The organism is Roseimaritima sediminicola (assembly GCF_009618275.1).
Lineage (GTDB): Bacteria > Planctomycetota > Planctomycetia > Pirellulales > Pirellulaceae > Roseimaritima > Roseimaritima sediminicola.
Map to the genome: position 1 here is coordinate 1 of NZ_WIAD01000018.1, position 57,671 is coordinate 57,671.

At 63.1% G+C, this 57,671-nt stretch carries 43 protein-coding genes (1 of these 43 running past the window's edge); 23 read left to right on the forward strand and 20 right to left on the reverse strand.

Translation table 11 applies throughout. The annotated features are described in order from the left end of the window. The first annotated feature begins 399 nt into the window (after positions 1 to 399). A complete protein-coding gene (locus GE027_RS10855) occupies positions 400 to 1,767 on the forward strand; it encodes an integron integrase (RefSeq protein WP_202617388.1) in 1,368 nt (455 codons plus the stop codon). A 336-nt stretch (positions 1,768 to 2,103) separates the two neighbouring features. Here GE027_RS10855 and GE027_RS10860 read toward each other — a convergent pair whose 3' ends face one another. Then, on the reverse strand, positions 2,104 to 3,417 hold the full coding sequence (locus tag GE027_RS10860; protein WP_153557218.1) for a prepilin peptidase: 1,314 nt from the start codon (positions 3,415 to 3,417) through the stop codon (positions 2,104 to 2,106). A gap of 43 nt (positions 3,418 to 3,460) precedes the next feature. Continuing rightward, complete coding sequence (locus tag GE027_RS10865) at positions 3,461 to 4,600, reverse strand: hypothetical protein (RefSeq protein WP_153557219.1); 1,140 nt, start codon at positions 4,598 to 4,600, stop codon at positions 3,461 to 3,463. A 115-nt stretch (positions 4,601 to 4,715) separates the two neighbouring features. Here GE027_RS10865 and GE027_RS10870 point away from each other — a divergent pair, with 115 nt between their 5' ends. After that, entirely contained in the window at positions 4,716 to 5,972 is a 1,257-nt protein-coding gene (locus GE027_RS10870) for a putative sugar nucleotidyl transferase (RefSeq protein WP_153557220.1), read from the forward strand. A gap of 2 nt (positions 5,973 to 5,974) precedes the next feature. On the opposite strand, the gene GE027_RS10875 is transcribed toward GE027_RS10870, so the two are convergent. Then, positions 5,975 to 6,982: a serine/threonine protein kinase gene (locus GE027_RS10875; protein ID WP_153557221.1), complete on the reverse strand. Its 1,008-nt coding sequence runs from the start codon at positions 6,980 to 6,982 to the stop codon at positions 5,975 to 5,977. A gap of 3 nt (positions 6,983 to 6,985) precedes the next feature. Continuing rightward, positions 6,986 to 7,912, reverse strand: a complete 927-nt coding sequence (gene accD / locus GE027_RS10880; protein ID WP_153557222.1) for an acetyl-CoA carboxylase, carboxyltransferase subunit beta — start codon at positions 7,910 to 7,912, stop codon at positions 6,986 to 6,988. A 186-nt stretch (positions 7,913 to 8,098) separates the two neighbouring features. Here accD and GE027_RS10885 point away from each other — a divergent pair, with 186 nt between their 5' ends. From GE027_RS10885 to GE027_RS10945, 13 genes are all read left to right on the forward strand, one after another. Beyond that, complete coding sequence (locus GE027_RS10885) at positions 8,099 to 9,607, forward strand: glycoside hydrolase family 10 (RefSeq protein WP_153557223.1); 1,509 nt, start codon at positions 8,099 to 8,101, stop codon at positions 9,605 to 9,607. Positions 9,608 to 9,635: 28 nt separating this feature from the next. Further along, positions 9,636 to 10,631: an SMP-30/gluconolactonase/LRE family protein gene (locus GE027_RS10890; RefSeq protein WP_237607460.1), complete on the forward strand. Its 996-nt coding sequence runs from the start codon at positions 9,636 to 9,638 to the stop codon at positions 10,629 to 10,631. A 150-nt stretch (positions 10,632 to 10,781) separates the two neighbouring features. Next, positions 10,782 to 12,608: a dockerin type I domain-containing protein gene (locus GE027_RS10895; RefSeq protein ID WP_153557224.1), complete on the forward strand. Its 1,827-nt coding sequence runs from the start codon at positions 10,782 to 10,784 to the stop codon at positions 12,606 to 12,608. A gap of 283 nt (positions 12,609 to 12,891) precedes the next feature. Further along, complete coding sequence (locus GE027_RS10900) at positions 12,892 to 13,566, forward strand: hypothetical protein (protein ID WP_153557225.1); 675 nt, start codon at positions 12,892 to 12,894, stop codon at positions 13,564 to 13,566. A 400-nt stretch (positions 13,567 to 13,966) separates the two neighbouring features. Then, entirely contained in the window at positions 13,967 to 14,986 is a 1,020-nt protein-coding gene (locus GE027_RS10905) for a hypothetical protein (RefSeq protein WP_153557226.1), read from the forward strand. Then, entirely contained in the window at positions 14,987 to 16,003 is a 1,017-nt protein-coding gene (locus GE027_RS10910) for a type II secretion system F family protein (protein WP_153557227.1), read from the forward strand. It begins immediately after the preceding gene. Further along, positions 16,000 to 17,184 (forward strand): type II secretion system F family protein, encoded by a 1,185-nt coding sequence (locus tag GE027_RS10915; protein WP_153557228.1) that lies wholly within the window; start codon positions 16,000 to 16,002, stop codon positions 17,182 to 17,184. Before GE027_RS10910 ends, GE027_RS10915 begins: the two co-directional genes overlap by 4 nt. Next, entirely contained in the window at positions 17,181 to 17,618 is a 438-nt protein-coding gene (locus GE027_RS10920) for a hypothetical protein (RefSeq protein WP_153557229.1), read from the forward strand. The genes GE027_RS10915 and GE027_RS10920 overlap by 4 nt, the downstream gene beginning before the upstream one ends. After that, on the forward strand, positions 17,615 to 18,133 hold the full coding sequence (locus tag GE027_RS10925) for a PulJ/GspJ family protein (RefSeq protein WP_153557230.1): 519 nt from the start codon (positions 17,615 to 17,617) through the stop codon (positions 18,131 to 18,133). Before GE027_RS10920 ends, GE027_RS10925 begins: the two co-directional genes overlap by 4 nt. Next, entirely contained in the window at positions 18,130 to 18,576 is a 447-nt protein-coding gene (locus GE027_RS10930; RefSeq protein WP_153557231.1) for a hypothetical protein, read from the forward strand. Before GE027_RS10925 ends, GE027_RS10930 begins: the two co-directional genes overlap by 4 nt. Then, positions 18,573 to 19,445, forward strand: a complete 873-nt coding sequence (locus GE027_RS10935; RefSeq protein ID WP_153557232.1) for a DUF1559 domain-containing protein — start codon at positions 18,573 to 18,575, stop codon at positions 19,443 to 19,445. Before GE027_RS10930 ends, GE027_RS10935 begins: the two co-directional genes overlap by 4 nt. A 174-nt stretch (positions 19,446 to 19,619) precedes the next feature. Beyond that, entirely contained in the window at positions 19,620 to 20,183 is a 564-nt protein-coding gene (locus tag GE027_RS10940) for an ECF-type sigma factor (RefSeq protein ID WP_153557233.1), read from the forward strand. Continuing rightward, the gene (locus tag GE027_RS10945) at positions 20,180 to 22,522 is read left to right on the forward strand and encodes a serine/threonine protein kinase (protein ID WP_153557234.1); all 2,343 of its coding nucleotides are present in this window, start codon (positions 20,180 to 20,182) and stop codon (positions 22,520 to 22,522) included. The genes GE027_RS10940 and GE027_RS10945 overlap by 4 nt, the downstream gene beginning before the upstream one ends. 23 nt (positions 22,523 to 22,545) lie before the next feature. Here the strand turns inward: GE027_RS10945 and GE027_RS10950 are convergent, their stop codons facing one another. Further along, positions 22,546 to 22,950, reverse strand: a complete 405-nt coding sequence (locus GE027_RS10950; RefSeq protein WP_153557235.1) for a TraR/DksA family transcriptional regulator — start codon at positions 22,948 to 22,950, stop codon at positions 22,546 to 22,548. A 491-nt stretch (positions 22,951 to 23,441) separates the two neighbouring features. Here GE027_RS10950 and GE027_RS23065 point away from each other — a divergent pair, with 491 nt between their 5' ends. The 3 genes from GE027_RS23065 (at position 23,442) to GE027_RS10965 (ending at position 30,433) form a co-directional block, all read left to right on the forward strand. Next, positions 23,442 to 27,119, forward strand: a complete 3,678-nt coding sequence (locus tag GE027_RS23065; protein WP_153557236.1) for a hypothetical protein — start codon at positions 23,442 to 23,444, stop codon at positions 27,117 to 27,119. A gap of 78 nt (positions 27,120 to 27,197) precedes the next feature. Then, the gene (locus GE027_RS10960) at positions 27,198 to 27,914 is read left to right on the forward strand and encodes an ABC transporter ATP-binding protein (RefSeq protein ID WP_153557237.1); all 717 of its coding nucleotides are present in this window, start codon (positions 27,198 to 27,200) and stop codon (positions 27,912 to 27,914) included. Between the two features lie 2 nt (positions 27,915 to 27,916). Then, positions 27,917 to 30,433, forward strand: a complete 2,517-nt coding sequence (locus tag GE027_RS10965) for an ABC transporter permease (RefSeq protein ID WP_153557238.1) — start codon at positions 27,917 to 27,919, stop codon at positions 30,431 to 30,433. A 177-nt stretch (positions 30,434 to 30,610) separates the two neighbouring features. Here GE027_RS10965 and GE027_RS10970 read toward each other — a convergent pair whose 3' ends face one another. Beyond that, entirely contained in the window at positions 30,611 to 32,455 is a 1,845-nt protein-coding gene (locus GE027_RS10970; RefSeq protein ID WP_153557239.1) for a serine/threonine-protein kinase, read from the reverse strand. A 259-nt stretch (positions 32,456 to 32,714) separates the two neighbouring features. On the opposite strand from GE027_RS10970, the gene rplM reads away from it, so the two are divergent. Both rplM and rpsI read left to right on the forward strand, forming a co-directional pair. After that, positions 32,715 to 33,170, forward strand: coding sequence for a 50S ribosomal protein L13 (gene rplM / locus GE027_RS10975; protein ID WP_153557240.1), 456 nt, complete (start codon positions 32,715 to 32,717; stop codon positions 33,168 to 33,170). A gap of 44 nt (positions 33,171 to 33,214) precedes the next feature. Beyond that, positions 33,215 to 33,628: a 30S ribosomal protein S9 gene (gene rpsI / locus GE027_RS10980; protein WP_153557241.1), complete on the forward strand. Its 414-nt coding sequence runs from the start codon at positions 33,215 to 33,217 to the stop codon at positions 33,626 to 33,628. A gap of 415 nt (positions 33,629 to 34,043) precedes the next feature. Here the strand turns inward: rpsI and GE027_RS10985 are convergent, their stop codons facing one another. Both GE027_RS10985 and GE027_RS10990 read right to left on the reverse strand, forming a co-directional pair. Next, positions 34,044 to 35,468, reverse strand: a complete 1,425-nt coding sequence (locus tag GE027_RS10985) for a hypothetical protein (RefSeq protein WP_153557242.1) — start codon at positions 35,466 to 35,468, stop codon at positions 34,044 to 34,046. Between the two features lie 93 nt (positions 35,469 to 35,561). Next, complete coding sequence (locus GE027_RS10990) at positions 35,562 to 35,951, reverse strand: DUF6384 family protein (RefSeq protein WP_153557243.1); 390 nt, start codon at positions 35,949 to 35,951, stop codon at positions 35,562 to 35,564. A 241-nt stretch (positions 35,952 to 36,192) separates the two neighbouring features. Here GE027_RS10990 and GE027_RS10995 point away from each other — a divergent pair, with 241 nt between their 5' ends. Then, a complete protein-coding gene (locus GE027_RS10995) occupies positions 36,193 to 37,443 on the forward strand; it encodes a cell surface protein (RefSeq protein WP_153557244.1) in 1,251 nt (416 codons plus the stop codon). A gap of 98 nt (positions 37,444 to 37,541) precedes the next feature. Here the strand turns inward: GE027_RS10995 and GE027_RS11000 are convergent, their stop codons facing one another. Continuing rightward, the gene (locus GE027_RS11000) at positions 37,542 to 39,134 is read right to left on the reverse strand and encodes a sulfatase family protein (protein WP_153557245.1); all 1,593 of its coding nucleotides are present in this window, start codon (positions 39,132 to 39,134) and stop codon (positions 37,542 to 37,544) included. 261 nt (positions 39,135 to 39,395) lie between these two features. Here GE027_RS11000 and GE027_RS11005 point away from each other — a divergent pair, with 261 nt between their 5' ends. Beyond that, positions 39,396 to 43,142, forward strand: a complete 3,747-nt coding sequence (locus tag GE027_RS11005) for a serine/threonine-protein kinase (RefSeq protein WP_162006680.1) — start codon at positions 39,396 to 39,398, stop codon at positions 43,140 to 43,142. A 66-nt stretch (positions 43,143 to 43,208) separates the two neighbouring features. Here GE027_RS11005 and GE027_RS11010 read toward each other — a convergent pair whose 3' ends face one another. The 11 genes from GE027_RS11010 to GE027_RS11060 all read right to left on the reverse strand — a co-directional run bounded on the left by GE027_RS11010 (position 43,209) and on the right by GE027_RS11060 (position 56,658). Next, on the reverse strand, positions 43,209 to 44,480 hold the full coding sequence (locus tag GE027_RS11010) for a prenyltransferase/squalene oxidase repeat-containing protein (protein ID WP_202617389.1): 1,272 nt from the start codon (positions 44,478 to 44,480) through the stop codon (positions 43,209 to 43,211). Continuing rightward, complete coding sequence (locus GE027_RS11015) at positions 44,470 to 45,804, reverse strand: efflux RND transporter periplasmic adaptor subunit (RefSeq protein ID WP_153557247.1); 1,335 nt, start codon at positions 45,802 to 45,804, stop codon at positions 44,470 to 44,472. The genes GE027_RS11010 and GE027_RS11015 overlap by 11 nt, the downstream gene beginning before the upstream one ends. Positions 45,805 to 45,860: 56 nt before the next feature. Beyond that, positions 45,861 to 47,249 (reverse strand): hypothetical protein, encoded by a 1,389-nt coding sequence (locus GE027_RS11020; protein ID WP_162006681.1) that lies wholly within the window; start codon positions 47,247 to 47,249, stop codon positions 45,861 to 45,863. Continuing rightward, a complete protein-coding gene (locus GE027_RS11025; RefSeq protein ID WP_153557249.1) occupies positions 47,224 to 47,877 on the reverse strand; it encodes a hypothetical protein in 654 nt (217 codons plus the stop codon). Before GE027_RS11025 ends, GE027_RS11020 begins: the two co-directional genes overlap by 26 nt. Before the next feature lie 60 nt (positions 47,878 to 47,937). Continuing rightward, a complete protein-coding gene (locus GE027_RS11030) occupies positions 47,938 to 49,524 on the reverse strand; it encodes a serine/threonine protein kinase (RefSeq protein WP_162006682.1) in 1,587 nt (528 codons plus the stop codon). 73 nt (positions 49,525 to 49,597) lie between these two features. Further along, a complete protein-coding gene (locus GE027_RS11035; RefSeq protein ID WP_153557251.1) occupies positions 49,598 to 53,491 on the reverse strand; it encodes an FtsK/SpoIIIE domain-containing protein in 3,894 nt (1,297 codons plus the stop codon). Between the two features lie 2 nt (positions 53,492 to 53,493). Further along, on the reverse strand, positions 53,494 to 53,739 hold the full coding sequence (locus GE027_RS11040) for a hypothetical protein (protein WP_162006683.1): 246 nt from the start codon (positions 53,737 to 53,739) through the stop codon (positions 53,494 to 53,496). Then, complete coding sequence (locus GE027_RS11045) at positions 53,739 to 54,227, reverse strand: hypothetical protein (RefSeq protein ID WP_153557253.1); 489 nt, start codon at positions 54,225 to 54,227, stop codon at positions 53,739 to 53,741. Before GE027_RS11045 ends, GE027_RS11040 begins: the two co-directional genes overlap by 1 nt. Positions 54,228 to 54,233: 6 nt before the next feature. After that, entirely contained in the window at positions 54,234 to 54,503 is a 270-nt protein-coding gene (locus GE027_RS11050; RefSeq protein ID WP_153557254.1) for a WXG100 family type VII secretion target, read from the reverse strand. Continuing rightward, the gene (locus GE027_RS11055; RefSeq protein WP_153557255.1) at positions 54,500 to 55,459 is read right to left on the reverse strand and encodes a tetratricopeptide repeat protein; all 960 of its coding nucleotides are present in this window, start codon (positions 55,457 to 55,459) and stop codon (positions 54,500 to 54,502) included. The genes GE027_RS11050 and GE027_RS11055 overlap by 4 nt, the downstream gene beginning before the upstream one ends. Before the next feature lie 110 nt (positions 55,460 to 55,569). Then, complete coding sequence (locus GE027_RS11060; RefSeq protein ID WP_153557256.1) at positions 55,570 to 56,658, reverse strand: acyl-CoA dehydrogenase family protein; 1,089 nt, start codon at positions 56,656 to 56,658, stop codon at positions 55,570 to 55,572. A gap of 156 nt (positions 56,659 to 56,814) precedes the next feature. Here GE027_RS11060 and GE027_RS11065 point away from each other — a divergent pair, with 156 nt between their 5' ends. Then, positions 56,815 to 57,671, forward strand: the 5' portion of a protein-coding gene (locus GE027_RS11065) for an NAD(P)H-hydrate dehydratase (protein ID WP_153557257.1). 31 nt of this gene lie beyond the right edge of the window; the window shows 857 of its 888 coding nt (coding positions 1–857); it begins with the start codon at positions 56,815 to 56,817; the stop codon falls past the right edge of the window.

Below are 57,671 nucleotides of genomic sequence, written 5' to 3' on the forward strand. Positions count from 1 at the left end.
ATCCGTAGCCGGCAATTCGAGATGGACGCATCGACGGAACAAGCTACTGACTCGTACTCGTACTTGTACTCGTACTCAGCAACGCGGTACTCGTACTCGATTCGGGAGAAAAGGCAGCATCGCAACCACGGCCGAATCGGCGGTGCATTGGCCACTCGTCACCGGACATTCGAGTAGGAGTACGAGTACCGGGCTGCGCCCTGAGTACGAGTACGACTCTGCACGTGCAAGAACTACTAAGTTAACCCCGGTCAGAATGGCCGTATGCGGGTATACACCGGGGGAGGGCATGCTACTATAGCAGTACCCCCCGGCTCAGTCCAGTCGAATTCACTGTATCCCTCGAACGGCGTTTTCGGGGGGTGTGAGTCGGTTTCCTGCCGCGATGGAGTATGGGATATGTCGCTGAGCCAGTTCGAACGTGAGGTGTTGGGCGATCGTCTGGGGCGGAACGACCAAATTTGGTTTCCGCGGTGGCTTCGTCGCTACGCGATGACTTTTCGCAATGGCATCGAGGGTGAGTTACCGGTCAATTTGGATTTGGTGGTGAGTTTCTCTCGAAGCCTACTGGCCAATGGGGCGCCCGCTTGGCAACGGTGGCAAGCAGTGCGAGCGATCGAATTCTACCGCGATTCGGTACTTGAACGCACCGCGCCGGATCTTTCGAGCGTGATCGCGAAGTTGGCTCAAATGGGTCGAGGAGAACGCAACTTGCCCTTGGATGCCCCACCGACCGACGAAGAATTGGCCAAGTTACGGGGCAACATCAACCGCAGCGAGCCGCCTTTTATCCAAACGATGCGGGGCGAGATGCGGTTGCTGCATTATTCAATGGCGACCGAGAAGGCGTACGTTCGATGGGTTAAACGGTTTTCGGGCTTTGTCGGTTCGGTCGAACTGGAACAATTCGGCGAACGCGACATCGGTGCGTTCCTGACTTCGCTCGCCGTGAAAGGCAATGTGGCGACCAGCACGCAGAACCAAGCGCAGTCCGGATTGTTGTTTTTCTATCAGTGCGTCCTGGGAAAGCGTTTGGGATTTCTCAATGCGGTGCGTGCGAAGAAGCGGGAGCCGCTTCCGGTTTGGTTCAGCCGTTCGGAAATCGAACGGCTGCTGGTTCATTTTGTGGGCATGCACCGTTTGATGTTCTTGCTGATCTACGGTGCGGGGCTGCGTCACAAAGAGTGCCGCCGCTTGCGAATCAAGGACGTCTGTTTCGACGATCGGTACATCATCGTCCGCGATGGCAAAGGCGAGAAAGACCGCATCACGTTTCTACCCGAGCGTGCGGTGGAGGACCTGAAACGGCAAATCGACTACGCCGCAAGGATGCACCGGATCGATGTCGAAGAGGGATATCCAGAGGTGTATCTGCCGTACGCATTATCGCGGAAATACCCTAACGCGGCGAGTGAATTGCCGTGGAAGTGGGTGTTCCCGTCTCGTCAACGAGCCATCGATAAACGGAGCGGCAAGGCATGGCGACACCATATCGCCGAGGAGCAATTCGCGGTGGCTTTCAAAACGGGCTTGAGGTTGGCGGGCATCCAGAAGAAAGGCGTTCCACACAGTTTGCGTCACAGTTTCGCGACGCACTTGGTGGAATCGGGAACGGATCTCGCGACCGTCCAGAAATTGATGGGGCACAAAGATGTCCAAACCACGATGAAGTACGTTCACGTCAGTCAAGACTTTGGCGGAAGTTTGAAGAGCCCGATGGACACGCTGGGCGAATCAAACCCGCCAGATCACGAAGAGGAGGCTTGAACACGTTTGTCGAAGTGGGGCGTCCGATCTGACAATCTTGGACTGGCCAATGCCGAACTTCCAAGCAGGTAGGCAGGAGTCTTTCGGCATATCAGCCGTTTTGGCGTTAGCCACGGTTACCCACCTGGAACCGGGGGCTAGTGCCCAAACGGCTAATGGAATTGCACCCAATCATTCCTTCCTACCTGCTTAAGCCTCGCCAGACGAAGGAAAAAAGCGAGTGATGAAAGTCCAAGCGATGTTCTTCGTATTTGATGAACCCGCTGCGTCTAAGCTTTCCGCCGTGCCCTTACATGGCTGTCCAGATGATCTCCAGTACCCACGCTTCTCGTCGGGTTAAACCGCCGGCCGGATGGCTCGCCAAGCAACCAACAGGACGCCCATCAACAGCAGCGAAACCAGCAGCACGATCGGGAAGACGGGCCCGAGCAATACCGCGGGCAGCAGCCCTGCTTGCCAGACCGTCGGCCAATACAAGACCGTCACGGCCGTGCCGGCGCACAGATAGGGCCCAAACGGAGTCATCCTTTGCCCGGTGGCAAGAAAATGGACCAACACGATAAAGATCGCGGTGAAGGGAGCGATAAAGAACGCTGCCAGACTGGCTTGCCAGCCCACGATCGCCCCGATCATGGCCATCAGCGTGACGTCGCCAAAGCCCATGGCTTCCTGGCCCATGGCAACGCTGGCCACTAGCCGGATGGCCCACACCGTCCCGCCGCCCACGGCCATGCCCACCAAGGCGGTCAGCACGCCCTGCCAGGCGGTTCCGCCGGTCCACCACACCGCGGCCACGGCAACGCTGCCCAGCAGCCACATCGCCCCCAAGTATTTTGTCAGCGGATCGCGACGAAGGATCACCACAAAATACTCCACGGCCTTCCGCCAGCCGCGACGAAGGATCACGACACGGCTGGACAAGGCAAAACACCACACCGTCCAAATGCTCCACCCCAAAACCAGCCCGCTGCCGGTCGTCCATCGCAAGGACATGGCGTGGGGAGCCGCGAACGTACAAGGAATCACGGTGGTAAAGCCGCCGGCGGTCAGGGGCACCGGAAGGAAAGTGTGCAGCGACAAACCGGCCAGCAACAACGCCAACAGCGTGCCCGGGATGGTGATCCGGTCGGGAATCAATTGCTCGTCGAAATCGATGAACGTGGCGATCGTCATCAGGACCAACAGCAGGGCGTGCCCGAGGAACAACCAATTCAACCAGGGCTGCATCGCGGCGATGTTCGCAGCGTTTCGAACCGTCTCGGGCAGCAGCGCCCCCGACTGGGTCTCGTACCAGTACAGCCAGGGCAGAAGGAAGGCAAAGCCCAGATCGATCAACATCGGACGCAGCCAGAAGGGCGAGCGCGGCTGCCACTGCTCGGGAACGTCGTAGCCCATGCGAGTCAGCCGCTGGCGGGCCGCGCCGCTTTGCTGTACTCGTTCGCTGCCCCGCGTCCACCAACCCACCACCGGCAGGCGCGAGTGCCATCGGCGCCGGGGGATGCCGGCCGGGGCGGCCGACCAGGGGCTGACCGGTAGACCAAAGGCCGCCCAGGCGTAGATCGCCCAGTTGATAAACCCGCCGCACAGCAATCCCACGACGGCCAACAGCGTCAAACGCAGCGAGAGCGGTAGGTCGGTCCAGGCGTTCATAGAGCAGGATCGGATTCGCGGTGGGCGGCAGCGGCGGAGGAACCTACGGATGCAAAGAACGTAGCGAGATCAGGCCGCTGCGACTAGCCGTTTGCCAGGTCCGGCGACGAGCCTCCTCGTCGGGGAAACCCAGCGTGTGCTGGCGATAGATCGTCAGCGGATCGGCCTGCACGTCGACGAAACCGATCTGCCGAAGGTCCTGGTGCTCCAGATGCAGGAGCATCGCCAACGCGACATCACGGACTTCGGTGCGGAGTCGCCGGCGCGTCGCCGCCACCAGGTGCCAGATCTGACAGGTGCGGTGGTCGTCCAGGAACCGCGACAGCGCCGGAGGGGCCTGCCGCGGCGCGTGCTTGGCCAGCGTCGTCAGGGCCAGCGCGGTCGCCGCCGGGGACGCTTCGGTTTCGCCGTCCAGGGTTTGCCACGCCATCCGAACCGCTTGCCGCTCGCACTGCCACTGCAAGGCAACTCGCATCCAGTGGCGGTCCCGCGAGGCCGGCAGGTCGTCCAGCAGGTGGGCGACCATGCGGCGGAGGACGTCGCCGTGCTTTCCCGACTGCAGCGCTCCGCTGAGCTCGTCGCGAAGCAGTTGGTCGCGGATCTGATGATCCCGCAAACAACGATTGGTTGTCTGCCCGTGGCGGACCAATAACAGCAAGGCCCAACGCAGCGGATCCCGGCCGGCGTCCGCAGGCAACGGTCCCAGCGGCGGCCAAGCGACCGCCTCGGTCGTGGCCAGGTCCTGTAGCGACGAGCGATAGCGTCGGGCCAGGGCGACGAACATCCGCCGGCTGGCCGCGTCCTCGCCGACCATCGTTCGGTAGGATTCCCACATCGGCAGCCGGTAGTGCTGGCCCGCTTCGACCGCGTTCTCGAGCCGCTGGAGTTCCGTTGAGAAGCGGTCGCGATGCAGGGTGTGCAGCAGTTCCTGGCAGCGCAGACGGATCTCGAGATCCGCCGCGGCACAGCCGTCCCGCAGCGCCTCGTGGGCGGCGGGTCCGGCCGACTTGAGTTCGTTCAACGCCCGAGCTCGAACGGCGTAGGAAGCGTCGCCCAAACGCTGGACCCAGGCCGCCGGCGGCTCGTCGCTCCAGACGGTCCCCGCCGAGCTGCCACCGCAGCCCGCCAGCAGCACGCACCATCCCGCGAGTCGTTTCAGTTCCATACCTAAACTATGGCTCACGACGTTCTCGACGGGTGACCGATCGGCGAGTTTTTTAGAAACTGGTTTTAGGGACTGCGTAAACGGTTCCGATTGTAGAGAATGTTCTTAGCCGCCCCGAATCCAGGTTCTTCCGATGCATGTGCTTTGTTTTGAAGATGCGGGCACCGCCCAACTGGCGCCCATCACGACTGGGCGTCCGACCTACGCGATCCAGTGTGCGTCGTATCATCTGCTGGATTGGCTGCAGCGGCTGGATTGCCCGATCCTGGGCAGCGTGCGGCCCCACCTGCATACGATCCAGAAGGTTGACTACGGCCTGACGGCCCTCGGCGGCGAACGGGTGGGCGAACCGATGTTGTTGGTCAACGCTCGGTTGGTCCCTTCCAAGTCCAATTGGCTGGCGCTGCGAGAGCTGTTGCAGCGCGGCCAAGCGTGCCAGATCAGCGACGACGAGGGCCTTCTGGCCGCCGTGTTGCCGGCCGGGTGGTCGCTGGTACAGCCTACCGACGATTCCGCCGACTATACTCCTACGGCGATCGACCACATCGTCGCCGCGGCCCGCGTCCAGCCCGTCGGAGCGGCCGCGTTGGATGCCTTCGTCTGGCCCCACGACGTGGTGTCTTGGCACATGCGGCTGATGAACGAAAACATGCAGCTGCGGATCGAAGAAGGCGGGTACACCCAGCTGGAAGACGGCGTTTTCGTTGCGCCCGATGCCGCTCTCGGGCCTCATCCGGTGATCGATACCAGTGAGGGACCGATCCTGCTGGACCGCAACGTCAAAGTGGGCCCGTTTTGTTTTTTGAGCGGGCCCGTGTACGCCGGACCCAACACGCGGATCATCGAACACGCGGCGCTCAAGGACGGCGTGTCGCTGGGCCACACGGTCAAGATCGGCGGCGAGGTCGAAGCTTCGGTGATCGAGGCCTACACCAACAAACAGCATCACGGTTTTCTCGGCCACAGCTATCTGGGCAGCTGGATTAATCTCGGCGCCGGGACCTGTAACAGCGACCTGAAAAACACCTACGGCACGATCAACTTGGAATACAACGGCCGGCGCGTGGCCACCGGGATGCAGTTCATGGGCTGTGTGATGGGCGACTACAGCAAGTCGGCGATCAACACCGGGATCTTCACCGGCAAAGTGATCGGCGTGGCCAGCATGCTGTACGGCTTTGTGACCAGCAACGTTCCCAGCTTCGTCAACTACGCCCGCCTGTTCGGCCAAATGGCAGAGATTCCGCCGGACGTCATGATCAACACCCAAGCCCGGATGTTCGGCCGGCGGAAAGTCGAACAGCGGGACTGCGACACCCAGCTGATTCGCGACATGTTCCGGTTGACCGTCGGCGAACGCGAGCAGGACGAATCCCTGTCGATGCTGTGAGGCTAGACCTCTTCCTGCTTGACCAGGGCGATCTGTTTGAGAAACAGGTCCATCGATGCGGTTCGGTTCTCCGGTTTGGCTTCCAGGCAATTCATGATCGCCCGGCCCAGCCGCGGATCCAGTTTGGGACGCCGCTCGAAGATGTCGGTCGGAGCGGTCGTGTCGTGCTGCAGGGCGGCTCGGCCGGTCGTGTCGGTGACGTTCCAAGGGAATTCGAACGTCAGCAGACAGTAGCAGGAGATCCCGAAGGAAAAGATGTCGACGCGTTGATCGGTCGGCCGGCGACGGACGATTTCCGGAGACATATAGACCGGCGTGCCCGTACGGTTGCCCGGGGCCATAAAGGGCGGCGTGGCGGGGACGGTCAAGCCGAAGTCGATCAGCTTTAACCCTTCCAGATCCGGCAAGCAGATAAAGTTGCGGGGACAGATGTCGCGGTGGATGAAACCTTGGCTGTGAACGTAGGCGATCGCTTCGGCCATCTGCCGAATCAAGTTCACCCGTTTGCCCGCCACCTGCGACTCGTCGGCCGCCTGGACGACCTGCTGCAGGTTGGGGCCTTCGATGTATTCGGTCACCAGGTAGCGTTCGCCGCGGGTGGTTTCGCCGTGTTCGAGCGTCTCCATGACGCGGGGGTGCACCATTTGCATGGCGATCTCGCCCTCGCTGGGTTTCTTCAGCCCTTTGAAGCGGGCTTCGAACGCGCGGACCTTTTCCGGGTCGCACACCTTGACGCCGACGATGCGTTTCAGCTGACGGTCGCGGGCCAGAAAGAAGTTGCCCATCGTGCCCGAGACCGACGAACGCATGCGTTCAAAGCGTGCTTCCACGTCGCATTTAACGCGGGCCGGCGCCGTGCTGCGTTTGCCGGATTTCTTGCCGGACTGGCCGCTCGTTTTGCTGGACTTGCCAGTCGTCTTGCCGCCGGCGGACGATTGGGCGTCGTCCCCGCCGGACGCTTTGTTGGCCGAACCGGGCAGCAGCGAACGCAACGAATCAAGGAACCCCATGCTTTACTTTCCGCAGTAGTCGATGGCCTGAGCGATTTCACTCTTCAAACGTTCGCGGGTGACGATCCGATCGATGTAGCCATGCTCCATCAAGAACTCGCTGGTCTGAAACCCTTCGGGCAATTCGATTCCGATCGTGGCTTTGATCGTCCGCGGGCCGGCGAACCCGATCAGGGCTTTGGGTTCGGCCAGGATCAAATCGCCCAGCGACGCAAAGCTGGCCGCCACGCCGCCCATGGTCGGATTGGTCAGGACGCTGATGAACAGTCCGCCGGCCTGATCAAAACGCGCCAAGGCGGCGGTTACTTTGGCCATCTGCATCAGGGACAAAATGCCCTCGTGCATGCGGGCCCCGCCCCCGGAACCGCTGACGATAATCAGCGGCAGATTCTGTTCGGTCGCCCGTTCGATCAAGCGGGCCAGTCGCTCGCCCACCACCGATCCCATGCTGCCCATGATGAACGCCGAATCGGTCACGGCAAAGGCGACGCGGCGAGCCCGGATCATGCCGGTGCCGGTCAGCACCGCATCGCTCAGTCCGGTGCGTTTTTGTTCGGCAACCAAGCGGTCGGCGTAGCGTTTGCGGTCGCTGAACTGCAACGGGTCGGTGGGCCGCAGGTGTTCGTTCAGCGGTTCAAACGTACCGTCGTCCAGGACGTGGCTGACGCGCTCGGCGGCCGAGACATAAAAGTGGTATTCGCAGTTGGGGCAAACATTCAGCCGCCGCTGGACCTCTTTGCGGTACAGCGAGGCGCCACAACCGGGGCACTTGATCCACAGCCCTTCGGGCACGCCGCGCTTCTTGGGGACCGCCGGCGCTTCGGCCGAGACGTCGCGAGTGGCGGACGGGCCAGTGGCGGACGGGCCGGTGGCGGACGGGCCAGTGTCGGGCGGGGCGGGGCGGTTGGAGGAGGTTTCGGCGTCTGGCATAGGAATCGGTTAAAGATATGCGGGAACGGCGTGGGGCGACAGAGCACCTAGTGTACGCCGAATTCCAGTTTACCCCCAGACGTCCCTCGAATTGAACCGCTAGGCTTCCTGCGTTAGATTCAGGGCCCCCTGCCGCTGGCAGCGGCGTGGTTTTCCCCTTCAATTCCTACGGCCTGACTGGCTGCCATGGGCCAATTTCAATTCGACATCCCCGAGAACCTGCTGGAACAAGGCAGTTTGGGGGAGGACTGTTCGCTGTGGAAATGGGCCTATATCTCGGGGATCGAAGGCATTCCGTGGGAGGGCAATGTTCGCTTCGAACACGGCCGGCTGACCGTGACTCGGCGGATCGACGAATCGGGCAAACTGTCGGTCCCCTGGGTCATCCCCGGCTACGGGCCGGTCACGCTCTCGACGTGCAGCCTCCGCTCGGGCGTGCCGCCCTATAACCTGCCTCTGGAGCTGGCCCGCGGGTGTTGCTACCGAGTGCGGTCGCAGGCCGATACCTGGGAGCGGGCTGGGCTGAGGATGTCGGATAATTTCCGCGATCTGCTGGCTCAGGGAACGGCCTTCTTTCTCGATGCGGCCCAGCGCGTGGCCAATCCGGAGGCGGCCGGTGAGGATGCCATGAAAGCGATCCGGCATCTCGAAGCGGCTTCGGCCGATCTGCTGGAATCCTACGCCGCCCAGGCCCTGGCCTTTCGCCGCGACAACGAGGGCCGGCTGGGAACCCTGCTGGGGGCTTCGATGCCGGCCGAACATCTGCCCACCGCCGCCCAGACCGGCGACTACGTCGCCGCCTGTAACGCCGCGGCGGTGCGGGTATCCTGGGCGGAAGTCGAAACCGACGCGGGACGGCTGGACTTCGATGCCGTCGATCGCATGTTCGCCTGGAGCGAACAACATGGCCTGCGGGTGATTGCCGGCCCCCTGTTCGACTTCCAAGACAAAATGCTGCCGCACTGGCTGTACCTGCTGGAAGATAATTTCGATGGTTTGCTCGACGCCGTCTGTCGCTTTACCGAACAGGCCGTGCGCCGGTATGCCGGCAGGGTCCACCTGTGGAACTGTGCGGCTGGACTGAACACCCGCGGACCGATCTCGCTGAGCGAGGAGCAGGTGATGCGATTGGCCGTCGCCATCATCCAGACCGTCCGCCGCGTGGATCCGCGAAATCCGGTGATCATCTCTTTCGACCAACCCTATGGCGAGTACTTGGCTCGTGACCGCGAGGGCATCTCGCCGATGCACTGCGCCGACGCCCTGGTCCGTTCCGGGTTGGGGCTGAGCGGAATTGGGCTCGAACTGCGGATGAACTATGAGGACATCGGCACGCTGCCGCGGACGAATTTGGATTTCAGCCAGATGATCGACCGCTGGGCCGTGCTGGGGTTACCGCTGATGTGCCAGTTGACCCTGGCGGCCAGCAGCGAACCGGATCCTGCGGCCCTGCGCCCCACGGGCATCTTCGCCCCGAACTCCCAGCTGGGTCTGACCGAAAAGGATCAGTTGCGGCTGGCTGGAGGCTATATTCGGACCTTGCTGGCCAAGCATTTCGTGCACGGGATCATCTGGGAAGGTTGGGACGATTCGCGACCCCATATCTTCCCCCACAGCGGTTTGCTGGACGATCGCGGCACGCCCCGTCCACTGCACCAGTATATGGCGCGGCTGCGGAAAGATTTTCTCTGCTGAAACGCTTTGTTTCTCGAAGGACACGACCATGATTTACAACGTTACCGCCATCCGTACCCGTTGGACACCGTCGGCCCGCTGGACACCGTCGGCCTTGAGCCTGCTGTTGATCGCGTTGATCGCGTTGCACGCCATGCCGCCGTTGGCCGCCCAGCAGGCTGGTTCCACCGCACAGGATTCCTCGACCGCACAGGATTCCTCGATCAAGCCGGCCGGCGACGTCACCAAGATTCAGGGGGGATTCGCCTTTACCGAAGGACCGGCCGTCGCCGACGACGGCACGCTGTACTTCACCGACATTCCCAACAACACGATCCATGTGCAGGTGCCGGGCGGGAAGATCGAAACCTTTGTTTCGCCCTCGGGCCACGCCAACGGCCTGTGGGTCGACGGCGACCGTTTGTTGGCTTGTCAGATGGATGGCCAAGTGGTGGCCTACGACCGTCGTTCCAAAGCGATGACCGTGTTGGCCGATGCCTACCAGGGCCGTCGCTTCAACGCGCCCAACGATCTGGTCCCCGATACGCACGGCGGGTTGTACTTCACCGACCCTCTGTTTCGCGCTCCCGAGCCGCTGCCCCAGGGCCAGCAGTCGGTTTACTACCGCGATCGCGATGGCAACGTGACGCGGATCAGCGGCGATCTGCCGGCTCCCAATGGGATTGGATTGTCGCCCGATGGGAAACGCCTGTACGTCATCCCCAGCCGCTCGGAGGAAATGCTGGTGATGGATGTCCAGGCACCGGGCAAGGTGTCCGAGCCGCGTGTGTTCTGTCGTCTGAAGCAGCCCGAGGGAAAATCCGGTACGGGCGGCGACGGGATGGCGTTGGACGTGGAAGGCAATCTTTACATCACCGCCAACCTGGGCGTTCAGGTGTTCAGTCCCCAAGGCGAACTGTTGGGCGTGGTGGCGTTCCCCGAGCAACCGGCCAACGTGACCTTCGGCGGTGCGGACCGCAAGACGATGATCGTCACCGCCCGCAACGGCGTGTACTCGGTGCCCATGCCGATCGCCGGATGGTAGAAAACGGGTTGCCAAGAATTGGGGGCCCGTTCGGGTGGGCGATGCTATAGTTGCACGAGCCTATCGCTGTACGAAGTCGCTGTTTTACTTTCTTGTGGCCCCTTGGTTGGGCTGCTTAGTCTTTCAAGACATTGGTTGTGGGATACTGCCTTGAGATCGCTGGTTCGATATCGGCCGCTGCGCTGCCAGACGTTACAGTCACGCCGCTTGATGGCGGCCGATTGGCAGAACGACGACCTGCCCGCTGACGTCGACGCTTCGCAGATCGTTGCTCCCAACGATGTGTTGACGGTGATCGATCGGCTGAACGCCGTCGGGGCCCACATCCTGCCGGCCCGGCCTGCCGATTCCACCGAACCGTACTACGACGTCAACGGCGATGGCGTCTTGGCGCCGCTCGACGCCCTGGTCGTTATCAACCTGATCAATCGCCAGATCCCCGACCCTACGATGGCGGCATCGCTATCGGCCCAGTCCGATCCCAACGGCAACCGCGTGGTCGTGCAAGACGTCGTCGTGGCCAACGGACAGACCGATCCGGGGGCTCGCGTGCTGGTGACCGCGCTGGCCGGACAGACGGGAACGTGGGAAGCCGCGGCCGATGACGCCGGGCAGTTTTCCGTGACCTTGCCTTTGGCCGGGGGAGCAAATCAATTCGAAGTCGCCGTTCGCAACGCCATGGGACACTGGGCTCGCGACACGGTGGACGTGTTTGCCGGCGACCTGGCTCAGGATTGGAATGCCGCCATCCTGAACGTCGTGCGACAGTGGTCCAGTACGTCGGACGACCCGTTTGAAGGGCGCACCGTCTACAGCGCGCCGCCCGAGGTGGCTCGCAACCTGGCGATCATTCACGGGGCGATGTTCGAAGCCCACAATTCGTTCCAGCCGCAGTACGAATCGTACTGGGGCCCGTCGACTCCTGGCGGCGCCCCGCCCGAAGACGGTGCCGCGGATGTGGCCGCCGCCGCGGCCGCCTACCGCGCCGCTTCGGCTCTGTACGGCCAGAGCGCTCATCAGGCGGTATGGGATGCGACGCTGGCCGAATCGTTGACCGTCGCCGGTGGCGGCAACTCACACAGCGACAGCGTGACGTTTGGGTACCAGATTGCCGAAGCCATGCTGGCCCATCGCAGCGACGATGGTTCCGATGTGGCGGGCACTCACACCGCCGGAGACCAGCCCGGCGACTGGGACCGGACCCCGCCCGATTACCTGCCGCCGCTGCTGCCGGCCTGGGCCGACGTGACGCCGTTTGCGCTGGACGCGGCGGATCAGTTCCGCCCGGCGGCTCCACCTGCACTGGACAGTGCCGCCTATGCCCATTCCGTGGACGAAGTGCTGCGGCTGGGCGGCGTCGACAGCACCCTGCGTACGGCCGATCAAGACGAAATCGCGGAGTTCTGGGCGGACGGAGCTGGCACCTACACGCCGCCGGGACACTGGAACCAGATCGCCAGCGAAGCGGTCGCGGCCGAGGGTTGGGACTTGAGCGAATCGACGCGAATGTTTGCCCTGCTGAACTATGCCCTGGCCGATGCCGGGATCGCCGCCTGGGACGCAAAGTACGGTTACGATTTCTGGCGGCCGATCGATGCGATTCGCCAGGCCCACCGCGACGGCAACGACGCCACGACGCCGGTGGCCGACTGGACGCCGCGGTTGCCTTCGCCGCCCTTCCCGACCTATACGTCGGGACACAGTACGTTCAGCGGTGCGGCGGCGGAGGTGCTGACCCGACTGTTCGGCGACGGGTTTGCGTTCACGACGACGATCGATCCGGCAGCGACCAGCGGTGACAACCCAGCGATCATTAGCCGTTCGTTCGACAGTTTTTGGGACGCTGCGGAAGAGGCGGGAATGAGTCGTATCTACGGCGGGATCCATTTCGATTTCGACAACACCGCAGGCCTGGATTCCGGCCGTTCGGTGGGCGCATGGACCGCCGAGCGGTTGCTCGCGCCGCTGCCGACCTGAGTGCCACTTCGGGGCCGAAGCACCCTTGCCGCGACGGCCTGTCGATGTATTCGAAAACGCATTGCTTACGCGAGCCGTTTGGGCGAAGGCCCCGGTTTTGCGGTGACGAAACCGAGGCTATCGCCCAATTGGCTCACCCAATCGACCGGCCGGCGAGCCTCTCGTTTTGCACCGGCTGATTGCGCTGAGACCGGTTTGGCACAGCGGTTGCACTTATCTGCGTCAAGAAGCCTGCTTCTCCAAGCCGGCCGCGCAACCCCCTTCTCCTGCTGGAGCCCATCGGATGAACACCCGCTATTTTCTCGCCCTTGCCCCACTGCTGGTCACGCTGGGCCTGAGCCCCGCCGTTTCCGCCCAAGACGTCATCGACATCGACAGCGGCGACGAAGTCGGTACGGCCGAGAGTTCCATCCTGAAAGGTGCCGCGGCATTGGAAGCAGCCGAAGGCCAGGCCGCGCTGCTGCGTTCGCGAGCATCGATCAACCTGCAGGAGTCGGTCGACGAGTACCTGGACAATCAAGTCGAAGTCGTCAAAGCCTACAATGCACGGCGGAAAGCTTGGCGTGAAGCCCGCGAAGAGGAACGCCGCGATCCGCTCAGCGAAAAAGAGTACGCCGAACTGGCCGCCGAGCGCGGTCCAGACCGCCTTGGCTCCGACCGCTTCGATGCCTACTCCGGCCAGATCCTTTGGCCACCCATCCTGGATGCCAAAGAATTGAAACCGTACCGGCAAGCGATCGAGAAAGCTTTCAAGAAACGAGCTTCGGCCGGGGCCAATTGGTCGGTTCAAGACTACCGCGTCGTCAAAGAAAATGCCGACGTGATGGAGAAAGCCCTTCGCGGTGTCGAAGAACGAATCGATCCCAAAATCTTCGTGGGCCTGCTGCAGATGCTGGAAAGCATCACTTGGGAAGCCCAACATACGGCATCCGACGAACGCCTGGAAATCCTGGGCTGAGAAGGGTCCGTTAAGTGCTCGGGCGCCGAGCTCGCTCCGGGCATCGAGCTCGCTCCGGGCATCGGTATCGACACCAGTCCCTTCCCTCCCGCCGGGAGGGAAAGCTTCCGGTTTCCGGAAAGGGGACGAATCAAGCCGGGGTCTCCCAAGCCCGGTCCGAAGCCCCCTGCCAAACCCGTCTCGATAGGTTCTGGCAGCCTTCCAAAGAGAGGCAATATCTGGGGAGCTCCTGTTTGTGCCGGCGTCGATGCCCAGGCACGGAGGGTGATTTCGCGTGCTTTGACTCGTCGGTCCGCATGCAGACATCGCCACCCCGCTCTGCTAGGCTAGGACAATCCAGCAAGGAGTGAGCCTTTCTGGTTTTGGGTTGTCCGTTTCTTTGGCCGGGGCGCAACAGGAAATGTCTGCAATCGCTTCTTCGTCACCAACGCTCCAGCGTTTGCATGGCGATTTGCATGCAGCCCTGTTGGCCGGTGTGCCGCTGGATATCGGCTTCCGCGGCCGTAGCGATGTGCTGGCCGGTCGCGATGTGCTGGCCGGTCGCGATGCGCTGGCAGGTCGCGATGCGCTGGCAGGTCGCTCGCAAGTGGCACGATTGGAGCGCTGGCAGTCCCAACTCCAGCAGCACCTGACCACGCACGCGTCGATCGAGGACGCGGTGCAGCGAGCCGAGGACACGCCGACCGCTTACCGTGCAGCGGTCCTACAGTATTCGGCAACCGGAACCAGCCCACCTATTCTCCAGGCGTTGGCGGCAGGGAACCTGGCGCAGTGGCGTGTGACACGATTGGCGCGTACGACCCTGTTTTACTTGGCCGTCATCTACCTGGTCGCCGCCCTGGGGTTGTTGCTGTTCAGCTTTGTATCGCAGCCCGCCGTCATCAATCTGCAGCAAGATCTGCAGCCCGTCGTGGCGATCCGTTCGTTCTCCTCCGACTTGCCAACGGCCAGCCAGGTCGTCGCCGGTGTGCTGGCCTTGACCGCTTGTGCGTGCCTGTTGCTGACCACTCGGCCGGCATCGAAACTCCTGCTTGCTGTTTGCGGGGGGAAACGTTTTCGTGATCTGCGCGTTGCGGCCGCGGCAACCCGTGCGGCCGCCGGATTGGTGGCTGCGGGCGTCGACGTCCCGCGAGCGCGAAAATCGGCCTGCGACCTGGTTTCGGCGGGACCTCGGGTGCAAAGATTGGTCGGCGCTGCGGCGGTGGATCCGACCGGACCGGAGGCGGGCGCGGCATCGCTGACTCACTACGCGGCGTTTCTGGATCGCAATGCGACAACCCGCTTGGCGATGCTGGGCGATCTGCTGCCGACCATCTTGATCGTCGCGGGCGGCGGAGCCTGCTTGGTGTTGTACTTGGTGCTGACTCTGGGACCGGTGTTGGTTCTGTACTACGACCTGATGCTACCCGAGGTCTGGTAGATGAGCGACGGAACCCAACCGATCAACCAATCCTCGGAAACTTCACCGCCCCCACCGGCGGCGGTCTCGCAGGTCGATGACGTGCTGCGGCATCATTGTGAAATCGCCGCGGCGCTGCGTCGCGCGACTGCGGACGTACCGCGGGCCAGCCAACGCTTTCTGACCGACTTGGCAAACCGGTTCGAAGCCCACCGGACACCGCAACAAGTGTTGGCGGATCCCGCCGCCGTGCATCTGCTTGCCCCACTGGCTCCACACGCCGCAGCCCTGCCCGACCAGCCGCACCGGATCGAGGCGGCGGTGATGAACGCTGAACAACGCTTTCGTCAACACGCCAGCCAGCGACGCGGCTTCTCGATTGGCTTGACCTATCCGTTGGTCGTTGTTGTCGGCCTGGTGGTGTTGGTCTTGTTTTACCTGACATACATCGTGCCCATGTTCGACCAGATGTATACCGAATTCGAAGTGGAGCTGCCGGCGCCGACGCGGCTGGTGATCTTGCTGTCGCGGTGGCTGCTCGCTTGGGGCTGGCTGATCCTGGCGGTGATCCTTGCGGTGGTCGTTCCGCTGGTGGCGGTCACGATAGGCTGGCTGCGGCGACGAAGCGCCCGCCGGGAAGCGGTTGCCGGTTGGGCCACGCATCTCGCCGGTTTGTTTCGGCTGGACGTGCCATACCCGGAGGCCTTGCGGATCGCTTCGAGTCCTTCCCGTCTGTCCTGGCTTCGAGCGTTCGTGCAGACCCAGCTGGCAAGCAGCCCGCAGGACTTCGCGGCTCCTACGCTCGGTGGCCGGCCGTTGGCGATGGTCAGCTATGCGCTCTCACAGCCCACGCCGGCCGAGCGCAGCGAGTGGCTGGACGAGGTTGCCGAGATGTATCTCGAACGCGGACATTATCGCCGCGGAGCCTACCTGGCCTGGATGGCTCCGGCGATGTTTTGCTTGACCGGAGCGACGATCGGCCTGATCGTGATCTCGATATTTATGCCGCTGGTATCCTTGATTTCGGGGTTGGCATGAACGAATACACGGGCGGGACGGCGCCGAACGGATCAGATGACCGCAACGCATCGGCGGACCGCAACGCACCGGAGCACCACAGCGCACCGGCGGCGGCGGCGGCGGCGGCTGTCGCTTCGAGCCGCTATGGCGATGACTGCGTCGCCCCGGGACGCGTGCGTGTGACGGCGATGCCGCAGCGGGCGTTTCTGCGGGTGTTGGCGAAAACGCATTCTCATCCGGCTCGCTTGGTGACGGCCTGCGAAGCCCTGGCGATGGAGTCGCCCGGCCGGCCGGGACGGCGCCTGCACCAGTATGCGTGGTTCGTTGCCGCGGGGATCGATCCGGTGGAGGCCGTCAGCCGGATCCCTGACCTGTTGCCCGATGCCGGCGTCAAAACGCTGCGGTTTGCCCACCAACAAGGCCGCATCAGCGAAGCTTGTCAGGCGATGCTGGCCGGCGAACCGTGGCTGGACGCGCGCGAGCCGACGGCGATCATGGGCCTGCCTTCGGAATTGCTGCGGCACTCGAGCAACCTGTTGGTCATGTGGGCCGTGCTCGCGTTTCTGGGCACCTTTATCCTGCCGACCTTTCAAATGATGTTCGAGGAGTTCGGCCTGGATCTGCCGGTCTCGTTTGAGATCGCCGAGCGGTTGGTTGCAGTGGTGCCGATATTGATGCCCATCGGAGGATGTATTCTGTTGGTCCTGGTGTCGCTTCGTTTACCGCTGGTGGTGCAGGCCGTTCAGAATCGCTGGCAACCCAGTCGTGGCACCACCGAGCCGATGCCTCGGGACCTGCAGTGGCGGTCCTTGCTGGCCGACGTCATCGAACGCAGTGAACACAGGGGTGAAGGGGTACGGCAATTGGCTGGCGTCTATGGCCAACAACCGCTCGGTCAGCGTTTCGCCGCGATCGCCGAGCGAGTGGAAAAGGGTCAAGATCTCTGGGACACCCTCTTCCAGCAGGGCCTGATGGGTCGCCGCGAAGCGGATTCCCTGGCTCTGGCTCACAGCCCCGACACGCAGGCTTGGTTGTTGCGATACGATGTCACCCGGCGCAGTCACCGCCGCGACCATCGGAGACATGTGTTTTGGCGTTTTTTTTCGCTGCTCAGTCTGCTGCTGATGTCGGCGATTGTCGCCTTGGTCGTGATTTCGGTCTTTATCGTTCTGATCCGTTTAATCGCCGCGATGGCATGAGCTCACGACGTACCCCGAAACGAGTTGTCCGCACCGCTCGCTGCCGCCGCGGTCTGTCGATCATCGAAGCCGTGGTCGCGGCATCGATGTTGGTGACGTTGATGGGACTGTTCGCGACAACCGCATACCGGGTGGATCATCTGTGGCGCGACATCAGCCGCCAGCGAATGGCGTTGGCGGAGTTGTCGAATCAGTTGGAAACAATCACCTTGTTGCCGCCAGAGGAAGCCCGCCAGCGCGTCGCCTCGCTGCAGGTCTCGCCGCTGGCCGCGGAAGTGTTGGAAGAACCCGTGTTGACCGGCGAGGTGCTGTCGGATTCGGGTACCCAGCGAGTACAGCTGCGGCTGTCGTGGCAGCGCAAACAGGACCGAATCACGATGCGAATGGCCGGGTGGCTGCGTCCGGAATCCGCCGAAGTGGAGGACACGCCATGAGCTCGCGATACGCTTCCCGCGGCGTCACGCTGCTGGAAACCCTGGTCCTATTTATTTTGTTGAACACCCTGATGCTGATCACGGTGGGCTGGATCACCCAGTCGCTGCGATTCTCCTCGGCGATGCAGGACCGCTACGACCAACACCAGACCTGGATGCGACTGAGCCGCGACCTGCGCCGCGATGTCCATCGCGGCAGTGAAGTCGAAGTCCTGGAATCGGGTGGGTTGGCCATCACGGCACCGGGCGGCGAGCGGGTGGTGTATTCGCGGCATCCCGGACATCTGCGCCGCGAGTCCTCGGCGTCATCCGCGTCGGCCCGCCACGAATCGTACCCGTTTGAAGACGAACTGCAGGTCCAGTGGAACGGCGACCAGCTGCCCCGCTGGATCGAAATCAACCTGCAAGGGCCGCGCCGGGCGGACAACCTGCGGGTGCGGGCGGCCGTGGGCCGGTTGCTGCCAAGGCCGCCGTCAAACCGGCCGGCAACCGATGACATAGGAGCCGGGCCATGACAACCACCCTCAAACGCCGCCGAGGCATCTTGCTGATCAGTGTGCTGTTGGCACTGGCAATCGTCACCACGCTCGTGTTCCTGGCCGTCCGGACCGGGTTGCAAACCCGTCGGCAGATGCGTCGTGAAGTGCAAATGGAACAGACGCGATGGTTGTTGGATGCCGGCATCGCACGCGGTCTGCGGGAGCTGCGGCAGTCGCCCGAGTACCGCGGCGAAACCTGGCAGGTCGCCCCCGTTCCGCCACCTTACAGATTCGCCTCGGTCACGATCGAAGTTCGCCCGGCGGCCGACGACGACAACCCGCCCGCCGCGACTCACTTACGAGTAACCGCCGTCGTATCGGCTACCGACGCCCCGGTTCCCCTTCACACCACGCGTCGCAGCCATACGGTTCTGCTCGCCCAACCATCCTCTCTACCAGACGATGAAACTCTGCCATGAAACCATCGACACTTGCTCCCGCTCCGTTATCGACTCGCCGCGCGTTCACGCTGGTGGAACTGCTGGTGGTGATCGCCATCATCGGCGTGTTGGTCGGATTGTTGTTGCCCGCGGTGCAAGCCGCGCGCGAAGCGGCTCGGCGATGCTCCTGCGCCCACAACCTAACGCAGCTGGGTTTGGCCACGCACAATTTCGAATTCGCTCACGAACATCTGCCTGCCGGAACGACCAACCCCAGCGGACCGATTCGCAATGAACCGGTCGGCCAACACGTCAGCTTTCTGGTCCGGCTGCTGCCCTATGTCGAACAGCCGGGCATCGCCAAACGTTTTGACATCGAAGCCGGAACCTACGCTGCGGTCAACCAACCTCCGCGAGAGCGATGGATTCCGGTGTACCGCTGCCCATCGTTCGGCGGTAGCGATTTCGATTCTGCACCAACAACCAATTATGCGGGCTGTTATCACGACAGCGAGGCTCCGATCGCCGAGGACAACAACGGACTTTTGTTCCTGAACAGTGCGATCCGCTATGCCGAGATCGAGGACGGCAGCACCAACACGATCTTGATCGGCGAGTTCCTGCCCGCAAACGACAGCCTGGGATGGGCGTCGGGGACGCGCAGCTCGCTGCGCAACACCGGCTCCGTGCCCTTCAATGCTTCCTACTCTGGATTCCAGGATTACCTGCGCGACCAGGAAGGAATGGGAATCTTGGAGGTCGGCGGTTTTGGCAGCCAGCACCCCGGTGGCGCCCAGTTTGTGATGGCCGATGGGGCCGTTACGTTCCTGTCGTCGCACATCGACCCCCAACTGTTCCAAAACATGGGCAATCGCGCCGATGGCGAGATGATGGGCGAGCTTTACTAAACCAGGCTCTCCATTAAACAGGGCTCCCCATAAAACGAGGCCCTCCTCGAGCCTGATTGCGGTGTGCCAGAGGACGAAGCGGAAATGGGACGGAGCGTCTATACTGGGAAGCGAAAGCTTCGCGGTCCGTCGTCCCGGGCCGCGTTTCCCGTTGACGTGTGCTTGAGTCACCCGATGGAATCGGTAACCGATAATTTGCTGAAGGCCACTCGAGGTCAGCCGCGGGCCGCCGACGAGCTGTTCACGGCGATGTACGACGACCTGCAGCGGATGGCCGGCCGGTTCATCGCCAACGAGCCCAATCGCAATCGTTTGACCAGTTCCTCGCTGGTCCACGAAGCCTATATGCGGATGATCGATCAACGCCGCGTGGATTGGCAGGGCCGAACGCATTTCTTCGCCATCGGGGCCCGCGTCATGCGGCGAATCCTGGTGGATCATGCTCGCCGTGTGAATTCGCAAAAGCGGGGCGGCGGTTGGTCACGCGGTACGCTCGATGAAAGCGTGACCTTTCAACTGGAACGCGACGAAGACGTGTTGCTGCTGGACGAGTTGCTGAGCAAACTGAAAGAACTGGACTCTCGCCAAGCCACCGTGGTGGAGCTGAAGTTCTTCGGAGGGCTGGCGATGAAAGAGATCGCCTGCGAGCTGGGTACCAGTCTGCGGACGATCGAGAAAGACTGGACAATGGCCCGGGCGTGGCTGCGACGCGAAATGAAACGGATCATCGACTCGTGACACCCGAGCAGTACGCGGTCGTGCGGCGATTGTTTCACCAGGCGGAAGCCTTGCCCGTCGGCGAGCGCCGAGCGTTCGTTGACGGGCAAACCACCGACCCGGAGCTGCGTTCTGAGGTCCTGTCGCTGTTGGAATTTCACGATGCCGAAGCGGCCCGAGCCGAAGGCGGTACGGTTCGCTCTAAATCCGGACCGACCGTGGTCTCGCAGGGCACCGGCTCGCAGTCCTTGGCGGAAATGCCTTCGGCCATCCGGGTGGCCAAGGCCAGCGGCCAGGCGAATCGTTCGCTGCGGCGGCTGCGCACCTGGTTGCCGCTGTGGTTGCCCGTGCTGTTGGCCACCGTGCTGCTGCCCATGGTTTACGTCGGCGGCCGCCGGGCGGCGCAGCAACACCGTGCGGCTCGTTACGATCAACTGCAAAGCACTGCCGACGCGGCGGCGTTCGCGCTTCAGCAGTGGGTCGCGGCGAAACGGGCACAGGTCGCCGCGTGGGCCCAGGACCCGCAGCTGAGAGAACACGCCTTCGAACTGGTGCGGGTTGCCCGTCAGGATTCTCCCAGCCAGGATTCTCCCAGCGAAGATTCACCCCGCCAGGATCTGCTGGACAGCCCGGTCCGCGACCGATTGGCCGCCCACGTCGCCGCATTGGTCGGGGTGGACGTGCGCTATGTGTTCTGGAACCGAAACGGCACGACGCTGGCCAGTTGGTTGGAGGACGCTGGCGACATCGGAAACCCGATCTCCGCGGAGGGCAGCGCGGAGTTGTCGCGGGCCTTTGCCGGCGAGATCGTGATCCACAAACCGGACTACATCGAACAACCGACCAAGGGCTTCGTGCCGGCCAACGATCGCCCGCTGATGTGGTTGATGACGCCGCTTCGCGACGATAATCAACATCCACAAGCCGTGATGCTGATCCGAGGTATCGGCTTGTACGACGAGTACTGCGAACTGCTCCGCACGTTTTCGTTCGAGCGCACCGGAGGCGTCTATGCCGTGGACGACCGGGGTCGCGTGCGCAGCAAACTGCCGCCGCACCAACCGTTGGCCGAACTGGGTCTGTTGCCTCCGGAAACCCGTTCGCCCGTCAAGGTGCTCCGCGCCGGCGACCCCGGCCAAACGCTGCGTTCGAATCCGTCTTCAATGCAGGATCGTTCGACGTTGCCGTTGACGATCGCTGCCAGCCGAGCCGCGGCGAAACAGAACGGTCAAACCGTCTCGGCCTATCGGGATCACCGCGGTGTACCGGTCATCGGCGCGTGGCGCTGGGTGCCGGAACTGGAGGTGGGGCTGATCGTGGAGATCGAGGCCGAGGAAGCCTTTGCCCCACTGCACGCTCTTTACCGCTCGCTGTGGGCCGGCAGCGGCGTGTTGATCTTGGGGGCCGGCCTGGTTTCGCTGTTTCTGCAGCGTCAGTTCCGCCCCGACTCGCCGGCCGATCGCAATCGTTTTGGCCATTACGAACTGCTGGATGAACTGGGCAGCGGAGGCATGGGCGTCGTGTACAGGGCTCGCCATCAATTGATGAAACGCCCGGCGGCCCTCAAAGTGATTCGCCCCGACCGCTTGGACCAAGAGAGCACCCTGCGTTTCGATCGCGAAGTCCAGCTCGCCGCCGGCCTGCAGAGCCCGCATTCGGTTTCGGTCTTTGACTATGGCTGGACCAACGACGGACGAGCCTACTGTGCGATGCAACTGCTCGACGGCATCACCATTCACCAGGCGGTCAGCCGCGGTGGAAAGATGCCGCCCGGGCGCGTCGTGCACATCCTTCTACAGATCTGCGACTCCTTGTCCGAGGCCCATCAGTTGGGCCTGGTGCATCGGGACGTCAAACCGCGGAACATCATGTTGGCGGAGAAAGGCGAGTGCCGCGACTGGGCGGTCCTGTTCGATTTCGGATTGGCCAAACCCACGACGACCGATCATGAACTGTTCAAGACCCAAGAACGCATCTGGGCCGGAACGCCGATGTTCATGGCACCGGAACGTTTTCGCAACCCCACCGGCACCGATCCACGGTCCGACATCTACTCCTTGGGCGCAGTGGGCTATTTCATGCTGGCCGGCAGCGATCCCTACAGCGAGATCGATCCCAGCGGCCTCTTCGAAGTGATCCTCAGCTCCACGCCCCCACGGCTGTCGAAGCTGCTGGAGGATCCAGAACTCGAGTCGCTGGCCGATACGATTCATGCCTGTATGGCCAAGTCGCCGGAGCGCCGGCCGCAGAGCGTCGCCGAACTGTACGAACAACTACTGCGGCTTCGCGGGCGTTACCCCTGGACCCGGCAACAGGCTCAAGCTTGGTGGCAAGAGCACGGCGAGCCGGACAAGAGCTGAGCTCTCAAATCGCAAATCGCTGCTCAGGTCTCTGCCGGAGCATCTTGAAAGACACGGTTCCAGGCGGCTCCGGGCGAACGAACCTGCTCGGACTTACGCCGGCAATGGATGCAGTCGGTCGCGTAGGGCAAGGCTTGCAGACGAGCCAGCGGGATGTTCTTGCCGCACTCCTCACAAACGCCGTAGGAACCATCCTTCAGCCGCTCGAGGGCCTCGTCGATCAACCCCAGTTCGCGGCTCTCCGCTTCGACCAATTGGCTGTTGACCTCGTCCTGGGCCGTGTCGACGGCCGCATCCAACAGGTCGCCCGGGCCGGTGTCGCGCACCTCTTGCAACAGACTCAAGTCGCCAGCCAAGGCTCGCCGCAGCGCATCACGGCGGCGAATAAGAATATCCCGCAACTTGTTCAACGCTTCTTTCTTCGGCATGTTTCTACCCTCGTCAAAACCGATAAACACGGCAGATCTTTCGATCTACACCTGCCCAGACGCTGAAAACCCAAACCAGGTTCCCTGGAACGCCTCGGTCTCCGATCCGCTCCATTGACGCCTGGCAGGGAACTATACATCGCAGGAATTATTTTGCCGGCGACCATCCCCTGGGATTGTCTGCCGCCCTCCGGCCGGCGGACGCTAACCCGTGATCCGGAAACGAGTTACGCAGAAGACGGGGCCGTCAGAAAAGGTTTACGGAAATCGTGTGGCCGTAAAGGACAGTTAATGCCCGACCAACCGCCATAAACGACTGGCCGCTCACCGACCGGGGGGGTATTTGCCGAGAAAGCCTGCGGCGGCGAACGATTTGCCTAACCGGATCCAGTGGTAAAGGCCGAAACATAGAAATAAGTCTAGAAACCGGCCCAGAGCGGCCGGGGGGAAGGATCCCTCCCAGGCCCGAACGCTACGGCAGGAAGCAAATTGTGACAACCGACCCACAGCACGCAGAAGAATCGGCGAGCCAGCACCCGACCCGCGATGATCGGGGATGCCTGGAATTCCGCGTATCTCGCCCCGGCACGCCCAATCGGCGGATGCGGCTCAGCGGCCAACGCTACACCTTTGGCAATGGTTCGGGGTGCTCGATTCGGCTCGACGACCCCTCGCTGCGGGACCTGCACGCCGTGCTCCTGCGCGGTCCGGGCCGGACCATGGTGCGTGCCTACTCGGTGCCGATTCGCGTCAACGGGACGCGCACCAACGAAGCCGAGCTGTACCTCGGTGACTGCGTCGACATCGGTCAATACCGCTTCGAACTGCTCCGTGACGACCGCCGCGAGAATCTTCCCGGTGCCGAACAAGCGGACCACTCGGCCGAGGACAAACCGGCCGGCAACGATCCTGCCGCGGCCGCACCGACGGCCAAGGCCGATGACGAAGCGTTCTCCCGCTGCGATCCACCGAGCGCCGAGAGCAGCGGTCGGCTGAGCTTCGCCGACGGACTTCGCTACCAGCAATTCCCCGGTGCCGCAGCACAAAAAGCGCCCGAGCCGACTGCCGAAGAGCCGACTGCCGAAGAGCCCACCGCCGAAGGGCCGACCGCTGTCGAGGCTTGCGAAGAGCAGCCCACCGCCGATGAGCCTTGCGCCGAGGAGTCCGGTCACGACGATCGCGATTGGCAACCGCAGCGCCGCGATCTGCAGCGGCGCTATCAAAGCCAGCTGAACGACGTCCTCGCGCGTTTCGCGGCCACCGAGCGGCAGAGCCACGCGACCAACGAATCCGTCCTCCGCCTGCAGCAACAGCTGACCCAGGTAACCAACAGCCTACACGCCGCCAACGCGACGGCCGCCGAGCACGCCCAGCAGCGGAACGTCTTGGTAACGCAGTGCGAGCGGCTGCAATCCGAACGCGATCAGCATCAGCAGTCGGCCGAGGCAATGGAGCAGCGGCTGGAGCAGATACGGGACACCAGTGAGCAGGCCGCGCAGGAGGTTGCCGAAGCCGAACGACAACGCCGACAGGCGGAACTGCAGCGACAGGAAGCCATCGCCCAGGTGACCCACCTGACCCAGCAGTGCGCCGCCGTCACGGCCCAGCTGGAACAGTCGCGGCAAACCTGCGCCGAGATCCGCGCGCAGCGTGAACGTTTGGACGAGCAGCTCCGCGAGGTCTCCGCACAGCGCGACTCGGCGCTCCAGACGGCGGAACAGCACGCCCAGCGGATCGCCAGCCAAGAACAATTGATCGATGAATTGACTCAACAGGTCGATCGGCTGCAGCACACGGTCGCCGAAGCGAACCAAGAAGCCGATCGGCTGCGCGAGCAGTGCGCCGATGCCGTGGCGGCCGTCGCACGTCTGGAGCAACAGGTCCGCGAAGGCGAACAGGCGCGCCAAAACGACCGGGCCAGCTGGGAGGCCGAATCGGAAGAGTTGCGCGAGACGATCCAGCGGGTCAGCCAGGATCTGGCCCTGACCGTCGCCGACCTGTCCCAAAGCAACGCCAATGCCCAGTCGCTGCACGAAGAACTGCAGACCACACGCCAGAGCCTCGAAGAAGCCGAGCGGAATCTCCAGCAACGCCCCACCAACGATCAGTTGGACGTGATTCGCCAACGGCTCGAAGCCACCGAGCAGCAGCTGGAGCAATTGCGGACGGAGTACTCGCAGCAGGACGCCGCGGCCGAGGCGGTGGTCGAGACCGCCGAAGAAGCCGGGAGGGCCGCCGCCGATGAACCCCAGTGGCAAACCCTCGAACCAGCGACCAGCGGCGTCGAACAAGCGGCCGTGGCCGAGACGCCCCGGCCTCACGGCGAAGCGCCTCACGGCGAACCGCCTCACGGCGAAGCACCCTACGGCGAACCGCCCCACGGCGAACCGCCCCACGGCGAAGCGGCCCAGGACGAAGCGTCCCAGGGCCTGGCCTGCCAGGACGCAGCCTCCCAGGACGCAGCCTCCTGGGACGATGAAGACGCTTGGCCGACCTACGATAGCTCGCCGTCTGGCTCCGAGGTGCAGCCCGAGCAAGCCGCACCGTCCAGCACCACCGTCTCCGCCAGTGACCTCACCGAAACGACCGGCGCATTCGCGACCGACGCCTCGGAAAGTGCCGGTGGATCCGAGTCTTTCGTCGATTCGGCCGTCCCCGACGAGTTTGTCGGCGAGCATGCCGGAATCGAATTCTTCGACGAACCCGCCGAGGAACCTGCCGCAGAATCCAACGCAGAACAAACCGCAGAATTCCCCGCGGACGAGGTGAATCCCTGGGCGACGGCCGAGGGCGTGTTTCCTCCGGCCGATGCGTCCAGTGAAGCGGTGCCCGGTTCACTGGCCAGCCAACTGCTCAGCGAATTAGAGGGGGACGCTTCAGTAACCCCCAAATCGTCCGGCTTCGAATCGACCGGCCCCGAATCGACCGGCCTCGAACCGACCGGCTACGAATCAGCCGGTTTCGAACCAGCCGGCTACGAATCAGCCGCCCCCGAAGCAGCTGGCCTCGAACCGACCAGCTACGAACCGACCAGCTACGAACCGACCAGCTACGAATCGACCGGCTACGATTCGACCGGCTATGAATCAGCCGCCCCCGAATCGGCCGGTTTCGAATCGACCGGCTTCGAATCGATGGGTTACGAAAACGGTGGCTTCGACGACGCTTCGTCGTCTCTGCCCGCCGACGGCAGCTTTGCCAGCGAATTCGGCGAGCCCGCGTGGACCCCCGACCCGATGTACGACGAGACCGAACCGGCTGGCTACGGGGAAGCCGCAAGCAGTCTGGCAGCCGACGCTAGCTACGAAGCGGAAGGCGACGGCGCCGCCGACAGCGACGAGATGCACCAGGGCGGAGCGGACGGCGCCCAGGCCTATCAAACCGGCGACGAAACCTATCAGGCTAGCACCGAGCCCGCCCCCGAGCCCGAGACCGCCCAGCCCGAGCCCGAGCCCGAGCCCGAGCCCGAGCCCGAGCCCGAGCCCGAGCCCGAGCCCGAGACCGCCCAGGACGGCCCGTCGCCGCCTAGCGCCGAACCGTCACAACCGGCCGCCCAGGACGATCCGGCCGACGAGGATTCGATCGAAGCCTACATGAATCGGCTGCTCCAGCGGGTCCACGGCGGGTCGGCAGGCGGAACCACTGCCTCCTCGCCCCCGGCGGAACCCACGCCCGCCCCGCAGGCGGCCTACAACCCGGCGAGCCCGCAGCACGACGCCTCCGAAGCGGCCGCGCCGGTTGCTTCCGCCGATTCGGCCACCCAGCCGCCCGGCGCCCCGGCTGACGTCGCCCCCGACGCGCCCTACGTGCCGCGTTCCCAGGCGCCCGAACGCACCAAGAACCTGGCCGCGATGCGCGAGTTGGCCAATGTCTCGGCTCGCGACGCCATCCAACGCAGTGTCAGCCAACAGACTCACAGCACCGTGACTCGCAAGTTCATTCAGGCGGGCGTCAGCGCGATCGGGGCGGCGATCTTTCTGACCCTCAGCGACCTGCAACCCAACTGGCAATTGGTCGCCGCGGCCTGCTGTTTTATCTTGACCTTTTACTGGATTTGGGAGGCACTGCGAATTCGCATGCGGCTGCAGTTTGAACTGCGGGCTGCCAATCATCTGACTCAGGTTCCCGCCGGAAACGGGCCCCGCGAGGCCGACGAAACCCAGGCCTAGGCCGGCGGACCGATTCCCGCCGCCGAGGGCTTTGGTAACATGCAGCGATAACGAATGGGTCGCCTGCGGCGGGAAAGCATGAAGATTATCGAAGCCATTGATGTTACCAAGACCTTTGGGCAATCCTCCGTACCGGTCGACGCGGTACGCGGGATCCATCTGGAAATCGAAGCCGGCGAGATGGTTGCGATCATCGGACCGTCGGGCTCGGGCAAGAGCACGCTGCTGACGCTGTTGGGCGCGATCGATGCTCCGACCAGTGGCCAGATCCTCTTGGAAGGCACCGACGTTGCCAGTTTGGACGACACGGCCCGCACCACGCTGCGGCGGCGACGGATCGGGTTCGTGTTCCAGGCCTTCAATCTGCTGCCCACACTGACCGCAGTGGAAAACGTCGCCCTGCCCCTGGAGCTGGACGGCGTGGCCGAAAAGGACGCGCTTGCGCGTGCCGAGGCGGCTCTGGAAATGGTGGGGCTGCGCCCGCGTCGCGACCATCTGCCCAGCATGCTCTCGGGCGGCGAGCAACAGCGGGTGGCGGTGGCCCGGGCCCTGGTCATCCAGCCCGCGCTGGTCCTGGCCGATGAACCGACGGGCAACCTCGACACGGCCAGCAGCCAACAGGTCACCGATTTGCTGCGGGAACTGGTCGACCATCAGGGCCAAACAGTCGTCCTGGTGACCCACGACATCGAAGTGGCCCGCCGAGCCGATCGCATCGTGACCGTCCGAGACGGCCAGATCGACCACGACGCGGCACCGCTTGCCGATCACGACTCAACGCACAGCGAGCGCTGAACATGTTCTACTGGCGGATGGCATGGCGACAGATTCGCCGCTTCCCGGGTCGTTCCGCGGCGATGGTCGGTGGGATCATCATCGGCGTGGCCGCGGTGATCGCGGTCAGCCTGGCTACGCAGTCGACCGACCAAGCCTTCGACGCGATGTTCGAATCGATCTCGGGCCGCGCCGACCTGGAGGTCGCTTCGGCCGGCGGCGGCTCCTTCGACGCCGAGGTGCTGGAGCGAATCGCCGATACGCCGGGCGTCCAGCTGGCCTCGCCCCTGATCCAGCGACCTTCGATCCTGTACTTCGAGGATCAACGAGCGAAATTAATTACGCTGGGCATCGACCCCGAACTCGACCAACACGTGCATCCCCGCGAAATCGTCGCCGGACGTTCCTTGCGCGAAGACAAAGGCTTGCTGTTGGAAGCGTCTCTGGCCAACAGCATGGGCATCGAAGTGGACGACGCAGTCCAGCTGTTGACGCGTCGCGGCCTGATCAAGGCACGCGTAATCGGGCTGTATCGATCCTTGCAAACGGTCGCCACCAGCGGCGGAGCCAGCGTGTTGATGTCGTTGACCGCGGCCCAGTACGCCACCAAGATTCCAGGCCGGGTCAACACCATTCAGATCGTCGTCGAACCCGACGCCGATGTGGCCCAGGTGCAGGCGGCGATCGCCGCGGAGTTGCCCGAAGCCCTGCGGATCGCGCCACCGGCCGCGCGCAGCTCGCTGGCTAAAGAAACCGCTTACGCGACCCAGCAGGGCATGTTGACCTCGCGCGCGTTCTCGCTGCTGGTCGCCGTCTTGATCATCGCCAATACGTTCTTGATCAGTGTGACCCAGCGGCGGCGGCAGATCGGCATCCTGCGGGCGATCGGCACCACGCGGCGGCAGGTCGCCCGGATGTTGTACAGCGAAGCGATTCTGCTGGGGCTGGTCGGGGCGGCCCTGGGCTGGTTGGCCGGCAATCTGGGCGCGGGCTACCTGGCCCGCGCCATGGGAACCCTGTTTGAAACGGAGATGCCCCGTACCCAGTGGGATCCGATGTCGTTGTTGCCCGCGGTGCTGCTGGGCGTCGGGATCGCGCTGCTGGGTGTGTGGTGGCCGGTCCGTCGAGCCAGCCGTTTGGCGCCGACCGAAGCGATGCGTGAATCGGTGATCACGGATTTCCGCCGGGCATGGCGTTGGCCCACGCTGCTGGGCGTGGGCTTGATCATCCTGTGCAGCGGCGTGCTCTCGCAGAGTCTGCAAGGCAAGCTGCCGCCGATCTATTCGGCCTGGGCCGGGGCGCTGCTGCTGAGCGGGTTGGTGTTGCTGGTGCCGTTGGTGACGCGGCCGATCAGCACGGCGCTGTCTCGGTTGCTCCGCGGCGTGGTGCCGATCGAATCCAAGCTGGCGCTACAGCAATTGTTGCGGCATCACACCCGTACCAGTCTGACTATCGGCGTCTTGTTCGTAGGCCTGAGCACCGGCGTGGGGATGGCCAGTTCGGTGATCGACAACGTAGCGGACATCCGCGGTTGGTATCGCAAAGCGTTCGTCGCGGATCTTTTTCTGCGGGCGATGTCCCCCGACATGGCGACCGGCCTGGCGGCGGACCTGCCGGATGAGGTTGGCATCCAGTTGGCCGCTGTGCCCCACATCCGTTCCCTCGGCACCGCGCGCTTTGTGGCCGCCGAGGCCGCCGGCCAAAGCGTGATCGTGGTGGCCAGCGACCGCGCCGAACGCAGCGGGTCGCTGTTCGATCTGACCAGCGGCGATCCCAATGGACTGGCCCAGCGAATGGCCGAGGGTCAAGTCGTCATCGGCAGTGTGTTGGCTTCGCGCGCCGGGGGCTTGGAAGCCGGCGACAGTCTGGAAATCGAAACCGAACAGGGCCTCGAAACCCTGCCGATCGCCGCCGTAGCCAACGACTACATGGCCGGCGGCCGCACCGTTTACATGCAGCGTGATTTGGCCGAACGGTTGTTGGGCGTGGAGGGCGTCGACGCCTACATGATCAATGCCCAAGAAGGACATCTGGAAGCGGTTCGTCGCGACGTCCGCGCGATCGCCCAGCAGCACGGACTGTTGCTGCAAACCTTCTCGGACATCCAGCGCCAGATCGATGTGATGATGGCGGGAGTGGTCGCCGGACTGTGGGCGTTGGTGGTCCTGGGGTTCGTGGTCGCTGCGATGGGCGTGGCCAATACGTTGACGATGAACGTCCTGGAACAGACTCGCGAAATCGGGCTGCTGCGAATCGTCGGAACCACCGGAGCCCAGGTCCGTCGGTCCATTTTGCTGCAAGGCTTGATGATGGGCGTGATCGCCTTTGTCCCCGCCTTGGCGGCCGGTGTGTTGATCTCCTACCTGACGCACCTGAGCGCCGAACCGGTGGTCGGCCATCCGATTCCCTTTGCCATCCATCCCTGGTTGTTGGCCGGCAGCCTCGTGGGAGGATTGGTCGTGATCGTGGCCGCCGCCTGGTTCCCGGCCCGCCGCGCCGCTCGGTTGCCCCTGTTAAAAGCCATCCGGCACAATCAGTAGGCGGCGTTGCTGTTTTGCGATTTGCTGGCTCCGGCGGAATCTATGGTTGGCGTGGGGCGGTTAAATGCAATGTTTTCTCCCCAACCCCTCTCCCCCGAAGCCTGGCTCGCTTAGGCTCGCCAGGCTTCGGGGGAGAGGGGAGAAATCTTTTCTTCCCGCACATAGACTCTGCCGGCGTCAGGGCGAAGCCGGCGCTTGCATGCGTTCCAGCGCGGCTTTGGCGACGGCGACCGCGTCGGCGGCCCAGGGTTTGTCGGCATACAACGCTACGACCGCGTCGTAGAATTCGCGACGTTGATCCTCGGGCAGGTTCTCCGACGCCCACCGCAGCGAAGCGTTCAGGTCGTCGCCGCGAGCGGCCGTCGGTTCGGCCGGCGCGTCGGCCAAGGACTGCAGCTCGCTCTCGGCTAGGGCCGCCAAGCGTTTGGTCTGCGGGCTTCGCGGCAGCCCCTCGCGACCGTAGATCGCCAACCAGTGCTCGAGCTGCTGTCGAGCCGCAGCCGGGTCGCGGTCGCGCAGCAGCGCGGCTTCGAGAAAAGCCTGCTCGGGGGGCGGCAACTGAGCGACGCCGCCGGCGCGAAAGGCCTCCAGCCGCAGCCGACGAATCGTCGTCTCCACATCCAAGGAATCGGCGATCTGACGGACCTGTCCGGCTCGCGGGTCGTCGGGGTAGCGTTTCAGGAATTGTTCGACATCGCGCTTGCTGCTCGGCGTATCGCCGACGGCTTCGGCCGCTTGGATCGACGCGAACAGATCGTCGGCCGTGGGCGGGCGCAGCAGGTAGATCGTTGCCGCCACGATCGCAACCAGCAGCAGGCTCAGGCCCAGGATCGACAACCACTGCAGAAGTGGGTGTTGATCGTCGGTCGATCCGGCCAGCACGCTGCGGCGGCGTTCGGATTCGTCCACGGTGCGAAACGACGTATCCTTGGCGGCCATCGGTTCGCTCGCCGAATCGGGCATCATCGACGGCTCGGTGGGCGGTCGCCGGGGCACGCTCTGAGGCGCCGAAGCGATCGTCGCGTCCAGCGTGCACGCCTGGTCGGTCCCGCTATTAGGCTGGAACCGCGTGCCGGGACCGGGCGCGACAGCCGTATCGTCACGGACCACGTACTGGTCGTCGATTTCCAGGTCCGTGTTGTCGGTCGGGTCGTCGACCTTGGTGCCGCCGCTGTGGTCCGCGTCGGTTTGGGCTTCGCGGGCCTCCAACCCGCGCAACATCGCGCGCAGGCGATTGCCCACCACCAGGGCCGTCGGGGGGCGATCCTGCGGCCGTTTTTCCAGCAGGTGATGGACCAGTTCGGTCAGCTCTTCCGGGGTCTCGGGAACGATCAGGTCCAGGTCCACCGGCGTTTCCCGGCGGAGGGCTTCGATGACCGTCGTGATCGATTTGCCCCCAAACGGAGGACGACCGGCCAGGCAGGCGTACAGCACACTGCCCAGGGCATACAGGTCGGTCCGCGCCGTGATCTTGCCGTCGCCGGCCTGCTCGGGCGCCATATAGTCGGCCGTTCCGAGGACCGAACCGGCGGCCGTGTAGTCGCCTGCGCCAAACATTTTGGCGATCCCAAAGTCCACCAACTGGATCCGACCCTCGGGATGGATCAACAGATTCGCCGGTTTCAGGTCGCGGTGGATGATGCCCAGGTCATGGGCGTGTTTCAGAGCGGCACAGATATCGATTCCGTAGCGCAGCGTTTCCTGCCAGCCCAGCCGTTTGTGTTGTTTGAGGTGCTGCTGCAGCGAGGGTCCCTCGACGATGTCCATCGAGTAGAACAGCCGTCCGTGCTCCTCGCCGTAACCGATCAAGCGCACGATGTTGGGGTGGTTTAATTTTTTCAGCGTTTCGACTTCCACCGAGAAGCGGCGTCGGAAGCGTTCCGAATCGGCAACCCGCTCGGCGATCAGTTTGACCGCGACTTTTTCGCCGGTCTTGGCGTGGACGGCGCGAAACACCGATCCCATGCCGCCGGAGCCGAGTTTGCTTTGCAGTCGATAAGGTCCCAGGTATTGATCGGTCATCAGCGGCGGTGAGCTAGGGAGGTGGCGGTGGGGGAACTCCAATGATACGCGGAAAAAACTTGTCCGGTCGCGGCGTGCGTGAGGAATTTCCCGGGGAAAAGCCTGAATTTGCGGCCTTGTCCAAGCCGGACCTCGTCGATAAACTCTGTGATTCTTTCGCGAAGAAAGGCGTCGATCTGTTCTTAGACGGCTGGATTTGTTCGTAGGCGGCTGGCTTTTTCAGGCGTCTGTTAGTTCACAAGGGTACAAGTAAGCCACCATGGTCGCTCAGCGAAGTTACATGGCCAAACCGGGCCAATTAGAGAAGCGTTGGTACATTGTCGACGGCTCCGATCAGGTCCTGGGGCGTTTGGCGAGCGATATCGCGGTCGTTTTGATGGGCAAGCATCGCCCTGAGTACACCCCCCACGTCGACTGTGGCGACTTCGTCATCGTCACCAACGTCGAAAAAATCAAGATGACCGGCCGCAAGCTGGACGTTCGCCACTATACCTGGTACACGGGCCACCCCGGCCTGCGTCTGGAGAGCTACCGCGACCGTCAAGAACGCAAGCCCGAAGACCTGTTGCTGCACGCCGTGCGACGCATGTTGCCCAAGAACAAGCTGGCGTCGCAGATGCTGAAGAAATTGAAGATCTACACCGGTCCCGAGCACCCCCACCAAGCTCAGAAACCGCAAGTTCTCGAAGGCGCCGGCAAAGTCGTCGCTTCGTAATTCCCCCCTCCGCTTCGTATCCGCAAACCGTTACAAATCAAACGATGGTCGCTGTCAAAAAAGACAAAATCAATGGGGACGCACTGGGAACAGGGCGCCGCAAGAGCAGTGTCGCCCGGGTGCGAGTTCGTCCCGGTAACGGCAAAATTACGGTCAACCGTAAACCGATCGAAGAGTACTTCGTCAACGACCAACACCGCCGTGCGGTGACCGAAACCTTGGACGCCGTCGAGCACAGCGACAAGGTCGACGTGTTGGTTCGCGTCGCCGGTGGCGGCATGACCGGACAGAGCGGAGCGGTTCGCATGGGCGTGGCCCGAGCCCTGGTCAGCTTTAACGAAGAACTGCATGACCAGCTCCGCGAAGGCGGCTTCCTGACGCGTGACTCGCGCATGAAAGAACGAAAGAAGCCCGGTCTGCGTGGTGCTCGCCGAGCCACTCAGTTCAGCAAGCGTTAATCCCACGCTCCGCATCCAGCCAACCGACCAAGCCGAAAACGGGCCGCGTGCCGTTTTCGGCTTGTTTGCTGCGCACCGTTCCACGATCGCACCGTTCCACGATCGCACCGTTCCACAATCGCACCGTTCCACAATCGCACCGTCGACAACGGACGCGATCACGGAACGACCATGAGCCGTATGGGCGAACGCCCCGGTTTCTGGCTCTAAGCACGTCGGCATGAATCTTTCGGTGAAACCCCGCGACAACACCCTCCCGCGCAGCGGGAGGAACCGACTCTCCCAAAGGGAGAGTGATACCGAATTAAAGGCTGCGACGGGCTTAGCGTAGCCGAGCTCGCCAGAGATCGGCCCGAGGCGGCGAAAAGGCGACTTCAGCTACGGCCATACCCGAGGATTAAATTCTGACGCAGCACTAGCCGAGTTTATTTCGGCCTCGGTGGCTGGCCCGGCGAGCGTGTTCGCTGAGCGCCGAACCGGCGGCGGTCGCCATGGCGTGCGTCAACGTCTGTGTCAGCGGATGACCGGCGGCCTGGGACACCGGGCCCAGCGACGCAGGCCCGAAGCTTTGCGCCCGCCGCAGCTGCAGCCAAACCGATTCGATCGTCGAGTGCCCTTGCCGAAAGCTATCCAGCGCACCGGCGATGTCCAGCGAAGGCTGAAATTGACTGCGTCGTGATTCGTAGCCGGCGGCACGAAACCGCTGCAGCAAGCGGCCGATCTCTCGCAGTTGGTCGTTCAACGCTTTTAACCGGTCACGACGCTGCCGGTACTGCTGCTCCAGCTGTTCCGCTTCGACGTCGATCCCCTGCAGTCGAGCGACGATTTGGTCGTCGCGGATTTGAGGCGTTTTCTCGGCCCGCTGGGCTAACGTCTGTTGATCCATGCCCTGCAGCATCCCCCGAAACAGTTCCACGGCCTGGCCGTAGTACACGCCCCGGGAATCCTCTACATCCAACAGCTCGGTCCGGAGCGCGTCGGCCCGTTGGCTCAGTTCGTCCAGACGCTCCACCACGGCGTTGCGTTCGGCTTCCGCGGTTTCTACCTGAGCGCTAACCGCGGGCAACCCGATCTCGTGGGCCCGGGCGTCACGCTGCCGCTCCAGTTCCTGCATGACGGTTTCCAGATGGCAGCGATCCTCGTCGATCACCTTCTCCATATGCTTGGGCGTATCCCGCAAAAACTCGTAACTCTGGCGAGCCCGCTGGTACCCGATCAGTTTGCCGACCCAGCGGTCCATGCGTCGCGCAAATCCCCGTGACTGATAGGCGGGGGTGCCCAGCCCGCGTCGGTACAGATACTGAAACAAGCTGCTCTGTTGGTAGGCGGGCAATTTCTGCGCGGCATCCTCTTGGACTTCGGCCAGTCGACCTTCGGCTTGCTCCAACGCGGCCTCGGCGGCGGCGGCCTGCTTGGCCAGTTCGGAGAACCGCTGGTCGCCCGTCAATCGGTCGAGCAACTGCTGGCTCAGCTCCTGCTGGCGTTGCTGCAGTTGATCCAGCTGTTCGTCGGCCCGTTCGAGCGCCGTCTCCTGCTGCTGTTGGTTGTGTTCGAGGTCCCCCAGTTGCAGCTGAAGTCTCGCCGTATGCTCTTGCTGGCGGAGCAGCACTTGCCGCATGTCGCTGCGGACCTCGTGCCACGTGCCCTCGATCGCCTGCTCGGACAACTCGGGCAAATAATGTTCCGCCAACGAGGCCAGGGTCGCTTGCCGGTCCTGGTCCAGGCGTTCGCTTTCGGCTCCTTCGGCTGCCACATGACCGCGCAGCTTCTCCAGGTCGGCCTGGACCGTCTGGTAGGCGAGTAACAGCTGGCGATAAATGGCAGGTCCGGAATGGGGCATGCGACGCGGCAGGGCGAAAAGGAAAGGTTGGGAAAGACGACAAATCGGCGGCGGCAGGCGCAGGCGGGGCGGCGAGTTGGCCGGATGACGGGGTCAGAACAGCGTGGCGATCAACCACCACAGCGCGGCCGTGCCGCCCACCGCGGCGATCGCGAGACGCGTTCGCCAGATCCAGGCATAGGCGGCCACTCGGGACCAGCTGGCCGGTGGGTCTCGGTACACATGCAGGTTCTGGAAGTACTGGTCGATCGCCGCTTCGATCTCCGCCTCGGTGACCTGGTCGCCGGACAGGCGAGCGGTCCGAACCAGTTTCTCACGCAGCTCCGCACGCACTCCGCGACGAGCGAACATCTTTTCCGCCGTCGCCCGGTCGCGTCCCATTTCGCGAGCGACGTCCATGACCCGCAACATCTCATTGAGCGTCATCTCTTCGCCCGGCAACGCCGGCGCGGTGGATCGCTGAGTTTGTTGAGCTTGAGACATCGATAACCTGTCGTAGAGGATGATCGCCCACGGCCGCTGCCGCTGCCGGTGGACAAAAAATCCAGCACCGTCGCCAGCGGTTTAATTTACCGCAAGCCCAGCGGTTTAATTTACCGCAAGCCCAGCGCGGTGCGACACCAGGCTCGATTTTCCTGGGCACGGGAACATGTTAGGCTACCCCCACCAGGACAATGCGTGTTCTTGGCTCCTGTTTGCTTTTCTTCCGGAGACGTCTCGAGCGATGACCGAACAAGCGCAGCAACCCGCCCCCGATCCCGCGGCAGAAAACCAACACACCCCGGCTCAAGATCAGTCGGCTGGAGGTGGTTCGGGCAACATGCGGCAGTATCTCGACCGTGCTTTGGACGTTTTGGAAAAGTTCGGCGTGGCCGATCAGGACGAGAACACTTCCGAACTGATCCACCTGCTCGAAGGCGTCAAGCACCTGGACGAAAGCAAGGTGCTGGCGATCGCCGATGTGATCAAGCACATGGGCACCTTCAATCGCTTGGTTCGCGAGAACGTCGAAAACATCAAGGTCGGTAACCGCTACATGGAGATCACGCAGTTATTCGACAGCGTCCGCGAAGACAGCAAGATGTTGATCGCCCAGCTGGACGATGGCAAGATTTCCGGGACCGAAAAGTTTCAGAACTGGTGGATGAAGATTCGCCGCGGCACGCCTTCGGATCGCTTTGAGAAAATCAAAGACGTCTACGTCGAAGTCTCCAAGGACACCAAGGAAGCGTTGGAGAGCGAAGACACGATCATGGAGGGCTACATCGACTTTCGCTTTGCACTCAAGGAAGCCGAGGTGTTGGCCCGCGAACTGCTCGATTCGCACACCCCGATGCTCGAGGCGGCTCGCAAGGGCTTGGGCGACGCCCAGGCCGAACTGGACAACTATGCTGGCGACGAACAGAGCGAACGCTCGCGGCTGGAACTGGCTCGGGACGAAGCTCGCCGCCACTTCCAGCAGGAGGATCGCACGTACCAGTTGCTGAAAGACATCGCCGAGAACCTCCAGATCGGCTACGACGTTGGCGAGACATTAATCACCAAGCTACGGCAGACCCACGATGTCAAAGAACGCGTGTACCGCCGCGCCGTGACCTTCTTTACCACTAACGAGCACGTCTTCACGATCCTGGGGACGGTCTACACCAGCCAACAGGGCCTGCACGAAGTCACGCAGGCGACCGAGGCGATGAAGGAAGGCGTCAACAAGGGGCTGGAGGATGTGGCCAATCTGGGCCGGGAACTGGAACGAGCGGCCCTGCGAGCCGGATACGGTTCGACGATCAATCCGGAATCGGTTCAGAAACTGGTCGATGCGATCAGCGGGTTTCAGATCGAATCGCTGGAAATGATCACCGAACTGCGCAAAGAGAGCGAGCAGAGCACCAAGCAGATTCGCAGCGCGGTCGAAGAGGGCAAACAGAAGTATCAGCAAACCCTGGCAAAATTCGCTCGCGGCGAACCGCTGCGATAGACCGCGCCCCGCCGTAGCCGCGCCCCGCCAGAGTTTGGACGATAATGAATTGCGTCCCTCCCCCAAAGTTTGGCGACTTCGGCTACGAGGTTGCGCGGCTACTTCAGCGGGCCGGACATGGGCGGCGTTTCGAAGAAACAGCCCTCGCCGACCAAACGCGGATCGTCGGTCGCCCGCAGCGTTTCCATTAAACGGTTACGCAGCTCGACCAGCGTGCCGCTGTACTGCGGATCGTTGGCCACGTTGTTCATCTGATGGGGATCGCGCCGCAGATCAAATAGTTCTTCCCGCGGACGTTTGCCGTAGGCGTGCGCGAAGAACGGCTGCACGCCGGGATCGCGGCGATGGGAAACGATCCAGGCCTTGGTCGGGCCCGCGTCTTCGTCGGGGAGCGTCACGAACGTCTGATTGGTCAGCTCGTCGACGCTCGGCTCCGGTCCTTCCTCCAGCCGATAAGGATCTCCCAGCGGGTAGCGATCCGGTTCGAAGTTGATCACCAACAGATAGTCCTTGGTACGGATGGCGCGTTGCGGATAGGGCAGGTGGCCTTGGCGAGCTTGGGCGACGTGTCGTTCCCGTCCCATATAGACCTGCGTCCGATTGGCATCGACCAAGCCCTCTTCGGAGCTGCGCAGGGTGGGCCACAACGTCCGCGCCGACATCGCGTCGGGAACCGCGACTCCGCCGGCTTCGAGAAACGTCGGCGCCAGGTCCGGCAGAGACACGAGGTCCGAGACGACGCGGCCGCCGGTGACGCCCGGTCCGGTGACGCTGAGCGCGACCCGGGTGCCAAAGTCGTACAGGTTGCACTTGCCGTGCGGGAACCCGGCGGGTCCGTGGTCGCCCGAGACGACGATCAGCGTATTGTCGTATTGGCCGTTGGCTTTGAGTTCCTCGACCAGCACTCCCAAGGCCATATCGAACGCCTGAACTTCGCCCAGGTAATCGGCGAAGTCCTGGCGGACGGCATGAACGTCGGGCAGGAAGGGCGGCAGCTTGCCTTTCAAGCTGTCCGGGTCGATGCCCCACAGGGCTTTACCAGAACCTTTGATCCATTTGCGATGGACGTTGGTCGGTCCGAACCAATAAGCAAACGGGCGGTCCTGTTGCGCCTTCAACATGGCGCGGAAATTTCCCCGCACCTGCTCGCGCATCTGCTCGCGCGCCTGTTCGATGGTCTTGCCGCCCTCGATCATCCGCGTCGCGGTTTGTGAGAATCCGTTAAAGCTGCTCCCGGCCGGCGCGTACGCGTTGGCCCTCTGGCCGTACGGAGCGTTGGCCGGGCGTCCCGGTGACCAAACCTTCCAGGTGTAGCCGATGTGGTAACCGCTGTCCTGCAGCAACAAGGGCCAAGCCGGCAGGGAGTCGTCCCAAACCGCACCCTGCAGGATCGCCGCCGTACCGGTTTGCCAGAAGTGGCGACCCGACAGCAACGAACTGCGGCAGGGCGTGCAGGAGGGAGCGTTGACAAAGGCGTTCTCAAACAGGACGCCTTCGCGAGCCAGAGCGTCGAAGTGGGGCGTCTGCACCGCGTCGCTCTCAGTACCCGGACCGTCGACTTCGGCATAGATGCTAGCATGCCGGCCCCAGTCATCCGCAAAGGCAAACAGGATGTTGGGGCGGTCCTGAGCGCTGAGCGTGCTCCAGCCGCTCAAGCACAGGCTGATGAACAGGATCGAAAATCGACGCATCGATGGGTTCTCCGCAAGACGGTTGGGCGGGGGGGCAAAAACTTCACGAGCATTCTAGTCTAACCAACGGTCGGCACCTCACCCCCGTACCGTCTGATGCCCGCCGGGTGAGCGGGGGGCACGGACGCCGCATCGAAGGGCAATTTGGCTTTATTTGTTCACAAGTGGTACAACAGCTTCCCCCGCAACAGTTAGACTACGATCCAGCAATGTTCAGTCGCTGGGGCAGAATCCCTGGCATGATCTCGGGAGAACCAATTGGTGGGCAGCGGAGCCGATTTCGACGACGACCACGACGACCACAACGACGACGACGAGTTCCGGAAACATCCCTTTGAACGGTTTCCCATCGGAGATGAACTCGGCGACGGGACGGCGGTCTATAGATCCAGCGAGCTGGATACCGATACCGGTCTGAGCGAGGCGCGGCGGGTCCGTCGGGAAAGCCCTTGGCGAGTCGGTTCGATCGTCGCCGGACATCGCATCACGGGACTTTTGGGCGAGGGCGCGACCGGAGCCGTCTACAGTGCGCTCGAACAGGAAACCGGAAACCGCGTGGCCTTGAAGGTCCTGTTTCGCTCCGACGCCAATACGCTGAACCGCTTGAAACGCGGCTTCCGTGCGTTGGCCGAGGTGTGGCATCCGAACCTGGTGATGCTGTACAAGCTGTCCCAACACGAGGATCACTGGTTCATCAGCATGGAGCACATCGATGGGCCGCCGCTGCTGCAGGCGATCCAGGCCGAGGGCATCCGCGATCCCGAGAGTTTTTACGAACGACTGAACGGCTTGCTCCGCGAAGCCGGCCGCGCTCTGCATACGTTGCACTCCAATCAACTGGTCCATCGAGACATCAAACCCAACAACATCCTGATCGATCACGAGGGCAAACTGCGGCTGATCGATTACGGAATGGTCGGATCCTTCGACCCGGTCTGGGACCCTGATGGGCACCGAGCGTATGTCGCCGGCAACCAAAAATACATGGCTCCGGAAGTTCTGATGAAGCAGAACTACCCACCGGGCAGCGATATTTTCAGTCTGGGACGGGTGATTTCCAAACTGGCGCGCACCGCGCACCCCTATGGAAATTTGGTCCGCTTGGACGAGGACCGGTTGTTGCCGGTGGACGCCCCACGCCGGCTGGTCAAACTGATTCGGCAGATGTTATCGGTCGAAGTCTCCGCTCGGCCCACGGCGTGGGAGGTCGTCTCGACGGCCAGCGGTGCGTCCGAAGCGACCCAGTCGACGTTGGTGAACCCGTGGCACCTGCAGATTGTCGGTCGCGACGATTCGATGCAGCAGGCGCGGCGTTGGCTTTCGCGTCTGATTGCCGGTCAAGCCACACGTTTGCACATCACGGCGCCGCCGGGGATCGGAAAGTCGCGTTTCCTGGCGGCGATCGCCGAACAACTGAAGGAGCACCGATGGTTGCAGGTCTTTGAATCCCGCTGCCGTCGCCGCGAAGAGGTTCCCCTGCAGGCGTTCGACGAGATGATCGACGCCCTGGCACGTCGTTACGGCACGGCGACGTCCAGCCTGCTGGAGCTGGACCCGGTCAGCACCCAGATCCTGCGGGTCGCCTTTCCGGTCCTGCGCAACGTCCTGAAGATGGCTGGCGAAGTTCCGCGAAAGAACTCCTTTGGACAGGCCGAAGCCAATGACGCTTCGGTTCGTCTGGCCAGCCAAGTGTGCCGTCACGGGCCGGTTATTTTGATCATCGACGACCTGCAGTGGGCCGACCAGGACAGTCTGGCTTTGATCCAGCGACTGGAAACCGAAGTCGAGGGCCTGTTCGGGGTCATCACCGCCTCGCGCGACGACTTCCAACCTCCCAACCTCTCGCCCGCCGATCAACTGAATCTTCGGCCGTTGACCGTCGACGAATCGACCAAGATGCTGCGCAACCATCTGCTGATGCGGCGGATCGAGTTGCCCGAGGAGGTCGTTCAGCGGATGGTTCGCATGGCCGGTGGTAACTGTCATCACTTGTTGCAGCTGGCCGCCTGCGTGTCGGCCTTTACCGCCGAGGAACTTGCGGAGATTTCGGCGAGCGGCGTCCTGGATCTGGAGCAACTGTGGCAGCGTCGCTTTGCCCGTTTGACGAATTCCCAGCAAACCGTTTTGACCCATGTGGTCGCCGCCGGCGGGCCGGTAGACATCGGCGACGTGTTGCAGGTCAGCCGGTTGGGTGAGTCGGGGCGACAGGCGGTGGCGGGGTTGTTGCAAGAGAACTGGTTGAACGAACGGGAACAGACTCATCACATCGAGATTTTTCACGATACGATCGCCGAGGCGTTAATCGATTTCTTGCCGGCCGAACCGTTCCGAAAAGCCCACGCGGCTTGGGCTGAGCATCTGATCGCATCGGAAAAAGATATTGCACCGGCGCATATCGCCGGACAATTGATCGCGGCCGGCCAATCCAGCCAAGCGACCTCGTATGTCGTCGCTGCGGCCGAGGATGCGATGCAGAAGTACGCCTTCGGCGAAGCGGCTCGCTGGCATCACCGAGCCGCCCAGTTGCTGTCCGGCGGCGAAGCGGTCAAACACCTCCGCCTGGCCGCTCAAGCATTCTCCACAGGCGGACAATCCGCCAAAGCGGCCGAAGCCTATTTGGAATTGGCCGCGCATCCCGACGAGCCGCTGTCGGATCGCGCCCGGGGCATGGCCGCAGAGTTTTTTCTGCGGGCCGGCGAAATCCACCGCGCACGCGACGCCACGGCCGATCTGGCCCGGCGTCTGGGCTTGCCGCAACCCAAGCCGCAGTGGCTGAGCAAGTGGCGGATTTTGAAAAATGTCATGATGCTGCGGGCCAGCGGCGGGTACCGCCTGCCCAAGCCCGATAAGGCCAGCAAACGCAATCGCGAACGGGCCCGAACCTGTTTTCGTATCACCCGCGCTCTGACCGTCTACGACAATATCTACAGTGCGGAATTGCTGACGACCGGGCTGCTGAAACTGGACACCTTCGACACCTATGAAGACTGCATTCACAGCGGCGCCGCCTACGTGGCCTTTGGCAGTTACGACGCCGGCTGGTGGCGCCGCGACGCCACTCGCCTGCTGGCGGAGATACAGCAGCAGTGCGAACAACACGCCAGCCCCGAGGCCCTGGCCCATACGATCAATGCCACGGGTTACCATCACTGGTTCTTGGGCGAATTTGCTGAAGCCCAGGGGCCGCTGGAAAAATCGTCCAGCCTGTACCGCCATCAGTGCAACGGCATGGTTTTCGAAAGCGTCCATGCCCTCCTGCCCCACTTGGCGTCGTTGTTTTTCCTGGGCCACGTGAAAAAGTTGTTAGAGCAGACGCATGCGATGATCCGGGACGCACGAGACCGGGACGATCAGTTCACGCGGCATGTCGCGACCACGGGCTTTGCTGCCAGCGCCCTGTTGTTCCTGGACCGGGTACGCGAGACCAAACGCTACAACTATGCCTCTGCCGCCCCGGGCCGACGCACCAGTTGGCAGTTTTTTCATTCGCAGCAAACCGTTGGTCTGGTGCTGCAAAAGATGTACTCGGGCTACCCACAGCAAGCGGTGCGACTGTTGGATCTGCACCGGCAAAATTTCTCCCGCAGCGGTTTTTTCCGCCTCCAAGTCGGACGGGTGTGGTGGCTGTGGCTGCGGGCCAACGCCACCTTGCAGGCGGCTGCCAAAGAGGACTGCGAAGACCGGCCCGCACAGCACCGATCCGCCACCCACTTCGGCAACGTCTTGTGCCGCGAATCCTTGCCCGTCGCCCAGCTGTTTGGCGATTTAGTTCTGGCTCGAATCGCCGAGCGCGAACAGCGCAGCGACGAGGCCCAGCGACGTTATCTGTCCGCCTTGCAGGCGGCCGAACAGCAACAACTGGAACCCTTCCGGTTGATCGCTCAGGACGGTCTGGACGCGCTCGGCGGCAAGGCCCAAGACCCGTCTCGACTGCAGCAATTCCTCGCGGCGGCCCACGTGCAGGACCCCGTCGCCAGCGAACGACTCTACACCGTCAACCGCCCCTAGCTGAAGTCGCCAGACTTTGGAGAGAGTCGCCTTTCGCTCCGCCGAAAGTAGCCGCCCCCGGTTCCACTACTGTGGTCGGCACCGCTTGAGGGTCATCAGCGCCATGGCCGTGCCGTATTGCTGGTGGTAATCGTACAGCGGATAGTCCCACCAACAGCCGTTCTTCTCCTGCTTGTCCAGGATCAACCGGGCCACCATCGCTTGATAGGGCGGTCGATCTTCTTCAGGCAGCAGCTCGATGCAGTACCCCGCATAGTAATGGCCGAAGTAATAAAAATAGCCGGCCACCTGAAACCAGGACTCGTGGGGAATCGGACGTTTCCGTCCGATGTCCAACCACCCGTTGCGTTCATACAACCGATACAGCCAGTGTTTCAAGACATTGTCGGTGATGTTGGTCTTGCCCCACATCCGCAGGGCCGCGTTGCAGCACTGCGAACGTCCGAGACTGCCGCCGGGCCGATTGATACCGCGCATCGGGCGGTCTTTCAGGTATTCGCCGTAGAGGTACGCGAAATCCGGCCGCTGCTGGCGAACCGTCGCCGCGATCGCCCGCTCGGTCACCGCCTCGGGCGGCTCCAGTCCGGCCTGACGAGCCTCGGCAAAGGCGATCAATACGGCTCCGTTGACGAACGAAATCGAATCCGATGTCGGGCGGCGAGCTTGATAGCGAAAGTCGTAGTATCCCCAGCCGCCGTCAACCGATTCGAACCGCGTCAACATGTCGAACTGGCTGCGAATTAATTCGTCCAAAACCTTACGGCGCTCCGCGTCCTCGGGGCCGTACTGCCGCAGCCGCAACAGAGCTTGGATCGCATAGGCGTGCCCCCAGACGTTGTAAATCGCGGTTCCGGTTGCCCGCCGCAACCGCGGCAATTGGTCGACCAACCAGGCTTCCCCCAGCTCGATCGCCGCCTGAGCCTGCGGGTCCTCGTCGGCCACTTCCAACAACGCCGAGAGGCACAGCGCCGTCGTGGCCGTGCGAAACGCGTGATGGGCGCCGGGGACGGGCGCGAAGATGTTCAGGTCTTTGGTATTGGTGGCGGAGCCCCAGGAGCCGTTGGCGTTCTGGTCGGCGATGAGAAAATCGACGCCGCGCTCGATCGCCGACTCCAGCTCGGCTGGCCGTGGCCCATCGACCTGGGGCAACACGGGCGGCTGGGAAAAGTCCAGGGGCGGTAACCGCGCAACGCCGACCTCCTGCGGTGCTGCGTCCTGCGGTGCTGCGTCCTGGGCTGGAACACTTGCACCGCAGAGCCACCAGGCGATCGCCACCGCCCAGGCCATGCTGCTGCGGGGCGGGCCGACCTTTGTCGTTGGCCAGCGATTAACCTTCATCGGATGCCTCCTGCTGGTCGGCTTTCTCGCCCGCCTCGTCATCGTCGGACTTCTCCTCGTCGCCGTCGTTCTCCTCGTCGTCCTCGTTCTCCTCGTCGCCGAACTTGACTTTGACCGACAATCCGGGCACCAGTCGCTGGTGGTTCGGCCGCTTGCCGCCGGGGACGGCCAGCGATAGTTTGCAGTGGAATTTTTTGTTGGCCACGGGCACGGCGTCCACCTGTTTGACGGTCGCTTTGAAGGATTCTTCGGGCAGCACCGAAACGGTCGCCTGTCCCTGCAGTCCCTTGGCCAATTCCGGGACCTGGTCCTCGCTCACCTCCGCCAGAATGCTCAGGTTATCCAGCGAGACGACGGTGTACAGCACCTGTTTGGCGGTCACCGTGTCCTCGGCTTTCAACGTGCTGGGTTTGTCCGCCAGCCGCCCGCGGGTCAGGGCGCCGTGGTACAGCAGTCCGTCGATGGGCGCGCGCAGCGTCAACGCTTTGCGTTCTTCCTTCAGTTGTTGGACCTTTTCTTTTTGGACGTCCAGATCGACGCGTTGTCGCCGCAGTTCGATTTGTTTTTTCTTGCGGGCGGTCTGCAGATCTTGCAGGGTTTTGGCGTGTGTTAATTCCGCGCGATCAAAGGTGTCACGAGCGGCCTCGGTCCGCTGGGGGATCGTCTGCTCGATCGTCCGCTGGTGACGCGTCTTGGCTAGTCGCAAGCGATGCTCCGCCGCTTCGACGGCGTTCTTGGCTCGTTTCAAGACGATCTCTTCGCTCTCCTCGGTCAAGTCGTCCTCGTCATACATTTTCTGCAGTTGCTCGAGTTCTTCCTGAACGTTTTCGAGTGACTGCTGAGCGTTTTTCAGCGAATAATCGGCCGAGGCAATCGCTTCTTCGCGATCAATTTTGTTGTAATTGTCGAACTCCTGTCTGGCTGCCTTGAACGCGCGATCGGCAGCTTGGCGGTCCAGTTGTTGTTGTTTCTGAAACTGTTCCCAGACGAACTCGGCTTCTTCCAACGCCAACTCGGCCAACTGCAAGTCAGCTTGTTCTTTGTCGATCCGGCGATCGATGTCTTCGGTGTCGAACCAGGCGATGGCCTGATCCTTTTTGACTTTCTTCCCATGCGGCAACACACGTTCCAGCGTGAGACTGGTGATTTGTTCGGTGTCGGGAACAATTTCGACCGCCTTGTCCGAGACGATCACACCGTCGATGGTCAGCGAAGCCGCGGGTTTGCCGTTCTGGGCCGGTTCTTCCGCACCGGCGGAACCAGGAACCAGCGTGGCCAGCGTAACCGCGAAGCAGGAGACGATAAAACTGTGGCTGCGGAGCATGGGTACCTCGAGCGTTGCAAAAAAGAAGGCGCCGTCGTTGCGGAGCCCATCTGCGGCTAGTCAAGTTGGATCTTCAGTCGTCCGTGCCTCCTATCATAACCACTAATTCGTCCGCGTCCTTTCCAAATCGTTCGATCGAAGTGCTCGAATTCGTCTCCCCGGTCGCGCGGGGCGAACAAGGTCAGCGGTAGTTCGGGGTCCGGATAATGCGCCCAGACAACATATCCGTCGCGATAGGCGGCGGGATCGTCGTTGCCGTACAGAAGTCGGCGTTCGATGACCGCTTGGACTTCGAACGGCAAATCGACCACGGCGTCGACCAACCGCTTGGTCTGCTGCGGGTCGTCGCGAACCGCCCACAGATGCTGGACGGTTTCTGCAAACGAGAGCGACGTCTGAGGGTCGGCTTCCATCTGGACGTCCGCGGAAGCCGCGAGCGAGACATCCAGCGGTTCGGCTGGCACACCGCCCAATCGGGCTAGCGGGATCACACGCACGTTCGCGCGGTCTTTCCAGTCCGGCCAACTGGGGATGTCGACGTGCACCTCGGTCCGCCACTCCAGACGATTGTCCGCCAGTTCCAATGTATAGGCGGGCGTCTCGGGCAAACGCACCGAGAGAAGCACTCGCTGGAGCTGTTCGGCGGTCCAGACCTGGGGACCACCGGCTTCGGTTTCGTGTTCAAAAACCGTATGACGCCGGGTCTTGCGATTGCTGCCCGAACCCGACACGCACACCTCCTCGCCGATCACCCGCCAGACGACCCGATTGATCCGGATATTGCGTTTGGGTTGGACCCGCAGTTCCGCGCGGAGCTCCTCACCCGGACTCAGCTCCGTCGTATGGACTTCGTAGGCAACCTGTCCCAGCCGGGCCCGCGGCAGGAACCGAAACACAAACCACCACACCAGTGCGATCAAACCGATGGGTACGGCCAGTAGCCAGGCGAACGGGTTGGCGACGATGACGATGGCAAAGATCGCAAAGAACACACATCCCACGACCTTCATCGCGCCGCTGTTCGCCGCCGCGAGATCCGGCGGGGGCAGCAGGCTGGCGGCCTGCAGCGTGGTGGCCGGCAAGACCTTGATCAGATAATCGGTTTTAGGATCGAAGCTCCAGGGGATCACCGCTTTGGCTTCGACCGCGTGATCGACGTTCAGATAGTATCCGTGGTAGGTCGGAGGCCAGGTCGCGGTTTGCAGCTCAAACGCATAACGATACGTCTGACCGGCCAGCCATTGTCCGGTAAAGGCGTTGACGTTCTGACCTACGCCGCCAGTGACGTTTCCAAACCCATGGGTGGTCCAAGATGTCTGCACCTCCAATGCGTTGCACTGCACATTGGCATCGGTTTGGACGATCACCTGCCCCCGTACTGTTTGGCCGGCCACGAACGTATCGACCCCGTCCTCCAGCTCAATCGACAAATGACACTTCGACACAGTCTTTCCCTGCGTATCGCTGAAACCGCTCGTACAGATACTCTTCCATCGCTCGCACGTCCGAACCGAATCGGCCGTGCAAGCGAGCCGCCTCGCTGGTGGCTATCCGCGGGACCGCACGCCGATCGTCCAGTCTCGCCGCTTCCAACCTGCGGTTGAAAATCCGCGTCAATGACGGCGCATCGATCAAAGTATCGACTCGCACGGTGTGGACGGCATAGCCGTAACGGCGCAGCACCCGGCGGAGGTCGACATGGGTTCCCAACACCAACGGCACGCGGCGACGCAGCGTTGTCCGGCGCACGCGGCACGGCATCCGTTGGGCTTCGTCGATCAACACCACGGCGCCCTCCGGGACCGATGGCAGCGGCCCCTGTTCGGGAAAGTAAACATAGGCGGCGTCAGGCAAAGCATAACGCATCGCCAAGAGGTGCGTGGATTTTCCGCGGCCACAATCCCCGACAAATTGGAGGGCCGGCTGGGGGCCTTCCAGCACCGCCAGCCAGCGGTCCAGCGAGACCACGGCCAATTCGGCGCGTTGTCGCGGCGCGCATTCGCCGAATGGATTGTGTCGCAGGTTCAGGCCCGCAAAGGGCAACCATTCGGGAACGCCGGCGAGTTGCTTCACGGCGAGTTGTGTTACGGTGGGGTGCGTTACGGCGAGATGGTTCACAGCGGGTCCGCCGGGTCAGTCGTCTTGGCGTGAGCGATCGTAGGCGTCGCGCAGTTCGGTGAGGTCTTCGTTCTGTTCGGCCAACCGGTGCTCGAGCGCCGCGACGGCGTCGGTCATCGCCGCGGCTCGCTGCGTCGTCTCGGTGATCTGATGCTCGAGGGCGTCGCGTGCTTGCTCGGCCTGCTCGCGTGCTTGCTCGGCCTGCTCGCGTGCTTGCTCGCTGTGCCGCAGCCGCCGCAGCAGGTCCGCTTTCTCGCGCCGCCAGAGCGTCAACTGTTGCTCGGCCAGCCGAGCGTCGTTGGCGATTTTGGCTTCCGCATCGGCCAGCGCGCGCTGCGAATCGATCAAACGCTGCGAAAGGTTTTCGACAAGCGTTTCCAGATGAGCCAGCTGGGTCGCCGCCAGACTGCTGGGAGGCTCGCTGGCGGGAAGGGTCGCGGTGTCATCGCGGTCCGCAGCGACGGCGGCCACGCCTTGCCCGGCGGCCACGGCCGACGAAGAGGTCGACGATTCGGTCGCCACGTCTTCGGTGGGAACCACTTCGCCGCCGCGCGATGTGGTCGCTCGAGCGCGCAGCAGCGCCGGGTAGTCGATGATCAAGGAAGCACGCCGGGCCAGTGGCTGCAGGGCTTGCTGTACCTCGGCCATGCTCTGATAACGCTGCTCGACCTCGCCGGCCAGCATCTTGTGAACGATGCGTTCCAGTGTTTCGGGAATGTCTTCACGATGCTGCCGCAGCGACGGAGGCGGCGCCGACCGCGTGGCAAATTTAATCGGTGCTTTGCCGATCAACAGATAGAACATCGTACTGCCCAGGGAGTAGATGTCCGCGCGACCATCGACGTGTTCTCGGTCGGCCAACTGTTCGGGCGCCAGGTAGTCCGCAAAACCCAGCCGTGCCGGCGGCGGGGAGAACCAGTCGGGATCTTCGGTGCAGTAGCGTACCATCCCAAAATCGATCACCAGCACGCGGCCCGAGGCCAGGGCCATCAGATTGCTGGGCTTGATGTCTCGGTGAACAAACCCTTTCTCGTGGGCGTGCTGTAATCCGGCGGCGGCCTGGGCGATCATGTCGCAGACCACATGCCATGGCAGTCGTTTGCGGATTGCCAACAACTCGCGCAGGTTCGGGCCTTCGACCACGTCGGTCACCAGGTGGGCGGGCCAACCGAGTTGGGGATTCACCTTTTGATAGGCCAGGCCCTTCAGCAGGTTCTTGTGGTTCATCGCCAACAGGGCCCGGCCTTCGACTCGAAACCGCTGGACGGCGCGGGGATTATTGCGACGGCTTTCGCGGAGCATCTTGATCGCCACGCGTTGCTCGCTGCGGGTATCTATTCCCAAATAGATGCGTCCCACTCCACCATCGCTCAACGGTCGCAGTACGCGATACGGACCGAGCGACAGGCAGTGTCCCTGTCCGAGCAGAATCTGCTCGGCCTGAAACGTGGTCAGCAGTCCTTGTTGGACCAGGATGCGGGCGGTGGCCACCGGTTTTGCATGCTGTTTGCACAGCGTCACCGCGTCGACAAACTGCGCATGCGTCAACAGCCCGCTGCGTTTCAGTTCGCCCGCAAACTCCACCTGGCTATGGCTGGACAAGGATTCGGGGCGAGACGAAGCGAGCTGGGACCGGGATCGGGGATTCTGTGTGGGACGAGGATCGGCCACCCGATTACTCTTGACCGCAAGAACGGAGCCACGAGGCGACGTCGTCGGCCGCAGGCAACCGGCAGGGCCGGAACTTCTGCAGTCGACCATCGGCGTCGTCGTACATCAACATCGTAGCAGCCGACAAATCCGCCGCATCGGGGGTATCGATCAACCCGGCCGAATCCGCCGCGCTCAAACGCCCCAGCAGGCGGCATTCCAGATCGTGATGCGCCGCTCGCGGCAGCCAACGGTTCACCGTCTCGGCCGACTGACACGCCAAGAACGTATGCACGCCGACCTGCGGCCCGTCGCGGAGCACGGTCTGCAGCGCGGCCGACGCATCCTGGCCGTTGTCCTCCAGCGAGAACTGATATCGATCGCTCTGACGCAGTTCGCGAAAGCGTTCCAGCGGTGAAATGACCAGCAATAAGGGCGGAGGCACGGGAGCCTCGGGATCCAACGCCGCCAGTCGCGTCTCGACTTCGGCCTGCACCCTCAGGACCTCCGCTGCGCAGTCTCGAGGCCGGACGGGCCGTGTCGGGACGCCGCACTCCGACAACCACTCCGGCAGGGGCGGCTGTTCGTTGTCGCCAGTGCGCACGCCATCGAGGTAGACGATTTGCGGTGGAGTCAGGTTTCGTCGTTGCTGGTCACCGACCAGCGTAGCGATCCAGATTCCCAGCAGACTACTCACGTCCTCGATACGGCCCACCGCCAACACATTGCGACCGGCGGCCCGCGCCAGCGAGAGCACGGTGGGAGGCCCGATCTGCGTCGCTTCGCCCAACAATCCCCGCAGCGTTTGACCGGTTTCTGCCGGCGTTTTCAAGGCGGCTTCGGCAAGGGCCGGTGTCCAGCTGGCCGGACGGTTGCCGGCGAACACCACCGGCGGATCCAGATCGCTGACGCGGCCTGCATCCCGCTGGGTCACGTCGGCCAACATCCGCCGGTGGGCGGCGGAATCCAGCCACGCGACCTGGAAGGGCTGGTTGCCTTCGACCAATCCACTGGCATCGTTGTAGATCGCTTCTCCGGGCCGGCCGATCAAACGCGCCGCCGGGTTGTCATCGCCGAGAATCAAAGCCGCATCGGAATCGCTGCACTGCAGGGCGATCCGCACGGCCATCTGCCCGAGTGTCGCCCGCGGCAAGGAGTAAGAGCCGGCCAGGGACTGGCTGCTGAGGATGACGTGGATCCCAAAGGATCGTCCCTGGCGCACCAGTCGGTCCAGGTACATCGCACAATCGGCCGCGATGCGGTCGTCGCGAACAAACAATTCCTGGAACTCGTCGACCACCAACAGAATCCGCGGCAAAGGTTCTTGGCTACGGGCGCGGTAGTCGGCCAGTTCCGGAGCGTTGGCGTCGCGAAACCGTTCGCCGCGCTGTTGCAATTCCGCATCCAAACGCTGCAGCACACTGCGCCCAAATTCTCTCTCGCTTTCGATGCCGATCACCCGGGCATGCGGCAGCGGATCCTCGGCGTAAACCTGAAACTCCACGCCCTTCTTGAAATCCAGCAGATAGAACTGCAGCTGATCCGGCCGGTACAAGCGGGCGGCCGCGGTGATGATCGTATGCAGCAACGTGCTTTTTCCCGACCCGGTTTTTCCGGCGATCAACACATGCTGACGCACGCCCTCGCCGAGGCTCAGCTGCAGCCGGCGGTGACCGCCCTGCGTACCGATGGGAATCGCCAAGCCGGTTGTCGAGTCGGCGGTTCCGGACCGGTCTTGGGGAAAAATTTGATCCAGCGGTATTTTGACGTGGTCGGCACGAGCGGCCGCCGTTCCGATGGCTTCGACCCAGCGGTTCCGCTGCGCCGGCGACGGCGGCAGGACCGGCCGGAAGGGCCGGTCTTCGAAGCCGGGTTCGTGCAACCGCCAAGTACCTTCGGCTGTGACCTGCAAGCGCAGCCAACGCGGGTCGTCCCGCGGCGGCATCTCCTCCGCCCACGGTTGCTGCGGATCGTTGACCACCAACAGGAACGTGCCGCAGCGGCGAGCGCTGTCAAACAGGGCCCGCAGGTATTCAGCCGACTGCCGCGTCAGGCCAGCGGCGGTTCCCACGGCCGCGACCAACCGATAGGGTTCGGCCAAGGATCCGGCGATCCGGTTGTAGTCTTCCAACGTCGCGTATTGATCACGCAGACAGCTCTGCAGCACATCCTCATTGTGCTGAGTCAATTCATGCAGCCGAGCTTCGATCTGGTCGGGGGCGGCCCACACCCGATGACCGATCAGAGTGGGGTCATGATCGGCCAGGGCCATCAAACCGGCGAAGTGTTGGCCGCGGCCCAGAGGATCGATCAGCGTAAATCGGCAACGTCCCGGGGCCACTCCGGTCAGGGCGTGCCAGAGCACCCCCTGCAGCAACGCCACGGCCGAGTCGGTCTGTGCCGCCGGACAATCGATCAACAATCCGCCGTGCAACCGGCGGTGCAGCACCACCGGCAACTCGGTCGCCTGGTCGTCGCTGGCGGCGGTTTGACCGGCCGGCGAAGGAACCTCTCCGCTGGGCAACTGCACGTGGCCAACCGGCAAGAAGTCCAGCGACTGCTCGGTGCTGAGTGTGGTCTCGTCCCGCCACGCCGGAAAACGTTGCTCGACACGTTCGGGCAACCGCTGCAAACGCTGTCGGCCGCGGCGAACCGCTCGCTGAAGACGGCTTTCAAATTCCGCGAGCTCGCTTTCGTGGCGCTGTTGTTGTTGCCGGGTCCGGGCCGCTTGAGAGGCGTCGAATTGATCGATGGTGGTACGGATGGCCGCGGCCAACGATTCGGCTTTGGCGTGCATTTTTGCGTCGAGCGTCTCGATCTCGGTCGAAAACGTTTCTCCGAGCTGCTCCAGTTCCCCCTGCAGTTCGGTCCGCATCTTTTTCTCTTTGGCATCGATCGCCTGATCGATCGAAGTCAAATTTTCGCGTTTCCAACGCTCGGCAGCCTCTAAGTGAAAATCCCGAGTTTTCAGTAAATCGGCGGCAAAGTCTTTGGCTGTTGCTTCGGCGATCGCTTTGCCGCGATGGTTTGCGCGGCGTGCCATATCCCACATATGCACCGCCCGCGGATAGATTCTCCGAGTCTGACGGCGGAGCGGGATCTGCAGGATTCCCAGAACACCAAGAAACAGAATCAGGGCGATGCCCAGTCCGATCAGGAAGGCGATCAACCAGTGCTCGCGGGCGAACAGCAGAACGCCGATCGACCAAACGACAACGAACAAGGCCGCCCAGGAAGGCAGAATCCAAAACGTGTCGACCAGCTTGGAGGGAGTGCCGCGATACAACTCGCGGAGCGTCTCGCGGATCTGACGATTGGCCAAGTCGATCGCTTCGTTGGCCTGGCGGACGTTCTCCTGCGGCGTTTCCCAGTCGGCCTTGGGCTGCGGTGGCACGTCGGGAAGCCCGTTCAAGCGGCGGCCGACCACATCCCGCACCTCCTCCATCGTCTCGGCCGCGCGAGCCAAGGCTTGATCCAGATGGGCAGCGTCGCGTTGGCGGTCCTCTTCGGGCAGGTTCTTCCGCGCCTCGTACTGTTTCTGCACCGCGGCACAGCGGGCCTGGACCTTGCGGAACACGGTCGCGTGTTCTTCTTTGCGAGCCTGCCGGAAACGTGTGGCCAAGCGGTTCAGGTCCTGTCGCAGACGCATCGTCTCCGATTCGTAGTGGGCGATCTTTTGCTCGTCGGCCTTGTCCCAGGCTTTCAGCAGGGAGTGCCGCTCGGTGCGACACCGCAACATCGTCTGCTCCCGCTCGGCGGCTTGCTGTTGGGCCAAGCGCGTCGACGATTGGTCCAAGCGCGACTTCAGGTGCTGGCGCTGTTGGTCGGCATCGGCCCGACGCTGCTGGAGAGCCCTCAGCAGACACTGCTGGCGATTGGGCGAGAGCAAGCCTACGGGCCCCGGCAAATTGGATGACATCGTTACGGCTCCCGGTGCGGATCATGGAGTTCTCGTTCGGCTTGCTGCAACGCCTGGTGCAATTGATCCACCGCGGCAGAGAGCCGACCGAGCGAACTGGGCAGACGACTGAGGTGTTCCTGCTCGAATCGTTTCTGTCGTTGGTCTCGCCACTCCGCTTTGGTTTCCTGCCAGAGCCGAACAAAATCTTTCCAGTTCCGGCGAAAGCGGTTTTCACCGTCCAGTAAGCGGCCCTGCAGATGCGACATCATTCGGCCTCCGTAGCGGATTGTTGATAGCGCTGCAGAACGTCGATCATCGAGCGCAATTCGGCCTGGACCCGGGGCAGGTCGCCCGCGGCCAGTTCATCGATCTCCGTCAGCGGACCGGCCATCGCCTGGAGCACGTGTTCGATCCGCAAACGTTGCCGGCGACAAGCCAGTTGTTTGTCTTCACACAGTTGCAACCGGCGTTTGGCAAGCCGGACGCGTTTCTTGGCTTCGGTAGCCGGCGGCCGATCGCCGGGCCGCGTCGTGCTCTGCTGCTGTTGAAGGTGTTCCAGCGCCGCGTTCAGGTCCTGCTGGGCCGCGCGGGTTTGCTGTCGCCAATAGGCCGGAGCGTCGACGCCGATCCAATGATCCACCGCCGCGAGCGTCACGCGCAATTCCTGCACCGTATCGTGCAGCCCCTGCGACAGGGCCGCCAATCCGCCCAGCAAGCGGGACAGTACGTCGATATCGCGCACATCACTTTGCATTGGACGCTAACCACGAAGGTAGGTTTCGATCTGGTCCGCTTTGCGAAGCAGATACGGGACGTGTTGCTCGGTAGCGTTTAACAGACGCGTCATCTGTCGCATCTGGTCTTCGAACTCCTGTGCGAACTTGCGTTGTTGTTCGTCCCGCCAGGTTTGCCCCAGTTCGTTCAGGTGACTGGCCAGCGCCGTGTTCCGCTGTTTCAATTCTTCGGCGTAGGCTCGCAGGTGTCCGGCGAAGCGCCGCAATTGTTCGGGATCCGCGATGGCTTGGTTCATACCGATTTTTCCTGCTGCACGATTTTCGACAGATCCAGATCCCGGGTTTCCGGCTCGTTGGCAGCGAGGTTGGTCGAGTCCGAATCGCCGGCGGCCGAATCGTCGGCGGCCGAATCGTCGGCGGCCGAGTCGGCGGTGGTTTGGCGTTTCGCTTCGGCTTCGGCGATCTTCAGAAAACGCTGGTAGCGCCGATAGGATGCGGGAAGACCCAATTGTTGCGCGATCTCCATCGCGGCTCGCAGCGCGGTGATGCGGATACGGGGGGCGGCGGGAGTTGCCCGCCGCAGGCCGGCGGCCCGAAACATCGGCAGGGCCTGAAACATCTCGCCCATCGCCTGGTAACACTGACCGCGGATCAAGAAGGACACCGGACCGAGAGATTCGTCCTGGGTCGCCGCTTCGGCCGCTTCGATCGCCGCTTCAAACAGGCCTTGGTCCTTTAGTGCTTCGGCCAATACGACACGCAACTGAACACAGTCCGGTTCGCGTTGAAGCCGAGCCCGGCAGACGTCGACCCTTCGACACGCCCAGTCGGTGCGGGCTCGTTCCAGTTCGCGATGCGCCTCGGCGGTTCCCAAACGCTGCTCTAGCTCCATGGCTTGACGCAGGTGTTGCAGCGACAGTGCCAGGCAGGCTTCCTCGTGTTGCCACAGCAACTCCGGGTCCTCGGGAAACACTTCCAGGCCCTTGTGCAGGGTCCGCCGGGCTTGCAGAGGGCGTTCCTGTTGGCGATAGATCTCCGCCAATTCCAGGTAGGCCTCCAGGTCGGCCGGTTTGGGTTTGAGATACCGCTCCAGTTCCTGTTGGCGTTGGAGGTCGACGACGGGCGGCGTCTCGACCGCCGGCTCGCGTGGTTCGCGGCGCAACAACTCTTCGGGACGAACCGGCCGCCATCGCCCGCCCTCCAGCGGCCCCAAGTTCGGGGGTGGTCGTTTGCCTCGAGGCTCAGCGGACATATCGCAAACACCGGAAAGCGAAAAGAAAACCACATCGCGACCGCGCCGAAATGCTGATCTATTGTGATTCAAACCCCTGCCCAGGGTCAAATCTTGCCTCCGTGTCCCGTTTATTGTAGACCGACCAGCTCGCACAGGTGGGCTTGTGCGACCGGCTGCGGACAGCTCCAAACCAAGAAGAACAAGGCTTCGCGGCACCAGCGTCCGACCGGGTGATCGGCCACAAAACCGGCTCCCTTGGCGGCGGTCAACGCGGCTTGCGTGGCCCGCAGGACCAGGCGATTGGCTTGGCCACGCAGTTCGCCGAGGTCACAATTTGGGTGACCTTCGGCGGCGTCCAGCAACCGCCGCTCGGCGGCCGAAACGTCGGCGTCCAAGCGGCCCGCGACATCGGCCAGTTCCGCTCGCCCTGCGGCTTGCTCCAGCAGATAATCCGCCGCGGCGCGGGCCAGACCGATGGCCAGAGTCGATGTTTGCAGCCCGCCGGTGTTGCCGCCCTGGCCGGTACGCATCACATCGGCGACCGGGCCGGCCAGAATGTTTTCAGCAGGCACCACCGCCCCGGAAAAGTCCACACGGCCGGTGCAGCTGGACGACAGAGCGACCAGCGGTATCGGCTCCGCAGGACGCACGGCATCCTGATCGCACGGGACCGCCGCCAGGATCTGCGTTCCATCGGCCGCGCTCGCTCCGACCACCAACAGGTCGGCGTGGGCCGCGCCGGTGACCCAGGGTGAGAATCCTTCCAGCCGATACCCATTGCCGCCCAAGCCGGGGACCTGCGGTTCGGGATGGGCCGCCAGTGCGGGGCGTCCCAGATGTTGCCGACTGGTCGTCAGGTGGCTGATCCCGACGGTTGCGAAACTTTCTCCGGCCAACAACGACGGCAACCACCGCTGGGCCACCGAACGGTTCTCGCTGGCGGCGATGCGGCGGCACGCACCCATCCGCTGGGTGATGACAAAAGTGGTCGTCAGGTCCGCCGCAGCCAGTCGAAGGTAGCCCCGTGTCTGGTCCGCCGGACTCCAGCCATACCCGCCGTCCTGCTCGGATAGGAACCAGCGAAACACACCGGCACGGCCACACGCCCGCAGGGCCTCTTCCGGAAAAACCGCCACGTCGTCGCTGACGGTCAAGTCGCGCAGCCGATCGCACAGGCGATCCATCTCGACGGAGTCGGGCGTTAGAATCGGAGCCATGGTCAGGAACCCATCAAAGACACCAAAGTAGCTCGGCTGTCCCCAGCCGAGAAAGAAAAAAAAGCAGCTCGGCTGTCCCCAGCCGAGAAAGATCACAAGACCACACCGACGCGGTTTGCCTTCTCTCGAGCTTTGCACATAAGGACGACCACAGCAATGACGACACGCCCCCCGGAACTGCCGACCGCACCGCGGCGGGACGACGACGCGCACAAGGGATCGTTCGGTCACTTGTTGTTGGTCGCCGGCAGCCGCAACATGAGCGGCGCGGCAAGGCTATCGGGTTTGGCAGCCCTGCGAGGCGGCGTGGGTTTGTTGACGATCGCCACGCCCCGCTCGGCCCAATCCATCGTGGCGATGCAAAATCCCGCCTGGATGACCCTCCCACTGGATGAAGCTGACGACGGACTGGCCGGCGGTGTGGCCGAGCAAATCGAAACCGCATGGCGAGGCAAGCACGCGTTGGCTTTGGGTCCGGGTTTAGGACAAGTCGCCACGACGCAGCAGGCCATTCGCCAGATCTATGCGACCTGCCCGCTGCCGATGGTCTTGGACGCCGATGGGCTGAACGCCTTTGCTCAGGATCCCAGCCAGCTGGCGACGCGTGCCGAGGACGCTCCCCGGATCCTGACCCCACATCCCGGCGAACTGGCCCGGTTGTTGGACTGCGATGTTCAACAGATCCAACAGGATCGCGCGGCCGTGGCGGAGCGTTTCGCCCGCGAGCACCGCGTGACGCTGTTGCTGAAAGGACCGGCGACAATCATCACCGATGGCCGCCGCCAGTGCGTCAACCGGACGGGCAACAGCGGGTTGGCTCGCGGCGGTACGGGAGACGTGTTGACCGGTTTGATCGGAGCCCTGTTGGCTCAGGGGATGAGCCCCTTGGACGCGGGCGTTCTCGGAGCCCACCTGCAGGGCGCCGCCGGCGACATCGCGGCACAGCGTTACACCAAAGAGGCGATGTTGGTAACCGAATTGCTCGACTGCCTCCCCGAGGCCTGGCGTTCCGT

Bases quoted from the DNA above. Each gene is read 5' to 3' on its own strand.
- GE027_RS10855 (WP_202617388.1), top strand. From the start codon at position 400: ATGTCGCTGAGCCAGTTCGAACGTGAGGTGTTGGGCGATCGTCTGGGG.
- GE027_RS10860 (WP_153557218.1), bottom strand. From the start codon at position 3,417: ATGAACGCCTGGACCGACCTACCGCTCTCGCTGCGTTTGACGCTGTTG.
- GE027_RS10870 (WP_153557220.1), top strand. From the start codon at position 4,716: ATGCATGTGCTTTGTTTTGAAGATGCGGGCACCGCCCAACTGGCGCCC.
- GE027_RS10875 (WP_153557221.1), bottom strand. From the start codon at position 6,982: ATGGGGTTCCTTGATTCGTTGCGTTCGCTGCTGCCCGGTTCGGCCAAC.
- accD (WP_153557222.1), bottom strand. From the start codon at position 7,912: ATGCCAGACGCCGAAACCTCCTCCAACCGCCCCGCCCCGCCCGACACT.
- GE027_RS10885 (WP_153557223.1), top strand. From the start codon at position 8,099: ATGGGCCAATTTCAATTCGACATCCCCGAGAACCTGCTGGAACAAGGC.
- GE027_RS10890 (WP_237607460.1), top strand. From the start codon at position 9,636: ATGATTTACAACGTTACCGCCATCCGTACCCGTTGGACACCGTCGGCC.
- GE027_RS10900 (WP_153557225.1), top strand. From the start codon at position 12,892: ATGAACACCCGCTATTTTCTCGCCCTTGCCCCACTGCTGGTCACGCTG.
- GE027_RS10905 (WP_153557226.1), top strand. From the start codon at position 13,967: ATGTCTGCAATCGCTTCTTCGTCACCAACGCTCCAGCGTTTGCATGGC.
- GE027_RS10910 (WP_153557227.1), top strand. From the start codon at position 14,987: ATGAGCGACGGAACCCAACCGATCAACCAATCCTCGGAAACTTCACCG.
- GE027_RS10915 (WP_153557228.1), top strand. From the start codon at position 16,000: ATGAACGAATACACGGGCGGGACGGCGCCGAACGGATCAGATGACCGC.
- GE027_RS10920 (WP_153557229.1), top strand. From the start codon at position 17,181: ATGAGCTCACGACGTACCCCGAAACGAGTTGTCCGCACCGCTCGCTGC.
- GE027_RS10925 (WP_153557230.1), top strand. From the start codon at position 17,615: ATGAGCTCGCGATACGCTTCCCGCGGCGTCACGCTGCTGGAAACCCTG.
- GE027_RS10930 (WP_153557231.1), top strand. From the start codon at position 18,130: ATGACAACCACCCTCAAACGCCGCCGAGGCATCTTGCTGATCAGTGTG.
- GE027_RS10935 (WP_153557232.1), top strand. From the start codon at position 18,573: ATGAAACCATCGACACTTGCTCCCGCTCCGTTATCGACTCGCCGCGCG.
- GE027_RS10940 (WP_153557233.1), top strand. From the start codon at position 19,620: ATGGAATCGGTAACCGATAATTTGCTGAAGGCCACTCGAGGTCAGCCG.
- GE027_RS10950 (WP_153557235.1), bottom strand. From the start codon at position 22,950: ATGCCGAAGAAAGAAGCGTTGAACAAGTTGCGGGATATTCTTATTCGC.
- GE027_RS10960 (WP_153557237.1), top strand. From the start codon at position 27,198: ATGAAGATTATCGAAGCCATTGATGTTACCAAGACCTTTGGGCAATCC.
- GE027_RS10965 (WP_153557238.1), top strand. From the start codon at position 27,917: ATGTTCTACTGGCGGATGGCATGGCGACAGATTCGCCGCTTCCCGGGT.
- GE027_RS10970 (WP_153557239.1), bottom strand. From the start codon at position 32,455: ATGACCGATCAATACCTGGGACCTTATCGACTGCAAAGCAAACTCGGC.
- rplM (WP_153557240.1), top strand. From the start codon at position 32,715: ATGGTCGCTCAGCGAAGTTACATGGCCAAACCGGGCCAATTAGAGAAG.
- rpsI (WP_153557241.1), top strand. From the start codon at position 33,215: ATGGTCGCTGTCAAAAAAGACAAAATCAATGGGGACGCACTGGGAACA.
- GE027_RS10985 (WP_153557242.1), bottom strand. From the start codon at position 35,468: ATGCCCCATTCCGGACCTGCCATTTATCGCCAGCTGTTACTCGCCTAC.
- GE027_RS10990 (WP_153557243.1), bottom strand. From the start codon at position 35,951: ATGTCTCAAGCTCAACAAACTCAGCGATCCACCGCGCCGGCGTTGCCG.
- GE027_RS10995 (WP_153557244.1), top strand. From the start codon at position 36,193: ATGACCGAACAAGCGCAGCAACCCGCCCCCGATCCCGCGGCAGAAAAC.
- GE027_RS11000 (WP_153557245.1), bottom strand. From the start codon at position 39,134: ATGCGTCGATTTTCGATCCTGTTCATCAGCCTGTGCTTGAGCGGCTGG.
- GE027_RS11010 (WP_202617389.1), bottom strand. From the start codon at position 44,480: ATGAAGGTTAATCGCTGGCCAACGACAAAGGTCGGCCCGCCCCGCAGC.
- GE027_RS11015 (WP_153557247.1), bottom strand. From the start codon at position 45,804: ATGCTCCGCAGCCACAGTTTTATCGTCTCCTGCTTCGCGGTTACGCTG.
- GE027_RS11035 (WP_153557251.1), bottom strand. From the start codon at position 53,491: ATGTCATCCAATTTGCCGGGGCCCGTAGGCTTGCTCTCGCCCAATCGC.
- GE027_RS11040 (WP_162006683.1), bottom strand. From the start codon at position 53,739: ATGTCGCATCTGCAGGGCCGCTTACTGGACGGTGAAAACCGCTTTCGC.
- GE027_RS11045 (WP_153557253.1), bottom strand. From the start codon at position 54,227: ATGCAAAGTGATGTGCGCGATATCGACGTACTGTCCCGCTTGCTGGGC.
- GE027_RS11050 (WP_153557254.1), bottom strand. From the start codon at position 54,503: ATGAACCAAGCCATCGCGGATCCCGAACAATTGCGGCGCTTCGCCGGA.
- GE027_RS11055 (WP_153557255.1), bottom strand. From the start codon at position 55,459: ATGTCCGCTGAGCCTCGAGGCAAACGACCACCCCCGAACTTGGGGCCG.
- GE027_RS11060 (WP_153557256.1), bottom strand. From the start codon at position 56,658: ATGGCTCCGATTCTAACGCCCGACTCCGTCGAGATGGATCGCCTGTGC.